This is a genomic window from Dactylosporangium sp. NBC_01737 (assembly GCF_035963215.1).
Lineage (GTDB): Bacteria > Actinomycetota > Actinomycetes > Mycobacteriales > Micromonosporaceae > Dactylosporangium.
On sequence record NZ_CP109153.1, the window covers coordinates 1,835,566 to 1,893,236 of the forward strand.

Sequence of the window (57,671 nt, forward strand, 5' to 3'; positions counted from 1 at the left end):
CCGCCCTCTGGAGCGGATGCCGGCCAGCTCGCCCAGCACGCGCTTCCGGTCCGCCGGCTCGGCGCTGGCGGCCAGTCCGGTGAGCGCCTCCAGGACGTCCCGGATGTCGTCGCGACCGGCGAGCAGGTTCGCCGCGGCCTCGAAGGCCGTCGCCGCCGCCGGCCGGTCATCGCGGGCGAGCGCGAGGTAACCGCCGATCATCGCCGACATGCCCGCACTGCCCGGCAGCTCCGCGAGCTCGACCAGGATGTCCGCCGCCTCCGGAAGGCGGCGCGACTCGGCCAGCGCCTGACCCAGGGTGCCCAGCGCGCGGACGCGGTGCGTCGGGTCGCCGACCTCGGCGGACGCGGCGGCGGCCCGGCGGGCGAGGTCGACGGCCTCGTCGAAGCGCCCGTCCAGGCGGGCGACCTCGGCCAGGTTCGCCTGGGCGAGCGCCTGGATGCGGGCGTCGCCGGCCTCGGCGGCGCGGCGTCCGGCGGCGGCCAACCGGCGCGCGGCCGTGGCCAGATCACCGGCGCGGATGTCGTGCCACGCGAGATTGTTCTGCGAGACCGCGATCTCTCGGACCCGGCCGGTACGGATCGCCAGCCCGAGCATCGCTTCGCTGTGCCGGCGGGACTCGTCGGCACCGCCGACCGCCTGCCAGACGCCCGAGAGGACCGCCCGGGCGGCGAGCTCCCCCAACGCGTCGCCGTGGGCGACGAGCACCTCGAGCGCCGCCTCGGTCGGCCAGAGCTCGGCGACGCCACGCCCGTGCGCCATCGCGAGCATCCCGGCCGCCACCTGGGCGTTCGCCCGGACCACCGGGTCGCAGTCGCCGGTACGAGGATCGTCCAGCATGCGCCGCAGCAGCTTGTGCGCTTCGACGTCGCGCCCCCGCAGCCGGCACCACCGCGGGATCGCCCCGGCGAGGCGCAGCGCCATCACCGGTTCGCGGACGGAGGCGTAGCGCAGCGCCGCACGGATGTCGCTGTTGAGGTAGTCGAGCCGGGACACGGCGGCGGCGCTGGCCGGTCCGATGAGATCGGCCGCGAGCCGGGTCGCGAGCCTGGTGATGACCTCGGCGTGCCGGAGCCGGACCGCCGGCAGCTCGCGACGCTCGACGCAGCGCTCGGTGGCGAAGTCGCGGACCACGTCGAGGAGGCGGAACCGCAGGTCGCCCGGGCCGCGGACGCTGACCAGGCCGAGCCCGACGAGGCGGTCGAGCACCGCCTCGGCGTTGAACCCGAGCAGCGCCTCGGCCAGCTCGAGCGACCAGCGGCCGCGGAACATCGCGAGGCGGCGCAGTGCTGCCTGCTCCGGCTCGTCCAGCAGGTGATAGCTCGCGGCGACGGCGTCGCGCAGTCGTTGACCGGCCGGATCGGTGGCGGCGAGGTCGAGGACGCGGTTGCCGTAGCGGGACAGCAGCTCGGGCAGTTCCAGGACGCGACCGCGGGCGGCAGCGAGCTCGATCGCGAGCGGCAGGCCGTCGAGCCGACGGACCAGTTCGGCGACGGACGGGACCTCGGCGTCCGGCACCGGTTCGCGGCGGACCTGCCGGAGCCGGTCGAGGAACAACGCGACGGCCGGCACCTGGCGTACCACCGCCGGAGGGCTCAACGCACTCGGCAGTTCGAGTGGCTCGACCCGCCAGTCGACGGCGCCGGGCACCACGCCGGCGAGCGGGCGGCGGCTGGTGGCGAGGATCTTCACCGCCGGCACGCGGCCGCGCAGCCAGCTGATCGCCTTGACCGCGCTGCGGTGCGAGCGGTCGATCCCGTCGAGGACCAGCAGCGACGGGCGGTCGAGCAGCTCCTCGGCCCGGGCGACGCCGAAGACGGCGGCGACCGCGGCGAACACGTCGTTGGGTTGCGACACGTCGGTGATGGTCACCGAGACCGCGGTGCCGGTGACCGCGTGCGCGACGGCATGGGCGAGGCCGGTCTTGCCGACGCCCGCGAGGCCGACGAGCACGACCAGGTCGGCGCGCTCCAGCAGGTCGAGCAGCTCGGCGACGTCGGCGTCCCGGCCGATCAGCGCCGGCACGGTGGGCAGCGGCAACGTCGCCGGCGCGGACGTGACGGTCCCGGCGAGGAAGTCCTCCCGGTCCATGCCGACCAGGTCCAGTGCGTCGGCGAGCAACGTGAGGGTCCCCCGCTGCGGGCGGGCGACCCGGCCGCGCTCCAGCTCGCGGAGGGTGCGCACGCCGAGACCGGCTCGTGCGGCGAGCTCCTCCTGGGTCAGTCCCCGGGCCAGGCGGCGGGTCCGCAACGCGGCGGCGAACCCTGCCCCGGCGCCCCGCGGATCATGATCCGCAACTGGAGACATGTTGAGGAAGGGTACTAATCGGAGCCGTTCCGAAGAAGGCGGGCGTCGGAACTACGACGATTATCTATGCGTTACCTGCTTGCCGCACGTCGGACGGTAGGGCCGCCCCGGTGGCGGGCTTCCGGGCGGGCGCGGGCACCTCGACGGTCAGTTCCTCGGCGGCAGGAGTCGGTGTACCGGCGAGCGCCGGCACTTCGACGGTCAACTCCTCGGCGGGCGATGTCACGGGAGCGGCAGCGGCGGGCTTCTCCGTCTTCGCCGGCTGCTTCGGCGTCGCCGGCTGCTTCGGCGTCGCCGGCTGCTTCGGCGTCGCCCGCTGCTTCGGCTGCGCCGCCGTCGAAGGGACCATGCTCAGCGACCTGAGGAACCCGGGCGCCCACCAGTTCCAGCTGTCCAGCATCGTCATCAGCGCCGGCAGCAGCAGCCCGCGGACCACCGTCACGTCGATGATCACGGCGACCGTCATGCCGACGCCGATCTCCTTCACCGCGACCAGCCCGCCGACCGTGAACCCGAGGAACACGATGACGATGCAGATCGCCGCCGCGGTCACGACCGGCCCGGATTTCGTGATGCCGCGCAGGACCGCCCGGTTGGTGTCGGGGCGCAGGTCGTACTCCTCCTTGATCCGCGCCAGGAGGAAGACCTCGTAGTCCATCGACAGGCCGAAGATGAACACGAACAGCAGCACCGGCGTGGTCAGGTCGATGCCGCCCCACGAGTCGAAGAAGAGCGGCAGCTGCCCCCAGCCCCACTGGAACACCACGACCAGGACGCCGAGGGTGGCGATCAGGGTCAGCAGGTTCATCAGGACGGCCTTGAGCGGGATGACCACGGAGCCGGTGAGCATGAAGAGCACCACCATGGTCACCACCAGGACGATGAGCGCCGCGACGGGCAGCCGCCGGGCAAGGGAGTCCTGGTAGTCCACGACCTCGGCGCTCGGGCCGGTGACCCACTTCGGGAAGGGCGTCTGCATGGCCCGCAGCTTGCGTACCAGCTCCACGCCCTCCTGCCCGCCGACCTCTCCCTTCGGCGTCAGGTCGAGCACCGTCCAGCCCTTGGGCACGTCGGGGCGGACCTCCTGGCGGAACACCTGCGCGTTGAGCTGGTTGTTGACCTGGTTCATGAACATGCGGACGTCGGCGCGTTCGGGGCCGGCCTGCACCAGGACCACGACATCGTCGGGGTGGTCGTTGTTGAACTTCTCCTGCAGCGCGTCGTAGGCCTGCCGCGCCTCGTTGCTGTGCGGCAGCGCCCGCGCGTCGGAGTTGGCGAAGTTCGCACCGAGCAGCGGCGCGGCCAGGACCAGCAGGCCGACGGTCACGCCGAGCGCGACCTGCGACGGCGACCGCTGCGCCTTCGCGGCGAGCTTCGCCAGCAGGTCGGTCTTGAAGCTGAACCGGCCCTCCCCGGCCGCCGGGATCCTGTCCTTCGCCAGGGACAGCAGCGCCGGTACCAGCGTCAACGCGGCCACCGTGGCCAGCACGACGACCGCGGCGCCGCCGAGCGCGACCGCGGCGAGCAGCGGCTCGGCGAACACGGTCAGCCCAGCGAGGGTCGCCGCGACCGCGATGCCGGAGATCGCGACCGCCCGGCCGGACCGTGCGACCGCCTCGACGAGCGCCTCGGTCGGCCCGTGCAGGAGCCGCTCCTCCCGGAACCGGGCGACGATGAGCAGGGAGTAGTCGACGGCGAGGCCGATGCCGAGCAGGGTCACGACGTTGAGGGAGTACTCGCTCACCTTCGTCGCGTAGCTGAGGCCGAACAGGAGCAGCAGCGAGCCGGACACCCCGACGAGCGCGACCGCGAGGGGCAGCCCCGCGGCGATCACCCCACCGAAGATCAGCACCAGCACAACGAGCAGCGCCACCAGCGCGATGCTCTCGCCGATCGCCAGGTCGCGCACGGACTGCTCACCGAACGCCCGCTCGGCGATCTTCGTGCCGCCGACGGTGACCTTCGGCGCCTCGATCAGCTTCAGGCGCGCCTTGACCTTGTCCTCGAGCCGCTCGCGGGCGTCCTCGCTGAGCTTCGGGTCGAGCTCGACGCGCACCGTCGAGCTCATGTTGTCAGCGCCGATCTGGCCGCCGGGGCCGTTGTAGAGGTCGTTGACCTCCTTGACCCCGGCCATCGCCTTGATCTCCTGGTTCGCCTTGGTGACGCTGGCGTTGAGCCCGGGATCGTAGACGTCCTTGCCCTCGATGACGGCAATGATCATCGAGCCTTCGGGGGCGAGCTCGTCGATGCGCTGCTGGGCGATCGCCGACTCACTGTCGGCGCGGTTGGTGCTCGTGGTGGCGAGCCGGTCGAACAACCCGCCACCGAAGACCGCACCCGCCACGGTCACTGCCAGCCACACCCCGATGACGGGCCAGCGGTGGCGGTCCATGAGCGTGCCCAGTTTCGCGAACATCGCAGTATGCAAGCACGGCCACGCAAGTGGGCGACATCCCCCGTGTCGCTACAGCCCCATGGACCGGGAGATGATCATGCGCTGGACCTCCGAGGTGCCCTCGCCGATCTCGAGGATCTTCGCGTCGCGCCACATGCGGGCCACGGGGGTCTCGTTCATGAAGCCGTAGCCGCCGTGCACCTGGGTCGCCTCCCGGGCGTTGGTCACCGCGGCGTCGCTGGCCTGCAGTTTCGCGATGGCCGCCTGCCGCTTGAACTCGCGGCCGTTGACCATGCGTGACGCTGCGTCGTAGTAGGCCAGCCGGGCGGTGTGCGCCCTGGCCTCCATGTCCGCGAGCTTGAACTGGATGGCCTGGTACTCCCCGATCGCCTTGCCGAACGCGCGGCGCTGCTTGGCGTAGGCGACGGACTCGTCGACGCAGCCCTGGGCGAGGCCGACGCCGAGCGCCGCGAACGCGACCCGGCCCTCGTCGAGGATCCGCAGGAACTGCGCATACCCGCGGCCGCGCTCGCCGAGCAGGTTGGCGGCCGGCACGCGGACGTCGTCGAAGCTCAGCTCGTGCGTGTCGGAGGCGCACCAGCCGACCTTGGAGTAGCCGGGCTGGACGGTGAAGCCGGGCGTGCCGCTCGGCACGATGATCGCGGAGAGCTCCTTGGAGCCGTCCGGATTGACCCCGGTGACCGCGGTGACGGTGACCAGGGCGGTGATGTCGGTGCCGGAGTTGGTGATGAACGCCTTCGACCCGTTGATCACCCACTCGCCGGTGGCCTCGTCGAGCACCGCGCGGGTCTGGGTGCCGCCCGCGTCGGAGCCGGCGCCCGGCTCGGTGAGACCGAACGCGGCCAGCGCTTCGCCGGAGACCAGGCGGGGCAGCCACTGGGCCCGCTGCTCGTCGGTGCCGTACCGGTAGATCGGCATGGCGCCCAGTGAGATGCCGGCCTCGAGGGTGACCGCGACCGAGGAGTCGACGCGGGCCAGCTCCTCCAGTGCGACGCAGAGGGCGAAGTAGTCGCCGCCCATGCCGCCGTGCGACTCGGGGAAGGGCAGCCCGAACAGGCCCATCTTGCCCATCTGGCGCACGATGTCGTAGGGGAACGCGTGCCGCTCGTAGTAGTCGCCGATGACGGGCGCGACGACGTCGTTGGCGAACTCGCGGACGCTGAGGCGGAGGGCTTCGAGATCCTCGCCGAGGGTGAAGTCGACCATGACAGGATGCCTCTCAGACGGGTGTTACGCCGTGGCGACGGCGCGAGAATTGACGGTTCTTCCCAGTGGCGGCGGCGAAGCGGCGGGTCAGCTCGTCGCGCAGCGCGCCCGGCTCGACGACCGTGTCGACGACCAGCTCGCTGGCCAGGCGCATGATGTCGATGTCGCGCTCATACTCGGCGCGCTTCTCCGCGACGAACGCCGCACGCGCCTCCTCGTCGGGCAGGGCGGCGATCTTGTTGGCGTACACCGCGTTGACGGCGGCCTCCGCGCCCATGACGGCGATCTTGGCGGTAGGCAGGGCGATGGTGGCGTCGGGCTCGAAGCCGGGACCGGCCATCGCGTAGAGGCCTGCGCCGTAGGCCTTGCGCACCACGACGCAGATCTTGGGCACGGTCGCCTCGGAGATCGCGGTGATCATCTTGGCGCCGTGCCGGATGATGCCCTGCTTCTCCACCGCCGAGCCGACCATGAAGCCGGGCACGTCGGCGAGGAACAGCAGCGGCACGTTGAACGCGTCGCAGAGCTGCACGAAGCGGGTGGCCTTGTCGGCGGAGTCGACGAAGAGCACCCCGCCCTTGAACAGCGAGTTGTTGGCCACGACGCCGACGGGCCTGCCGTCGATGCGGGCGAAGCCGGTGGTGAGCTCGCGCGCCCACAGCGCCTGGATCTCGAAGAACGAGCCCTCGTCAACGAGCCCCTTCACGAACCGGCGCATGTCGAAGGCCTGGCGCTCGCTGGCGGGGATCTCGGGCAGGCCCGTGGCGGCTGCCGCGGCGGCGACCGGTGCGGGCTGGGTCCAGTTGGACGGCAGGTAGGACAGATACCGCCGGACCGTCTCGATCGCCTCGGCCTCGGTCTTGCACAGGAAGTGCCCGACGCCGGACTCGGCGCAGTGCACCTTCGCGCCGCCCATGGCCTCGAGGGTGGTCTTCTCGCCGGTGACCATCTCGACCATGCGGTCGGATCCCAGATACATCGAGGCGTTGCCCTCGACCATCGCGACGACGTCGCAGAAGGCGGGGATGTAGGCACCGCCGGCGGCGGACGGGCCGAACAGGGCGCAGGCCTGCGGGATGCTGCCGCTGGCGCGGACCTGGGTGTGGAAGATGCGCCCGGCGCCGCGGCGGCCGGGGAAGAGGTCGACCTGGTCGGTGATGCGGGCGCCGGCCGAGTCGACCAGGTAGACCATCGGGACGCCGGTGTCGTAGGCCTTCTCGATGATCCGGATGATCTTCTCGACGGTCCGGGCTCCCCAGGAGCCGGCCTTGACCGTCGAGTCGTTGGCCATCAGGCAGACGGGCCGGCCGTCGACGGTCGCGGTGCCGGTGATGACGCCGTCCGCCGGGAGGCCTTCGGCCATGACGTTGGCGAACATCCCGTCCTCGACGAAGGTGCCCTTGTCGACGAGCAGGGCGACCCGCTCCCGGGCGAAGAGCTTCCCTCGGGCAGCGTTGGCCGCGTGGTACTTCTCGGCTCCACCGGCCTCGACGCGTTTCCGAAGACCCTCGACCATGGTGCGACCTCCGCGTCAGCAACCTGAACGATCGTTATGCCTAACGATCGTTCAGGTTAGCCGAAGCGGAGGTCAAGTACCAATTGGCTTTTGTCGGGCACGGGTCGGTGTGTACCCGGCATGGGCCCCGGGTCCCCCTGCGGATCAGAGGGACCCCGGTACCGCTGTCAGCAGGAGTACGCGACCGCGCCGCCCTGGCTGGACGCCTGCGAGAAGCCGAACAGGCTGATCGCGTTGCCGCTGATGTTGATCGGCACCTGCAGCGTGGTGTCGAACTGGTTGCCGTTCAGCAGGCCCGCGTTGTAGCCGGTGGTCCAGTCGCTGCAGGAGTTCTTGACCGCGGTGGCGCCGCCGCCGTTGCCCCAGCCGCCACCGTTGTTGTTGCCGTTGCCGTGGTGACCGTTGCCGTGGTGGCCGTTGCCCCAGCCGCCGTCGTCGTCACCGTCGCCGTTGCCGCCGCCGTTGTAGCCGTCGTCGTCACCGTCGTTGTCGCCGTTGCCGTAGCCGCCGTTGTTCTGGCCGGCCGGGTAACCGCCGTTGTTGTTGCCGTGGTTGTTGCTGTAGCCACCGTCGTTGGCGGTACCGGTGCCGGCGCCGTTGCCGTGGCCGTGCTCGCTCGAGACCTTCTTGGTCTTGGCCTTGCCGTGCGACGCGGAGGCGCCGTGCGAGCTCATGTTGCTGGCGTTGCCCGCGGCGTTGCCGTACGCGTTCGGGTTGGCGTGGTGGTTGCTGTTGCCGTAGCCACCGTTGGTGTCGGCGTCGTCGTCGCCGTAGCCACCGTTGGTGTCCGCGTCGTCGTCACCATAGCCGCCGTTGCCACCACCGTTGCCGTTGTCGTCCCAGTCGTCGTCCCAGTCGCCGTTGCCGCCGCCGTTGCCGTTGCCGTTGCCGTGGTGACCGTGGCCGTGCCCGTTGCCGTTGCCGCCACCGTTGCCGCCGCCCCAGCCGTCACCGTCGACGGCGACAGCGCCGCCGCCGCAGGAGGCGCTGGAGAAGCCGAGCACCGCGATCGCGTTGCCGCAGACGTTGATCGGCGCCTGGAGCGTGGTGTCGAACTGGTTGCCGTTGAGCAGACCCGCGTTGTAGCCGGTGGTCCAGTCCTCGGTGGTCGCGCTCTCGGTGGAGGCGCTCTCACCCTTGACCGCCCAGGCACCGCCGGCGCTCTGCGCGCTGGAGAAGCCGAACAGGCTGATCGCGTTGCCGCTCAGGTTGACCGGCACCTGCAGCGTGGTGTCGAACTGGTTGCCGTTCAGCAGGCCCGCGTTGTAGCCCGAGGTCCAGTCCTCGGTACGGTTGCCGGCGCTCTCGGTGTAGTCACCGTCGGCGTCGGCGGCGTAGCCACCGTTGTTGTTGGCGTTGTAGCCACCGTTGCCGTTGCCGTTGCCGTCTCCGCCGCCGTGCCCGTGCCCGTGGCCACGGCCGTGGCCGTTGCCCCGGCCGTTGTCCGACGCCATGCCGCCCTTGACGGCGTACGCGCCGCCCTGACTCGACGCCTGCGAGAAGCCCAGGACGCTGATGGCGTTGCCGCTGACGTTGACCGGCACCTGCAGGGTGGTGTCGAACTGGTTGCCGTTGGCGACACCGGCGTTGTACCCGGTGGTCCAGTCCTCAGTCGTCGCGCTCTCGGTGTCGATCGCCGCGGCACCGCCACCGCAGGACGCGTCGGCGAAGCCGAGCACCGCGATCGAGTTGCCGCAGACGTTGATCGGCAGCTGGAGGGTGGTGTCGAACTGATTGCCGTTGAGCAGGCCGGCGTTGTAGCCAGTCGTCCAGTCGGCGTGCGCGGCCCCGCCCGAGATGAGCAGGAAGCCCGCGGAAAGCACGCCCACGTTGAGCGACTTACGAACCCACGTCTTCATGGTGAAAGTGAGACCCTTCGGTAGGTGTTTCTCTTCAGTGCTGCTTGATGGGCGCGGATCGAAGCCGCGAGCCTGCGTGCGGGCAGGCTCTGCCCGGCTCCGCCCTGTCGACGTGCGCCCGGATGGTGCGTATTTGTTGCTTCTGTTGCGAGATGCCGCGATGTGGTCGATGCGGGTCAACGGACCCTGGCTGGCTCCGGCTCGGCCCGCTTCGCTCTGCGTCGGCTGGCCGGCCGGCCTCAGTCGGGTGAGACTGTCGGCTTCTCGGCTGCGAGCAGCCGTAGCTCGGCGTCTTCGACCGCGTCCAGCCGGAAGGTGAGCACCTTCGTGCCGGCCGGTGCCGCGGGCAGCGTGGCGGCGGCGCCACCGTCGTGGTTGAGGCCCGAGCCTGTGCCCGGGGCTCCCGAGGTGATGCCGACCGCCGGCGCCGGAACGGGCGCCGGGCGGGGCAGCAGCGGCACGTGGCGCGTGCCCTGTGCTTCAGTCCGGTCCGCGACCGGCTGCACGTGCGTGGCGTCGCCGGCGTCGAGCCGGTCCGCGGCACGTGACACGGCGACGTGTGTCGAGTCGACGCCGGCACGGGACGTGCCGGTCGCCGCGGCTACGACGTCGCCTGTCGACCCGACGCCGACCGGCTCGGCCTGGACGGCCGGCTCCTGCGTCTGCGTCCTGCGGGCGTTCTTGATGCCGGCTTTTGCCGGCCTCTTGGTGCGTGAGTTCGTGGCGCTCGACGCGTTCACCGTCGTCAAGCGGGACATCTTGACGGATGCCGGAGTGGCGGCTTTGCCGGCCGCCTTGTCCTGGGTCTGGCCCACAGCCCTGTCGGTCGTGGTCAGGACGGTGCCCGTCACCGGTCGCAGGACGGTCAGCACCGTCCCGGTGAGCAGGTCACCCTTCGACTCATGCTTCGCCGCGCCGGAGGGCACACCGGTGGACCCGATGTGACCGCCGGAGGCGCCGTGACGGTTGCCACCGGCACCGAGGTCGAACAGGTCGAGTCCTGAGCCGCCTGCCCCGGTGACCAGGTTGGTCACCGGCCCGATCAGGGAGCCCCCGGACGGGAAACCGTCAGATCCCGACGGGTCGGAGGCGTGTGCCGCCGAGGCCGACAGCAGCCAGGCCACACCGGCGAAACCGGCGACGACCAGGCCCTTGACGGCGATCCGGGCAGCAGACCGGGCGCAGCGGGCCGTGCGCGGGTTGCGCTCGCTCCTCTGGGCCATGGCCGCCTCTCAGTACGGGATCAATGTCGGGCTTGTCGGCCCTACATGTGACTGTTTCCGTACTGAGCAACGAACCGTCCCGGCCGGGGACACGCCACTATCCCGGCGAATCGGGCACAAGTGGGACAGCGGGCGTCAGAAAGGGATTCGCGGACCGGCCTTGAGCACGCCCGACGGCAGCTCCCGCCCGACGATCTCCTGGGCCATCGCGGCCGCCTCGATCAGCGCCTTCAGGTCGATGCCGGTCTCGTAGCCCATGTCGTGCAGCAGGTGCACGACCTCCTCGGTGGCGACGTTGCCGGTGGCGCCCGGCGCATACGGGCAGCCGCCGAGGCCGCCGACGCTCGCGTCGAACTCGGTGATGCCCATCTGCATGGCGGTGAGGATGTTGGCAAGGGCCGCGCCCCGGGTGTTGTGGAAATGCAGCAGCAGCGGGATGTCTGGGTGGCGGTCACGGACGAGACCGACCACCTCCCGCACCCGGCGGGGCGTCGCCATGCCGGTGGTGTCGCCGAACGCCACGCGGTCGGCGCCGTCCGCGATCACCCGGTCGACGATGCCGGCGACCCGGGCCGGGTCGATGTCGCCCTCGAACGGGCAGCCGAAGCTCGTCGAGATGATCACCTCGGCGGTCGCGCCGGCCCCGTGCAGCAGCGCGATCAGGCCGGCGATGTCGTCGAGGGACTCCGCGGTCGACCGGTTGACGTTGCGCTGGTTGTGCGTCTCGGACGCCGACACGACGACCTCGATCTCGCCGAAGCCGGCCTTGAGCGCCCGCTCGGCGCCGCGCGAGTTGGGCACCAGCGCCGAATACCGCACCGCGGGATTCCTCTGCGCGGCCGCCCACACCTGGTCGGCGTCGGCCATCTGCGGGATGGCCTTCGGATGGACGAAGGAGACCGCCTCGATCCGGCCGACCCCGGTCGCCGACAGCGCGTCGAGCAGGCGGATCTTGTCGGCGGCGGGGACCGGGTCCTCGTTCTGCAGGCCGTCGCGGGGGCCGACCTCACGGATGGAAACGAAGCTCAACGCACACCTCCGAGGCGCATGCGGCCCACGATGCCGGTGTCGTAGTCGCCGGAGACGAACTCGGCGTTGTCGAGCAGCTCGGCGAAGAACGGCAGGTTGACCTTCGGCCCGACGACCTCGAACCCGGCGACCGCGGTCCGCAGCTTCGCCAGGGCGTCGGCGCGATCGGCGCCGTGGACGACGAGCTTCGCCATGAGCGAGTCGTAGCTGGGCGTGACGACGGTGCCCGGCCCGTATCCCGCGTCGACGCGCACGCCGTCGCCGGTCGGCTCGACCCACGACGTGATCGCACCGGGCCCGGGCAGGAAGCGCTTCGGGTCCTCGGCGTTGACGCGGACCTCGATGGCGTGGCCGGTGACGCGCAGGGCGTCGGGGTCGAAGGTCGGCGCGAGGCCGGACGCGACCCGCAGCTGCTCCTCGACCAGGTCGATGCCGAACACGGCCTCGGTGATCGGGTGCTCGACCTGGAGCCTGGTGTTCATCTCCAGGAAGAAGAACTGCCCGGACGTCGGGTCGAACAGGCACTCGACGGTGCCGGCGTTGCGGTAGTCGACCGCCTGGCCGGCCCGGACGGCGGCGGCGAGCAGGTCGGCGCGCTGCCTGGGGTCGAGAGCCGGCGACGGCGTCTCCTCGACGAGCTTCTGGTTGCGGCGCTGCACCGAGCACTCGCGCTCGCCGAGCGCGACGACCCGGCCGTCGGCGAGGCCGAGGATCTGCACCTCGATGTGGCGGACCCTGGGAAAATACCGCTCGATGAGCACCGAGCCGTCGCCGAACATCCGCTCGGCGAAGCCGCGGACCTTCTCGTATTCGGTGCGCAGGCCGGCCTCGTCGGCGGCGACGGCCATACCCATGCCACCACCGCCGGCGGCGGCCTTCACCATCACGGGGAAGCCGATGCCGGTCGCGGCGGCCAGGGCGTCCTCGACCGTGGCGGCGGGGTCGGTGGTGCCCGGCGCGACCGGGACCCCGGCGGCGGCCATGAGGTTCCGCGCGTTGATCTTGTCGCCCATCGCGGTGATGGCCTCGGGGCCCGGGCCGACCCAGATGAGGCCGTGCTCCACGACGGTGGCGGCGAAGGCCGCGTTCTCCGACAGGAAGCCGTAGCCGGGGTGGATCGCCTCCGCGCCGGTCGTCTTGGCCGCGGCCAGGATCGCCTCGGTGTTGCGATACGACTGGGCGGGGTTGGCCGGGCCGATCAGCACCGCCTCGTCGGCCTCGCTGACGAACGGCAGCCCGGCGTCGGCCTCGGAATACACCGCGATGGTGCGGATCCCCAGCCTGCGTGCCGTGCGGATGATCCGTCGGGCGATCTCTCCGCGGTTGGCGACGAGCAGAGAACTCAACATGGCGGAGCGTCTCCTGTGGATAACTCTGTGGGTTTACACGTAACTAGGTTGTGGATAACCCCCGGAGGGTCACCCTTGCAGCGCGCAGAGTGTCGCGGCCCGGAGCAGCTCGGCGCGGCGGGCGCGGTCGACCTCGCCGCCGAGGAACGGCGTGGAGTTCATGAGACCGAAGGCGGCGTGCGCCAGGACGCGGGCCTCTCCGGCGTCCAGCTCGCTGCGCAGCACGGTGAGCGTGTTGACCCACTCCTCGACATAGAGGCGCTGGAGGCGGCGGATCTGCCGCCGGGGCTCCTCGGGCAGCCGGTCGAGCTCGTGCAGGTGCAGGGCGATGACCGCCGGGTTGGCCAGGGCGAACTCGACGTGGAAGTCGACCAGGGTGGCCAGGGCCGCGGCCGGGTCCTCCGACGACTCGGCGATGCGTGCCTGCCCACCGGCCAGCAGCTGCTCGCTGACCGGGATGAGGGCGGCCGCCAGCATCGCCTCCTTGCCAGCGAAGTGGTGGTAGAGCGCCGGACCGGTCACGCCGGCCGCCGCACCGATGTCGTCCATCGACACGCCGTGATAGCCACGGGTCGCGAACAGGCCCACGGCGATCTCGAGGATCTCCTCGCGCCGTGAGCGGCGGCGTTGTCCGGCGGGGCCGGCGCCGCGGGTCTGGGCAGGAGGGCGGACGGCCGATTGTTCCAGCGTCATGGGCAAAGCCTAACCTTGTGTCAAGACTTGTGCTGAACGGTCGTTAAGTTCGTCACTGCTCGAGGTGCAGTTGCCGGATCTCGGCGGCCTCCGCCGAGCGGTCCATGGCCTCCAGGGCCTCGGCCAACATCCAGGCCGCATTCTGTCCGGACTGCGAGCCCTTGGGTGCCGTGCCGAGCACCGAGCGCAGCAGCGGCTCGGCCTGTGCGGGCGCACCGGAGCGCATGAGCAGCTCGGCGTGCAGCAGGTCGGCCTCGACGGCCTCGCCGAACGCGCCGATGTCGCGCAGCGCGCCGGCCGCTCCCTTGACCCGGGCCAGCGCCTCGTCGCCTTGGCCTGCGCCGAGGTGCACGCGGGCCGCGTCGCAGTCGAGCATCGCCCGGTGCCACACCAGCCATGCCTCGGACGGATCGACGGTCAGCGCCAGCGACCCGATGAGGGCGTCCGCCTCGGCGAGCGCGGCGAGCGACTCGTCGATGCTGCCGGCCCAGCGCAGCGCGAGGGCCCGCATCCGCCGGTTGTAGAGCTCGGCCTGGACCACCCCGGCCGCCTCGAACGCCGCTGCCGCCTCGCCGAACCGCTCGGCCGCCTGCGCGTCGCGGTCGGCCCGGTAGAGCAGCTGCGCCGCCTCCTGCAGCATCCGGCCGCGGGACTGCAGGTTGTCGAACCCGTCGAGATTGCCGGCGAGGGTCTCCAGCAGCGCGAGCGCCTGGTCGGGCTCGTCGAGCTCACGGTAGATCCGCGACAGCAGATAGCGGGTCCGGTCGGCGTGGTCCTGTGCGCCGATCCGGTCGAGCACGTCGATCGCGCTCTCCGCCGCCTCGGCCGCGTCGAGCAGCTGACCGGCCTGGTCATAGGCGCTGGCCAGGTCGAAGCGCAGGATCGCGGCGGGGCCGTCCTCGCCGTGCGCGACGTGATCGGCGATCGCCTCGACGAGATCGTCGACGGCGTCGGCAGGCTGTCCGGCGGCGAGCCGGGCCCGGGCCCGGCCGACCAGCGCCGACAGCCGCGGGTCGCGCTCGACGGCGGCACCGAGCGCCGCGTCGAACGCCTCCACGGCGGCGTCGAAGCGCTCCACGTTTGCCAGCGCGTGGCCGTGGATCAGCGCCGCGAGCGCGACCGGCGGCGGGTCGCCGAGCCGGCCATACTGCTCCCGGCAGTCCGCGGCGGCCGCCACGGCCTCCTCGAAGCGCTCCAGCACCAGCAGGCACCGGGCCCGCCGCCCGGCCAGCTCGGCCCGCAGCGCCGGCCGGTCCGGCTCTTCGGCGATCGCGGCGTCGACCGCGGCGAGCGCGTCGTCGAGCCGGTCGAGCGCGAGCAATGGATACTCCAGCCGCAGCCGGGCCTCGGCGCGCGCGTCGGCGTCGCCGATCGCGAGGATCCGCTCGGTGACCGCGGTCAGCTGGGCCAGGACCTCCTCCTGCCGCTCCTCGGCGTCCGGGGCGAGGATCGCGCGGGCCTCCGCGACCAGCGCGGCCAGCTCGTCGCCGAGCGTGCGGTGCCCGGCAGCGGCCTCCCGGAACGCGGCCTCGGCCAGCTCCGGCTCGTGGTCGACGCCCGCCATCCGGCCGCGGCCCTCGACGCGCCGGACGGCGAGCGCAAACGGCGGCTCCGGGTGCAGCTCGTCGAAGCGCTGCCACGCGGCGCGGGCCTCGGTGAAGCGATACTCGTCGAACAGCTCCTCCGCGCGGGCGAGCAGCTCCGCCGGGTCGCTCGGCCGCGGGGGCGCAGGGGCGGTGACGCCGGCCTTCAGCGTGCGGGCGACGGCGCTGAGCGGCAGGTGCTCCACGATCGGCTCCGCGTGCAGCCTGGCCTCGATGAGCAGGCCGATGTTGTCGGTGCCGTTGCGCGCGTCGAACCGCGCCGACAGCGCCCGCGCCCGGGCGGCGAGCCGCTCGGCGAGCTCCGGCGCCGGCACGTCACCGACCAGGACGTCGGCGCCCAGACGGCCGAGCAGCAGCGCCGCCGCGGCCGAGAACCACATGTCGGCCTGCGGGTGCGGCGCCTTGTCGAGCCAGCTCAGGTGCCGCTCGACGATCTCCAGGCCACGGGTCTCGTTGCCGGTCCGCGCGCAGAACACCACGTGCTCGCCGATGCGTTGCAGGTCGGCCAGGTTGCCCCGGAGGCTGCGATAGGCGCGGCGGTGCGCGTCGGCGGCCTCGCTGAGCCGGCCGGTGCGCAGATACGGCAGCAGCAGCGACGTCAGGATCGACTGGGGCTGCTCGGCGCAGGTCAGGTGACCGGCCAGCACCGGCTGGGCGAGCGCGACCGCGGCCTCGTCGTCACCGGCCGACACCAGGTGATACACCTTCGAGGTCGGGTCGCAGCCGACGCAGTCGGAGTTGTCGTCGCGGGGTGTGGCGCACCACTGCTCATACAGCTCGCCGGCGGCCGGGTCGCCGACGTGCGCGGCCACCGCGTGCCGATAGGAATAGACGGCCTGCAGGCTGTGCCCGCCGGCCCGGAAGCGGCGCTCCATGTCGTCGAGGACGTCACGGGTGCGCCCGAGCGGCACCTCGGGAAACTTCAGCAGCCCCGACACCATGTATTTGAACTGCCACAGCAGCAGGCTCTCGGCGTGCCGGTCGAAGCGGTCAGGGTGGGCGTCATACTCCGCGCGGCACCAGGAGAACGTCACGAACGACTTCGCGGTCTCCCCGCCGTGCACATATGCCGTGGTGGCCTGCATGCGGGCGGCGAAGCGCAGCTCGTCGAAGCCGCCGGCGTCGGCGTGCTGCACGATCTGCTCGACCAGCGCGATCTGCCCGCTGCCATAGGGCATGTGGTCGGCCTCGCGCAGCAGGCCCCACAGCTCGTCTTCAGTCTTCATGCGCGACCGCCTTGTTGAGCAGACCCAGGAATGAACTGTTGAGCAGCGCCGCGTCCGCCGGCCGCAGCGGATGGTGGCCGAGCAGCAGTGCCTGGCCATACAACCCCTCGACGGCGAGCCGCACCAGGTCCTCGTCGGCCAGCTCGCTGACCCGCCGGACCAGCGGGTTGCGATAGTTGAGCACCAGCTGGGGCCGGTCCTCGTCGTCGGTGCGGGCGAGCGCGTCGAGCACGTCGGCCCACACCTCGTCGACCCGCTCGCGGGTCGCCCGCAGCTCGGCGGCGAACGACGCCGAACGGTTGACCAGATACATCGCCGGCATGCCGGCCGGGTCGAAGGACCGCAGCACCACCTCGCAGCCGAGCCGGTCCATGGCCCGCTGGGCCCGGGCCACGAACGGCCGCCTGGCCAGCTCCAGCCCCGGCTCCAGCGCGTCGAAGTGGGTGGTCAGGTCGCTGGGCTCGACCCGCTCGATGAGCGCGCCCGGCTCGATGAGCGGCAGCCGCTCGATGAGCTGCGCGTCATAGACATAGCCGGCATTGACCACCGGCATGCCCTGCGCGGCCGCGACCGCGCCGATCTGGCGGAACTCGTCGACCTGGACCGTGTAGCGCACCAGGCCGTGCGCCGCCCGGAAGTCGGCGAGGGTCATCCGACCGGTGTTGGTCTCCATCGGCCACCAGCGCTCGACCAGGCGCAGCATCTCGTCGTCGTGGACCGCGAGCGCCTTGACGCCGAGGTGGTGGATCTCCAGGAACTCCGTCAGCCGCCGCGGGTCCCGGGCGGCGAGGCGGACCAGCCAGCCGCGCAGCTGATCGCCGAGTGCCTCACGGGTCGACTCGAGCAACTGGTCCTCATACAGCGCCTCGCGGCTGGCGGTCGGGCGCAGCTCGCCGGCGTCGAAGACGCAGCGGGCGAAGAACGCCCACTCCGGCAGCACGCCCTCGGCGCCCTCGGCGAGCAGCATCCGCTTCAGGTAGACGCGGTGGCCGGCACGGGCCGCGGGGTTGGCCGGCGTGGGCAGCACGAAGGCGACCCCGGTCAGCCCCGCCTCCGACACCGACAGCTCCACGATGTCGAACGGGGTGAAGCCGAAGACCTCCTGGCAGTGCGCGACCAGCCGCTGCCGGCGATCCTCGCCGCCGGGCCGCCACGGCAGGCCGTCACCGGTGACCTCGACGTCGCCGACCTCGACGGTCACCGGCAGCAGCGAGCCATAGAGCGTGGCGAGCTCGGTCACGGTGCGCCGCAGCAGCCACTGGTCCGCGTCCCGCCGGGGCACCAGCGTCACGGTCGTGCCGACCTGCAGGCGGTCCTCGCCGGCGAGCGCGACGCTGTAGCGGCCGTCGGCGAAGCCGCGCCACAGCACGGTCGGGCTGCCCTCCGCCCTGGTCAGGACCCGGATCTCGTCGGCGACCAGGAAGCAGGAGAGCAGGCCGATGCCGAACTGCCCGAGGAAGTCGTGCCGGGCGAAGCCGAAGTCGTCGCGCTTGGAGCTGCGCCCGATCGTCGCCAGGAACTGATGGACCTGCTCCTCGGTCAGCCCGATGCCGGTGTCGGACACCCGCAGGGTGCCGTCGCCCGTCACATCGGGCGGCTCGATGCGCACGCGGGCCGGCACCGGTGGATCCCCGGGCCCTGCGGCGGCGCGCCGCGCGGTGATCGCGTCGACGGCATTCTGGAGCAGCTCACGCACATAGACGCGAGGGCTCGCATAGAGGTGGTGACTGAGCAGGTCCACAACCCCGCGCAGGTCCACCTGGAACGTCCGATCCACGGGCGCACGCTACCGCGCCCCACCGACATTCTCCGCCCCGTTCTCACCCGATGACGCGCTCCACGGCGGTGAGACCGGGCACCGCAACGGTCGAGGTGGTCGCGCCGGTCGCCGGATCCAGCCGAAGTACGCCGTCCGGCTGCCCCACGTACAGGTGTGTGTCCGACACCGCGACACCCCGCGCCTCGGCGGGCAGTGCCCAGGTCGCCCGGACCTCCTTCGTCCCGGTGTCGAAGACGTGCACCTGCCGGCCCGCCGCGAGGTACGCGGCCGGACCGGACACCGCCAGCCGGGCCCGGCCCGCCGCCGGCCGGAACGCCTGCTCATGGGCGACGACCAGCACGTCGGCGTTGATGACCGCGAGCGCACCCTTGCCGGCGTCGGCGACCCAGACCTCGTCGTTGTGCTGGGCGATCGTGAGGCCCTCGACCGCGCCGGTGCCGAACGACGCCGGCAGGTCGACGCAGACCGCCCACCCGTCGGCCACGCTGAGCGTGTGCACGAACGCGTGCACCTCGGGCTTGCCGTCGCGGGCGCCGGTCTGCAGCAGATCCCGGACGTGCTGGTGGTCCGGTTGGTGGCTGTACAGCGTGAAGAGCCGCGCCCGCTTCGCGTCGAACACCGCCTGCCGCCCTTCGCCCCGCATCTCCTCCTCGGCGCCCGCCGGCACCAGGACCTTCACCCCCGCGTTCTCACCCGGCAGGTTCAACGCGGTGATCTGCCCCGCGGCCAGGTCCAGGACCCGCACCCGGTAATGGTCGGGATGCTCGGGAGGCAGCATGTCGAGCACGAACAGGCTCGTGCCGGTGGAGGAGAACGCCTCCGGCTGGACGAACCCCGGCAGCGTGAGCCGGTGCCGCTCCCCCGCAGGCCCGGCCACCACGATCGTGGTCTCCCGCCGCCCGGCCGGGTCGCCGTCGACGAGCGCGACGAGCGTGGCGTCCGGCGCGACGGCGGCCAGCCGCCCGCCACCCCGCACCGTGGTCTGCGCGACGACGTCACCGGTGACCGCGTTGCGGGTGACGACGCGCGACGTGCCCGACTCGGCGACGGTGCTGACGAGACGCCGGCCGTCGGCGGTCGCGAGGGTCGCCGCTTGGGCCACGACCCGCCGCCCGGTGCCGGAGTCCACGACGGTCAGGCCGTCGCTGACGGCGACGCCGAGCAGCTCACCGGGCTCGACCCGGCGGGGCGCCCCGGTCGAGGAGCAGGAGGCTACGAGGACGGCCCCACCCAGGCCGAGCAGTTCACGACGCTTCATGTCCAGCACGAGCCGCGATCCGCAGGCGCCGTTCCCGCTGAGCATCGACTATTTTCGGCAGGTGGATCTCCGCGCCGCAGTCGACAGCCTGACCGGACTCTCCGTTGGTGACGCGCTCGGCGCACCCTTCGAGATGCACCCGCCGTTCGAGGACGGCGCGGTGTTCGCACCGCCCCCGGCGCCATGGCGCTGGACCGACGACACCGAGATGGCCTGCACCCTGTTCGAGGGGCTCCGCCGGGACGGCCGGGTCGACCAGAGCTGGCTGGCGACCGCGTTCGCGCAGCGGTGGAGCGCCGACCGCGGCTACGGCCGGGGCTCGATCTCGCTGCTGTCCAGCATCCGCGACGGCGTGCCGTGGCGGACCGCCGCCGGCGCGCTGTTCTCCGGCCGGGGCTCCTCCGGCAACGGCGCGGCGATGCGGGTCGCTCCACTGGGGGCGTTCTTCGCCAACGACCCGGACGTCGCGGTCCGGCAGGCAGCGCTGTCGGCGGAGGTCACCCACCGGCACCCGGAAGGGGTGTCCGGCGCCGTGGCGGTGGCGCTGGCGTCCTCACTCACCGCCCGGCACACGCCGCGCGAGTCGCTGCTGCGCATGGTGCTCAACCAGCTGCCGCCCTCCGACGTCCGCGACGGCATCGGCCGGGCGGTGCGGATGTCGGCGAAGTCCGATCCCAGGGACGTCGCCGCGGACCTCGGCAACGGTTCCCACGCGCTGGCGCAGGACACCGTGCCGTTCGCGCTGTGGGTCGCCGCGACCCATCTCGACGACTACCCGAGCGCGATGGCCGCCTGTGTCCAGGCGGGTGGCGACACCGACTCGATGTGCGCGATCGTCGGCGGGATCGTCGCCGCACACACCGGGGTCGGCGACGACGCCGCACGCGGGATCATCGGCGTGCCACCGCAATGGATTGAGCACCGTGAACCACTGCCGAACTGGATCTAAGCACTCTACGTGATCAGTGAAAGGTTTTCACCCAAACGATCATGCCCGGAAGGGTTTCCGTAAAGACGGACTGAGCAGCACATTCGCCCCAGAGACCCATCCGGGCGTATCAAGGTTTTTTGGCGGGGCCCGGGGTAACAATGTGCTCATGTCACACCCTGCCGCGACCTATCGCCTCGGTATCGTGTCGACCTATCTGCCTCGCCGTTGCGGGCTCGCGACGTACACCGCGGACCTGCGGGAGGCACTTGGTGTCGCCACCGACGATCTGGAAACAGTCGTCGTGGCCATCGACCGTGACGGGCACAGCTACGGTGACGAGGTCGTCGTCACCATCAACCAGGACCGCATCGAGGACTACTCCGCCGCCGCCCGCGCACTGCGCGAGGCCGGCGTCCAGGTCGTGCTGATCCAGCACGAGTACGGGATCTTCGGCGGCACGGACGGCTCTCACCTGCTCGAGTTGACCCGTGCGCTGAACGCGTGCGGCATTCCTTACCTGCTGACGCTGCACACCGTGCTGTCGCGTCCCTCGTCCGGCCAGGCGGCGACGCTGCGTGCGTTGTGCGCGCGGGCGGCGAGGGTCACGGTCTTCACCGAGACCGCCCGCCGGGTCGCGATCCGCACCGGCGTGGCCGCCGGTCACCAGCTGGTCGTGGTCCCGCACGGCGCGCCCGACGCGATGCGCCAGCCGCCGGACCCGGCGACGTTGCGCACCGACCTGCGGGAGCTGCTCGACAAGGTCGCGGACAAGCCGACACTCACCACGTTCGGCCTGCTCAGCGAGGGCAAGGGCATCGACATCGCGATCGACGCGCTGGCCGCGGTGGTGAAGGAGCACCCCGACACGCAGTACATCGTGGCGGGCGCGACCCACCCGGAGATCAAGCGGCGCGACGGGGAGGTCTACCGGGAGAGCCTGCAGGCCCGGGTCGAGCTGCTGGGGCTCAACGACAACGTGCACTTCGTCGACGCCTTCCTGGCGCTCGACGAGCTGTCGGCGATCCTGCACGCCAGCACGCTGTTCGTCACGCCGTACCGGCAACCGGAACAGATCTGCTCGGGTGCGCTGACGTTCGCGCTCGGCGCCGGACTGCCGGCGGTGTCGACGTCGTACAGCTACGCGGAGGACATGCTCGCCGGCGGCGCCGGACGGGTGGTGCCGATCGGCGACGACGCCGCGCTCGCGGCCGAGATCAACGACCTGCTCACCGACGGCCGTGCGCTCGCGGCCGCGAAGTCGGTGGCCGAGGCGTGCGCGGTGTGGCTGCCCTGGCCGGCGGTCGCCGCTCGGGAGGCCGAGCTCGTCGCCGACGTGGTGCGCCAGACGCAGGCGGCGACGGCACGCCCCGGTCACTCGACCGCGACCGCGCCGGTGCTCAACCTCGCGCACCTGGACCGGCTCACGGACGAGATCGGCATCATCCAGTTCTCCCGCGGGTCCAACCCGGAGCTGGCGTCGGGGTACTGCGTCGACGACGTCGCCCGGCTCGCGATCGTCGCGGCGGACCTGCTGGCGGTCGGCATCGACACGAAACAGACGGCGCAGGCCACGCGCTGGCTGCGCCAGTCGATCCGGTTCCTGACCGCGGCCTACGATCCGTCCGGCGCGATGCACAACGTGCTGAGCTACGGCGGCACCTGGCAGGACTGGCCGCACCACGGCGATCATGTCGGCCGGGCGGTCTGGGCCCTCGGCGTCCTGGTCGGCACGCCGGCCGTGCCCGACGACATCCGGCGGCCGGCGGCGGCACTGCTCGACGAGCTTGGCCCGCGCACCCACCAGCTGCCCGAGATCGGGCTGCGCACCGCCGCATACGCGCTGATCGGCCTGGCCCGCGCCGGGCGCACCGAGCAGGCCGCGCCGCTGCTGCGCCGGCTGGACGAGGCGCTGCTGACCACGTCGGCGGTGGACCCCTCGTGGCGCTGGTTCGAGCCGGAGCTGACCTACGACAACGCAAGGCTGCCGCAGGCGATGCTGCTCGGTGCCGCGCTGCTGGAGGACGACGCCATGGCGGCCCGCGCGGTCGCCGCCCTCGACTGGTACGCCCAGCACGTCGGCTTGGCCGATGGCACCCTGCGGTGCGTGGGCAACCGGTGGCACCGGCGGGGCGAGTCGCCGGCGGTCTGGCTCGCGGACGACGGCGACGAGCAGCCGCTGGACGCGGCCGCGATCACCGAGGCGATGGTCGACGCCTGGCAGCACACCGCGGATCCGACGTCGGCGCGGCTGGCGGGGTGGGGCTACTCCTGGTTCCTCGGCAGGAACCGGGCCGGCGCGCGGCTCTACGTCGATGCGACGGGTGCCTGCCATGACGGTTTGTCTGCTACTGAACCAAATGGGAACCAGGGCGCCGAGTCCACGCTAGCCTATTACCAAGCGCTACTCAGCCTTCTCAAGGCCGGTTTGGCCGCTCTGCCCCATCCGGTGGTCGCCACGACGCCAGTGCCGACATCATTGCCGGTCACCGGACCGTCCCGGACGACGCCGAACAAGGCACCGACGGGCACCCGGGCCGTCGGACGGGCCTCAGCCGGCTTCAGCGCGACCGCCCAGCCGCCCCGCTCGCGCACCACGGAGGGCCATTCCGATGCACTTTGACGCGGAGCTGTTCCATCGGGAAGCCACGAACCCCCTGCTCACCGCGGGGGACTGGCCCTATCCCATCAACAGCGTGTTCAACCCGGGCGCCTGCCTGCACAACGGAGACACGGTCCTGCTCTGCAGGATCGAAGACCGGCGCGGCATCTCCCACCTGACGGTCGCCCGCAGCAAGGACGGCCGCACCAACTGGGTCGTGGACGCCAAACCGCTCATCGCCGACGACCCGACCGACCAGCACAGCTGCTGGGGTGTCGAGGATCCGCGGGTCACGTACGTCGACGAGCTCGGCGGCTACGTGATCGCCTACACCGCGTACGGGCCCAGCGGTCCGTGCGTGGCGCTGGCCCGCACCGAGGACTTCCAGTCGGTCGAGCCGCTCGGCGTGGTCATGCCGCCCGAGGACAAGAACGCCTCGCTGCTGCCCCGCAGGATCGACGGGTCCTACGTGCTGTTCCACCGGCCGGTGTCCGTGCTGTCGGCGCGCGCCGACGTGTGGCTGTCGAAGTCGGTGGACCTGCAGGCATGGACGACCCCCGAGCCGGTCATGCAGTCGCGCTCCGGTCCCTGGTGGGACGCGACCCGCATCGGCATGGGCCCGCCGCCCATCGAGACCCCGCACGGCTGGCTGTGCGTCTACCACGGCGTGAAGCAGATGGTCGCGACGTCGCTGTACCGCGTCGGCCTGATCATGCTCGACCTGGACGACCCCACGAAGATCATCCGGCGGACGCCGAGCTGGGTGCTGGGGCCGGACGCCGAATACGAGCGGGTCGGCGACGTGCCCAACGTCGTCTTCCCCACCGGTCTGGTCCACGACGAGGCGCGCGACGAGCTGCGGCTGTATTACGGCGCCGCGGACCTGTGCGTCGCGATGGCGAGCGCGCGCTTCTCCGAGGTGGTCGACTACCTGGTCAGCCTGCCACCCGAGAACGAGTAGCCCTTTCGGGATCTCTTGGTGGACGGCGGCCCCCTGCAGTGGGCCGCCGTCCGTTTGTCACTACTTCGGGCTGCTGCCTTTAACGACCGGCACCCGCACCAGGTTGCCCCACTCGGTCCACGACCCGTCGTAGTTGCGGACGTGCCGGTATCCCAGCAGGTGGGTCAGCACGAACCAGGTGTGCGAGGACCGCTCGCCGATGCGGCAGTAGGCGATGATGTCGTCGTCGGGTGCGAGACCCAGCTCATCGGCATAGATCTTGCGCAGCTCCTCGACCGGCTTGAACGTGCCGTCCTCCTGCGTGGCCTGCTTCCACGGCTTGCTGACCGCGCCGGGGATGTGCCCGCCGCGCAACGCGCCCTCCTGTGGATAGTCGGGCATGTGCAGCAGCTCGCCGGTGTATTCGCCGGGCGAGCGGACGTCGACCAGCGGACGGTCCGCGGCGATGTGCGCCCCGACGTCGTCACGGAACGCACGGATCCCCGAGTCGTCCCTGGTCGGCACCGGGTAGCTCGTCTTCGGCCGGTCCGGCACCTCCTTGGTGACGGGCCGGCCCTCGGCGATCCACTTCGCCCGGCCGCCGTCGAGGATTAGCAGGTCGCGGTGGCCGAACAGGGAGAAGACCCACAGGGCGTAGGTCGCCCACCAGTTGAAGTTGTCGCCGTAGAACACGATCGTGTCGTCGGGGCCGATGCCCTTGGCCTCGCACAGCGCGGCGAAGCCCGCCGCGTCGAGATAGTCGCGGGTGACCTGGTCGTTGAGCTCGGTGTGCCAGTCGACCTTCACCGCGCCCGGGATGTGGCCGGTGCCGTAGAGCAGCACGTCTTCGTCGGACTCGACGACGACGAGGCCTTCGGTGTCACCGGACTCCAGTCGCTTCGCCAACCACTCGGTGGTGACGACTTTTGTTGCAGACATGATTTCAATCTAGCGGCGCAAGCTCCGGCCGCTTGGCAGTCACCATGTCTCCGGACGACTTTCCTGTCAGCCGCCGCTTCACCCACGGCGCCAGGTGCTGCGTCGCCCAGCGGGCGTCGGCCGCCTTGCGCGACATCCACGACAGGTCCTCCGGCGGCGGCGGTGCGGCCAGCCACGCCGCGTCGCAGGTCACGCCGAGCGCCGTCAGCACGTGCCCGGCGACCCTGCGGTGCCCGGCCGGTGACAGGTGCAGCCGGTCGATCCCCCACAGCCGCGGGTTGAGGAACTCGCTGTCGTCCCACAGGTCCACCACGTGCGCACCGTGCTTCGCGCCGATGCCACCGATCGCGGTGTTGAGCGCGTCGACCCGCGGGCGCAGGATCTTGCTGCCCGGCATCCGCCCCGTCAGGTCCGCCCATCGGAACAGGATCACGTCCGCCCCTGTCGCCCTGAGCCGCTCGATCGTCTTGTCGAACCGCGCGACCAGCACCTCGGGCTCGAACCCCCGCCGCAACGCGTCGTTGCCACCGCCCGCAAAGCTGATCAGGTCAGGCTTCATCGCCGTGGCGAGCGGCACCTGCTCGGCGACGATGTTGTCGAACAGCCGCCCCCGCACCGCGAGGTTGGCGTAGCGGAAATCAGGCTGGTCGGTGGCGAGACACCCCGCGACCAGGTCGGCCCAACCCCGGTAACCCTTGCCGTCCGGTCTTGGATCGTCCATGCCTTCGGTGAAACTGTCACCGACCGCTACGTAGCTCGTCCACCCCGCCACCGCATAACCTCCCCATGGTCTGCTGCTGCTCTGCTTCGCATCCTTTCAGGGCACCCGGAGCGTTGGAAGCGACTTTGCCGCACGCCACACCTGGTTCAGCCTTTCCACCCGGGGGTAACAGACAGATATTGAGCATCTGGGAGGACAGCCATGACGATGCAGACCGTCCGTGACGTGATGACGACCAACGTGGTGTATCTCCCGAGCGAGACCACTCTCGCGGAAGCCGCACGCACCATGCGCGAACAGGACATCGGCGACGTCGTCGTCGCCGACGGCCCCGGCCTCACCGGCGTCGTCACCGACCGGGACATCGTCGTGCGGGCGGTGGCGGAGCGCTGCGACCCGGCGGCCACCACGATCGGCGAGATCGTCACCCGCGACCTCGTCACCGTCCGGCCGGAGGACTCCATCCACACCGCGGCGCTGCTGATGCGGGACCAGGCGGTGCGCCGCGTGCTCGTCTGCGACGACGTCCAGGGCCTGGTCGGCATTGTGTCGATCGGCGACCTGGCCGAGGAGATCGACCCCGACTCGGTGCTCGGCGGGATCAGCAAGGCGGCCCCGAACAACTGACGCGCTGGAACCGGTCGCCCGCTGCCTGGTGGTCGGTTCCTGCGCGCGGGTTAGGTTGGTAGACGTGGAGATGCCCGACAAGCTTGCCGCCATCGTGGATGAGTTCGCCTCAGCGCCGCGCGATGTGGTGCTGGAGATGATGCTCGAGTTCGCCGACGCGGTGAAGCCCCTGCCCGCGTCCTTCGACGGCCATGAGGGCATGGAGCAGGTGCCCGAGTGCCAGACGCCGTTCTTCCTCAAGGCGGTCGTCACGCCGCAGGACGGGGTGGAGCTGTATTTCGACTGCCCGCCCGAGGCGCCGACCACCCGCGCCTTCGCCGGCATCCTGAGCGAAGGGCTCGACGGGGCCAGCGCCGAAGAGGTCCTGTCGGTGCCGTCGGACCTGTATCAGCGGATGGGGCTCGCCACGGCGATCAGCCCTCTGCGCGTGCGGGGCGGCACGGCGATCCTCAACCGGCTGCAGCGCCAGGTCCGCGAGGCGACCGTTTCACGTGCAACCACATAGAGCGACGTCAGCGCGCTAGACCCGCGCCAGGTCGGGAATGACCTCGGCGGTGGCGAGGCTGGCGAGGGCCGCGCCGGGCAGCACGATCTTGCTGCGGCGCAGGCCGCTGCCGACGATGACCCACGGCACGTCGACGACGCGGGCGTCGACGAGGACCGGCCAGCCGGCGGGGAGGCCGATGGGGGTGATCCCGCCGTACTCCATGCCGGTCAGCGACACGGCGTCGTCCATCGGCGCGAAGCTGGCCTTGCGGACGTCGAGCCGCCTGCGCACCACGCCGTTGACGTCGGCGCGGGTGGTCGCGAGGATCACGCAGGCCGCGTAGCGGACCTCACCGTCGCGCTTGCCGGCGACGACGACGCAGTTGGCGGATTCCTCGAGGCCGACGTCGTACGCGGCGCAGAACTCCGCCGTGTCGGCGAGCGTGGGATCGATCGGTGCGACCAGAATCGAAGGGTCGCGCAACGCTGCGGCGACGGGAGCGGCCAGCAGGTCGGTCGCCGACAGGGCCGGCACCGTCTCGAGCTTCCCGATCAACGGCCGTCGTCCAACGCGAGCGCCTTCATGAAGATGTCTCCGATCTTCGACGGGTCCTGGGCGACGAAGACCGCACCGCCGGTGGCGTCGACGATCTTCTGCATCTCGCCCTGGTTCACCTCGGAGCCGACACCGATGATGATGATCTGCACCGGCTGGTCCTTGTTCTCTGCCTTCTTCAACGAGCCTACGAGCGTTTCGAGCGACATCCCACCGGGGTTGTTGTTGCGCCCGCCGGTGATCACCACGACCGAGTTGCCGCGGGTGGGGTCCCAGCCCTGCTGCACCGACTGGTACGCCGCGAACACCGTGTCATACAGCCCGCTGCCGCCTTTGGGGTTGGGCTTCAGGCCGGCCAGCGCACCGCGGAGCTGGTCGCGCTGGGCGTTGAGCGGGCCGATCGGCACCAGCGGCTGGTGCCCTGTCGAAAAGGACCAGAGGCCGACGGCCCAGCTCTCGGGGAACATGTCCAGGCCGCCCAACGCGGCCTGGACAGCGATCTGTTCCTTGCTCAGCCCGCCCGCGGAGGCAACGGTCTGCTTCATCGCCGAGGAGACGTCGACGACCGCCAGCATCCGTGACGGCTGGGTGATCTCGATCCACATCTGCAGCGCCGCGTTGATCACCTTGGGATCCGGCACCGGGGTGACGGCGCTGCTGCTCGCCGCGCTGGGCCCGAGCGTCATGCCGGAGCCGACGGTGCCGTCGTTGGCGCGCAACTGATGGGCGGAGAGCAGGTTGCGGAAGTCGGGCCCGGACAGCACCGCGCGGAACTGCTCCGCGGCGGCGGCCCGGTTCGGTGACAGCCGCGGCATCGCGGTGAACGGGTAGTCCAGCGCGATCGGCGCCGGGTCCGGATAGACCGCGATGAGCGGCACCGCGGGTCCGGTCGCGTTGTACGCGTGCAGCGCCTGCTCCGACAGCGGCGCCAGGGTCACCGCGGTCGAGAGTGTCCGCGGGTCGGCGTCGCGGGGGAACCGTGCCATCAGCCCCGACTGCTGCTCCGACTTGCCGCTGGTCAGCGCCTTGATCGCGCCGACCGTCAGCGCGTCGCCCTCGGGGCCGAACTGGTCGCGGACCGACGCCATCGCCACCATCGTGGAGATGCCGACGGCGTCACGGTTGGGATCGACGATGCCCGCGGTGATCCGGGTGTCGCCGACGATCTGCTGCAGCACCTGCTTCCAGGTGAGCTTGTTCTCCAGCCAGCCGAGTGACTTCGCCGTCGGCTCCGGCACCGCCAGCACTATCGGGCTGCGCGCCAACGACGGTGCGACCTGTGGCACCAGGTCCTCGCGGGCGGCGCGCATGCGCTGCAGCCAGATGGAGGAGTCCGGGATCCACACGTGCGGCACCTGCGTCTTGCCGTCGGCCTGCCCGAGCGTGGAGATGCTGACACCGTGCTCACCGGCGATCGCCGCGGCGACCTCGGATGCGCCCACGGCGACCACATCGACCGCGACACACTCGTTGTCGACCCGCGGCTCGGTCTTGATCCACCGGGCCGCGGCATCCTTGATGGCCGGCGCGATCTCCGGACTCGCCGCGACTGAGAGCCGCACCGTGCCCGAGCACCCCGTCGACGACATCATCTGGTAGCCGCCGTAGACGGCACCGATGACGACGAGGGGAAGGATCATGCCGGCCGCGAGTGCGACGAACCCGTTACTTCTCAGGTCCGCCGCTGCGTGCCGTCCTCTCACGGGTACCAATATTCCCTAGATAAGCGGTTCATGGGTCCTCAGTTTGGCTATTCGTCACACGGATTCGCGCGACGCGAGTACACTCCGCACTTCAGTGATCACGTTGAGTCCGAAAGTTGTTAGGATCCTTTCCGAAGTCTTTGCAGACCGTTTGGATGAACCCTCGCGCCTCGGCACCGTTTCCCGGCCGCCACGTGCAGGCGAGGTCCACGGCGACGACCCTGCCGGTGGCGATGATCGCCTCCACCTTCGCCAGCACGTCGCGCATCGATGGCCCGCCGGGCACCGGGAAGAGTAGCCCCGGCAGTTCGGCGCCGTCCACGACGTCCAGATCGACGTGCACCACCAGCGGGCCTTCGGGAAGCTCGAGGTCCTGGAGCGGGTACCGCCGGATCCCCGAACCGCGCAGGTAGTCCACCTCTGCCGGATCGAGGTCCCGCGCGTCGACGAGCACCGCCCGCCGCTCATCCAGCGCGCGCAGGCCGAGACGATCGGCGATGAGCTCCGGCCGGTACCCCACCAGCAGCCGCAACGGCATCCCGCCGATGTAGCCCGAGGTGGTCGTCTCCAGCGTCTGCACGTCGCCGTGCGCGTCGAACCACACGATCGCGGGGTCCACACCCTTGCGCTGCAGGCCTGCCATCGTGCCCAGGGAGACCGTGCAGTCCCCGGAGATCACCACGGGCGCATCGGCCTTGCTGACCTCGTCGGCGACCCGTTCGTACAGCGCCGCCAGCCGCCCCCAGATGTCAGGATCCTCGGGGAGTTCGGCGGCGACGGTCACGTCCGCCGGCTCGTCGACCAGCCCGTCCAGCCGCTCGTCAAGGTGATAGGGAACGTAAATGGTGGTCATGGCCCATTTTCCCCCGCCGGTGATCGCGTCCGACCGCTGGGTGGAGCGCAGCCTGCGGATCGGTTGACCGTCGGTCGATCCCTTGATCTACACGCTGACCTTCTGCTCTTCGTCGACCCGGGCCGTGCGCGCGGCGACGGCCACCGCGGCCGCACCGGCCAGCAGCCCGAGCATCAGCGACGTGATCAGCCGGACGCCGACGATGTGCGGTCCGTGGTACCCCAGGTGCCACGTCACCGCCGCGCCGCACGCGAAGACCACCGCTGCCGCCGGCCAGAACACCTTCGGCAGCCGGTCGACGGCCGGCGGGGCACCGTGCCATTGGCGTAGGAGGCGGCGGCTTCCGGCGTACCAGATGAACAACGGGGTCAAAATCAGCGAGGCGTAGTCACTGGTCTGGCGAATGACGAACCACGAATCCAGCGGTCCCGGATGCGTGACGAGGTCCCACAACAGGTGACTGGCCACGCCGATGGCCGCCGAGCTCACGGTGATCCACCACCGGTGCCGCACCCGCCCGAGGACCGCGTAGTCCCGCGCCCACCCGTCCTGCCGGCCCAGATGCGCCGCGACCACCGGCGCACCCAGCCGGATGAGCCAGGCAATGAGCAGCGCCACCGGCACGCTCCACCACAACGCACCCAGCAGGTGTTCGGTCGAGTAGCCCCAAGCGTGCACGCCATGCCGCGGCACCTTCGCCCCGTAGGTCATCCGATCGAACGCGTACGCGGTGTCCGGCGCCGCCGCCCCGGCGACCATCGCCACCCCGTCGAACCATCGCGGCCGCCACAACTTCAGCGGCAGCACCGCAAGCGGATGCGTCGGCAGCGTCGAAGGCATGCCGATGATCGTGCCAGCTGTGTCGAACGCGCCCCGGTCCATTCGACGCATCAGTAAAAGATGACCTACTCGAAGGAGCACCCACCATGCGGAAGATCGTTGCCGGGCTGCACATGTCGCTGGACGGCGTCATCGGCTCGCCGGAGCAGTGGAGCTTCGCCTACTACTGCGACGAGGTCGGCCAATCAATCAAGTCCCGCCGCGACGCCACGGGCACACTGCTGCTCGGCCGCCACACGTACCAGGAGTTCGCCGCAATCTGGCCCGGTCAGAGCGGTGAGGTCGCCGACTTCATGAACAACACCCCGAAGCTGGTCGCCTCGACGACCCTCACCTCGGTCGACTGGACCAACGCCACGGTGCTTGCCACCGCCTTCACTGACCTCAAGCAGCGACCCGACCTCCCCGCCGGCAACATCACGATCACCGGCAGCGCCACGCTGGTCCGATCCCTGGTGTACGCCGGCGTGCTCGACGAGCTGCACCTCATGGTCTGCCCGATCGTCCTCGGCGGCGGCAAGCGCCTCTTCGACGACACCGGCAAGCGGACCCCGTTGCAGCTCGCCGCCTCGGAAACCTTCCCGACCGGCGTCGCCCACCTCACCTACCACCCGGCCTGACCGCACGCTGCCCCGCAGGACGGCACACGCCCGTCTCCGCCCGTGAAGTTCCGCTCGCTGGATCTGCACGCGCCGGACGACAATCTTCACCGCAGGATCGCGCCGACTACTTCATCTTCCCGCACCCTCGAACGGCGAGCCCCCGCCGATGCCCGTTCAGGAAACGGGACCAGCCACCAGATCTTCGGGGGGGGCGTGGGAGGGCGGAGCCCCCCACTGGGGAGCAGCCGAAGGCTGCGCGAGGAATGCTGACACCACGCGGGCGAGCGGCCCCCATAGGGGGCCGCGAGCAGCAAGAGCCAATTGGTGGAAGCGAGGGGACTCGAACCCCTAACCCCCGCCTTGCAAAGGCGGTGCTCTGCCAGTTGAGCTACGCCCCCGGGCGAGGGGAATCCCTCGGTGTGACTAGCGCAGGTCCGGGGCGGTCGTCGCCTCATGCCAGAGCGCGCGCTCTTCGCTTGCGGTCTTCACGCGCTTGGCGACGTAGGCAGCGGCACCGACGACTGCGACCACCAGAAGCACCTTTTTCCACATGTGGGGCTAGCTGGAATCGAACCAGCGACCTCAGAGTTATCAGCTCTGCGCTCTAACCGACTGAGCTATAGCCCCGTTACACCGATCCCCGCGAAAAGCGGCGTATCAGCGCGACGGCCAAGGTTACCGCACGCGGCACCGAAGCCTCAAACCGGTTCCCCCCACGGCGGGCCGAACGGCCCGCCGTGGGGAAAACAGCAGGTCAGTCCTTCTCTGCCAGCGTCAGTTCGATGCCGCCGACCAGGTCGGCGCAGACGTTGTAGATGAAGGAGCCCAGGGTGGCGAGCGCGGTGAAGAGGACCACGTTGACCACGCCGAGCAGGGCGGCGCCGCCGATGACGCCCTTCGCGGTGATGCGGAAGGTGCTGTCGGCCTGGCCGCCGGTGGAGCTGACGATGTCGGCGAGTGCCTTGTTGACGCTGTTGAAGACGTCCATCGCGTCGAGGGCCAGGTAGAGCACCGACGTGGCGACGATGACGACGACGAACAGCACGAAGGACACCGCGAACGCAAACTTCATCACAGACCACGGGTCGATGCGCTTCAGGTGCAGCCGGGCCCGGCGTGGGCCGCGGCCGACCGCGGAGCTGACCGTCTTGCGGGCCGCGCGGACGGCCTCGGTGACGCGGGCGGACCCGCTCACCGCCGGCGCGGCCGCGGGCGCATTCAGCGCCTGCGTGGCGCCCGCGTTGGTCGGGCGCACCGAGGCGCGGGCGACCGCGACGCTGGCCGTGCCTGTCGCCGCGCCACTGGTGGGCGCCGCGGGTGCGGCCGAGCCGAGCGTCACGGGCGGGGGTGTGACGACCCCCGCCTTGCCCTTCGCCACGGACGGCGGTGACTGGATCGGCACCGTCAACGAATCGGGCGGCGGCACCATGCCCGGGGCACGCTGATACTTCGGCGTGCCACCGATGGTGGTCTCACCGTGCGTGCTGGTCCCGTTGACCGCACCGGCGTCCCCGCCGGCGGCAGGCGCCCCCGAGTCAGATCCCGTCATGGCAGCCTCTCCGGCCGGCTTGGCCTCATCGGTTGCTGCCGAGGCGGTCCCCGACTTCGCCTGTGTGTCTGTCATCAACTAGTCCTGTTCGTCGGGCTCATCGGCGTTGCGGGCGATCGCGACGATGGTCACACCCTCCGGCAGGTCCATGAGCTTGACCCCCATTGTGTTCCGATCCCTCGTACGTCGTACAGGCTTCACGGGAGTCCGGATCACGCCACCATTTGAGGTGATGGCGAAGAGCTCATCATCCGGATCGATCACCACGGCGCCGACCAGCCCCCCGCGACGAGACGTGATTTTAGCCGTGAGAACGCCCTTACCGCCGCGTCCTTGCACCGGATATTCCTCGATGGGAGTCCGCTTGGCAAAACCACCGTCGGTGGCGACCAGAACGTCCAGATCCATCCCCTCGCGCACCACTTCCATCGCGAGCAGTTCATCACCCTCGGCGAAGCGCATCCCGATCACCCCCGACGTTGCCCGGCCCATGGGGCGCAGCGTGTCGTCGTTGGCGGTGAAGCGGATCGCCTGCGCCTGCTTGCTCACCAGGAGGAGGTCGTCCTCCGGGCCGAGCAGCGCGGCGCCCACCAGCTCGTCCTCTTCGCGCAGGTTGATGCCGATGATCCCGCCGGACCGGTTGGAGTCGAACTCCTCCAACTTGGTCTTCTTGACCAGACCGTCCTTGGTGGCCAGGACCAGATACGGCGACACCTGATAGTTCGGAATCTCGATCACCTGTGCAATGTGTTCGTCGGGCTGGAACGCCAGCAGGTTGGCGACATGCTGACCCTTCGCAACCCGGCTTGCCTCGGGCAGCTCGTAAGCCTTTGCCCGGTAGACGCGTCCCTTATTCGTGAAGAACAGCATCCAGTCGTGCGTGGAGCAGACGAAGAAGTGGCTGACGATGTCGTCCTGCCTCAGTGTCGCACCGGAGACGCCCTTCCCGCCGCGCTTCTGCGAGCGATACAGGTCGACCTTGGTGCGCTTCGCGTATCCGGTGCGGGTGATCGTGACCACCACGTCCTCGCGCGCGATGAGGTCCTCCATGGAGACCTCGCCGTCGAACGGGATGATCTGCGTGCGCCGGTCGTCACCGCGACGGGCGACGATCTCGGCGAGCTCCTCGGAGACGATCTGACGCTGCCGGGACGGGGTCGCCAGGATGTCCTTGTAGTCGGCGATCTCGATCTCGATCTTCGCCAGCTCGTCGAAGATGCGCTGGCGCTCCAGTGCGGCGAGCCGGCGCAGCTGCATGTCGAGGATGGCGGTCGCCTGGATGTCGTCGATCTCCAGGAGGTTCATCAGGCCGTTCTTCGACTCCTCCGCGCTCGGGGAGCGCCGGATGAGTGCGATGACCTCGTCGAGCATGTCGAGGGCCTTGACCAGGCCGCGCAGGATGTGCGCGCGCTCCTCGGCCTTGCGCAACCGGTACTTGGTGCGCCGGACGATGACCTCGATCTGGTGCGTGACGTAGTGCCGCACGAACTGCGCCAGGTTGAGCGTGCGGGGCACGCCGTCGACCAGCGCCAGCATGTTGGCGCCGAACGTCTCCTGCAGCTGTGTGTGCTTGTAGAGGTTGTTGAGCACCACCTTGGCGACCGCGTCACGCTTGAGCACGATCACCAGGCGCATGCCGGTGCGGCCGGAGGACTCCTCGCGGATGTCGGCGATGCCGGCGAGCTTGCCCTCCTTCACGAGGTCGGCGATGCGCTCGGCGAGGTTGTCCGGGTTGACCGCATAGGGCAGCTCGGTGACCACGAGGATGGTCCGCCCGCGCGTGTCCTCCTCGACCTCGACGACGGCGCGCATGCGGATCGAGCCGCGGCCGGTCCGGTAGGCGTCGATAATCGCGGACGTGCCGACGATGAGGCCCTTGGTCGGGAAGTCGGGGCCCTTGACGATCTTGATCAGCTCGTCGAGCGTCTCGGCCTCGTCGGCCTCGGGGTGGTCCAGGCACCACTGGACGGCCTGGGCGATCTCCCGCAGGTTGTGCGGCGGGATGTTGGTCGCCATGCCGACGGCGATGCCGGTGCTGCCGTTGACGAGCAGGTTGGGGATGCGCGACGGCAGGATCGTGGGCTCCTGGGCCCGGCCGTCGTAGTTGGGGACGAAGTCGACGGTGTCCTCGTCGATGTCCCGCAGCATCTCCATGGCGAGCGGGTCGAGCCGGGCCTCCGTGTACCGCATGGCGGCGGCGGGGTCGTTGCCCGGCGAACCGAAGTTGCCGTTGCCGTCGATCAGGGGGTAGCGCAGCGACCAGCTCTGCGCCATACGGACCATGGCGTCGTAGATCGAGGCGTCGCCGTGCGGGTGGTAGTTACCCATCACGTCGCCGACGACGCGGGCGCACTTCACGTAGCCGCGGTCGGGGCGGTAGCCACCGTCGAACATGGCGTAGAGGATCTTTCGGTGCACGGGCTTGAGACCGTCACGAACATCCGGCAGGGCACGCCCGACGATCACGCTCATCGCGTAGTCGAGGTACGAACGCGCCATCTCGACTTCGATGCCGATCGGCTCGATCCTGCTCGCGACCGCTGAACCACCCTCGTCGGAAGTCTCCGGGGTGGAAGTCGGTTCCGTCACTCTTTATCCCTTTTCTCAGTATCCGCAGGTCAGATGTCGAGGAACCGGACGTCTTTGGCGTTGCGCTGGATGAACGAGCGGCGTGCTTCCACGTCTTCGCCCATCAGGACGCTGAAGAGCTCGTCGGCGGTTGCAGCGTCGTCCAATGTCACCTGACGGAGCATGCGGGTCTCCGGGTTCATCGTGGTCTCCCACAGCTCGGGGTAGTTCATCTCACCGAGGCCCTTGAACCGCTGGATGTCGTCCGGCTTGGCGTTGGGCTTGCTCTGCTGGCGCAGCGTGATCAGCCCGTCGCGCTCCCGGTCGGTGTACGCGTACTGCGCGTCGTCGCCCTTCTTGTTCCACTTGATCTTGTACAGCGGCGGCGCGGCGAGATACACGTGGCCGAGCTCGATCAGCGGGCGCATGAACCGGAACACCAGCGTCAGCAGCAGCGTCTGGATGTGCTGGCCGTCGACGTCGGCGTCGGCCATCAGGATCAGTTTGTGGTAACGCAGCTTCTCGATGTCGAACTCGTCGTGGATGCCGGTGCCGAGCGCGGTGATCAGCGCCTGGACCTCGTTGTTCTTCAGGACGCGGTCGATGCGCGCCTTCTCCACGTTGAGGATCTTGCCGCGGATCGGCAGGATCGCCTGCACCCGCGGGTCACGGCCCTGCTTGGCCGAGCCGCCGGCGGAGTCGCCCTCGACGATGAACAGCTCGGAGACCCGGGGGTCGTTGGACTGGCAGTCGGCCAGCTTGCCGGGCATCGAGCCGGACTCCAGCAGCGACTTGCGCCGGGCCAGCTTGCGCGCCTGTGAGGCGGCGAGGCGCGCCCGTGCGGCCTGCGACGCCTTGGTGATGATCATCTTGACTTCGGCGGGGTTACGGTCGAACCAGTCGACCAGCCACTCGTTGCACACCTTCTGCACGAAGCTGCGGGCCTCGGTGTTGCCGAGCTTGGTCTTCGTCTGGCCCTCGAACTGCGGGTTGGTCAGCTTGATCGAGATGATTGCGGCCAGACCCTCGCGGATGTCCTCACCGGTGAGCTTCTCGTCGCCCTTGAGGAACTTCTTGTCCGCGCCGTACTTGTTCACCACGGAGGTCAGGGCGCTGCGGAAGCCCTCCTCGTGCGTGCCGCCCTCATGCGTGTTGATCGTGTTGGCGAACGTGTAGACGCTCTCGCCATACGACTCGTTCCACTGCATGGCGATCTCCACCGAGATGCCGTCGCCGTCGGCGCCGAACTCCACCACCGAGCGGTGGATCGGCGTCTTCGTCGCGTTGAGGTGGCGCACGAAGTCGGCGATGCCGTTCTCGTAGCAGAAGACGACCTCCTTCTTCTCCTCCGGGACGTCGGCGCGCTCGTCGCGCAGCGCGATCTTGAGTCCACGGTTGAGGAAGGCATACTCCTGGATGCGCCGGTAGACCGTCTCGTAGTTGAAGTCGAGGGTCTCGAAGATCACGCCGTCGGGCCAGAAGGTCACGCTGGTGCCGGACCGGTCGGTCGGCTCGCCCTTCTGCAGCGGCTCGGGCACCGAGTTGCGGTAGGTCTGCCGCCAGACGAACCCGTCCTTGTGGATCACCAGGTCGACCCGGGTGGACAGCGCGTTGACGACCGAGATGCCGACGCCGTGCAGACCGCCGGAGACGGCATAGGCCTGGCCGTCGAACTTGCCGCCGGCGTGCAGCATCGTGAGGACGACCTCGACGGTCGGCCGCTTCTCCTTCGGGTGCATGTCGACCGGAATGCCACGACCGTTGTCCACGACCCGCACCCCGCCACCCTCAAGGAGCGTGACATCGATGGTGTCGCAATAGCCCGCCAAGGCCTCGTCGACGGCGTTGTCCACGACCTCCCACACCAGGTGGTGCAGGCCGCGCTCGCCGGTCGAGCCGATGTACATGCCTGGCCGCTTGCGGACCGCCTCGAGCCCCTCGAGGACGCTGATCGATGAGGAGTCATAGGACTGTTCGGGCTTGTTTATTGCCACCCTCGGTCGCTTTCTCGCACTGGCCGGCCGCGCCGCTCGGCGCCCCGGGTCTCGTGCGGACTCATGCGAGCACTACAGTCGCGGCGCAGGCACGCCGGTGTCCTGCGCCCCACCGAGCGGGCGCCGCGATCACCGGCGGGCCGACACCGCGGACCCGTGCACGCGGGATGTGTCGGCTGGTTCTCAGAGCCTTCGCTCCTGCCGCAATCCTACTGTGCGCGTGCGACATTTTCGCATCGGGACGGCACTGTAGTCCCCGTAGCGGCCCGAACGGTGCGGGTTGAAGGTCCCCCTACGCGGAAGGGGGTCCGGCGGGCGATGACGGGCGGCACGGCGAGCGCCGCGAGGCGGTCACCGGGTTCGGCACCTGCGGGGGTCGCGCAAGCGGCCGTTCGTGCCGTATGTTCCCCGCCGCGGGGGCGGGGCAAGTGTGAGAGCGAGGGGTCCGCGATGGGGTTGGACAACGTCGCCGTGCAGTGGCCGCGCACCGGACGGTTTTACGACCCGGTGGCGCCGGCCGAGTTCGTCGACTTCGCCGGGTTGGCAGAGAAGCTGCCGCTGCATGCGGGGCCGGCCGCGGCGCTGGCGGACCACGTGGCGAAGACCGGCACGGTGCGCGTGACCGGCTACACGGAGCTGGTCGATCTGCTCTTCGGGCTCAACGGGGTGCTGTTCGCCACCGATGCGGCCGCCGAGGACGAGGATCCGGTGATCAGCCCCGACGACTGTGCCTGGATCGCCGGCGGCCTCGAGCGCTTCGTCAACGGCCACCAGGAGTTCGGCGACGAGATCACGTTCGAGACAGTGAGCACGGTGCTGCGCCGGGCGCTCGAAGGGTCACGCCTGGCAGAACAGCAGCTGCGGTGGCTGCAGAGCCGCCTGGACGCGCTGCGCGACGACACTGGCAACGCGCCGCAGTGGAGCTACACGATCGCCGAGCTCGACGTGCTCGCGAAGTTCTACCGCCGCTGCGCCAACCGCGGGTTCGCCGTCTACGCCGACTTCTAGAAGGAGCCGTCTACGCCGACTTCTCGAAGGAGCCGTCTACGCCGACTTCTCGAAGGAGCCGCCCACGCCGGCTCCAAGGCGGTCAGCCGGGCGGTCAGCCGTAGGTGTCGCGCGGGCCCCGCCCGCGCACCCGCATCGGCCCGCGGCTCCACGACGGCGTGCTCGGCCCCTGGATGTGCAGCTTCTTGACGACGTTGTGACCGACCTCACCCGCGATGCGGGCGATGAGCCGGCCGGCGAGCATCCGCAGCTGCGTGGCCCACGCCGTCGACTCCGCCTCGACGGTCAGCTCGCCGTCCTCCAGCTTGATCGGCCGGCAGTGTGCGGCGATGTCGGCGCCGACGACCCGCTCCCACTCCCCGAACACGGTCGCCTCGGCCTTCGGCTTCTGCCAGCCGCGCGCCTTCATCATCCGCTCCAGCAGCGTGCCGAACGGCTGCGGATCCCTCGGGTCGGGCCCCGGTCCCGTGTAGCCCCGCCGCCGGCGCGGCTCCCCGGTCGCCGGATCCGTGGCGGCCTTGCGGCGCGGCTGCGCCCTGCGTTTGGCGAGGGCGGCCTCGACCGCGGCGCGTGCCAGCTCCGGGCCGCTCCTCTCAGCGCCCGCGGAATCGCCGGGTGACACTGTTTCAGCCACGTCGCACTTCGCCTCCGCCTACCTCGTACCGGGTGCCGCGCAGCGAACGCGGCACGTCGTCGTCGACCGCACAGGTGACGATGACCTGACTCGCGCCGCTGACCAGCTCGGCCAGCCGCTCCCGGCGACCCACGTCAAGCTCGGCGAACACGTCGTCCAGCACCAGCACCGGCTCCACGCCGTCGTCCCGCAGCAGATCGTAGGCCGCCAACCGCAGCGCGAGCGCATACGACCAGGACTCGCCGTGACTGGCGTACCCCTTCGCGGGCAGCTCGCCCAACGTCAGCGTCAGCTCGTCACGGTGCGGGCCGACCAATGTCACCCCGCGCTCGACCTCCTGCTTGCGGGCCTCCGCGAGCGCGGCCAGCAGGGCCTGCTCGATGCCGGCCCGTCCGGAGGGCTCGAGGTCGGACTGCGCCGGCAGCGAAAACGACGGGCTGTAGGCGATCTTGGCGTCGGACCGGCTGGCGCTGACCGCCGCGTACGCCTTCGCCACGTGCGGGCCGAGCGCGGCGACCAGGTCGAGCCGGGCGCGGACCAGCTGCGCACCGTGCTGCGCGAGATGGGTGTCCCACACGTCGAGGGTCGACAGGTCCCCGCCGCGGTTGCCGCCGGTCTTGCGGGCCAGGTATGCACTGCGCAGCAACGCGTTGCGCTGCTTGAGCACCCGGTCGTAGTCGGAGCGCACCCCGGCGAAGCGCGGCTGCCTGGCCACCAGCAGCTCGTCGAGCATCCGCCGGCGCTCGCCCGGATCGCCGCGGATCAGCGACAGATCCTCCGGCGCGAAAAGCACAAGCTTCAGTGCGCCCAGGATGTCGCGGGTACGGGTCACCGGCGAGCGGCCCAGCCGCGCCTTGTTGGCCTTGCCGGGCTCGATCGACAGCTCCACGAGCAGCTCACGCTCGTCGTGGACGACGGCGCAGCGGACCACCGCGCGGCTCGTGCCGAACCGGACCAGCGGCGCGTCGGTCGCAACCCGGTGCGATTCGAGGCTTGCCACATAAGCGAGGGCCTCGACCAGGTTGGTCTTGCCGACGCCGTTGGGGCCCACGAGCACGCACGCCCCGGGCCCGAACTCGACGACGACCCGCTCGTAACTGCGGAAGTCGACGAGCTCGAGACCCCGGACGTACAAACTCAGTCCTTCTTGACCGCGTGGCCGCCGAACTGGTTGCGCAGCGCGGCCACGGCCTTCATCGCCGGCGAGTCGTCCTGCCGCGACGCGAACCGGGCGAACAGCGACGCCGCGATCACGTTCATCGGCACGGCCAGCCGGATGGCCTCCTCGACCGTCCAGCGGCCCTCACCGGTGTCGTCGGCGTAGCCACGCAGGCCGTCGAGGTTGGGGTCCTCATCGAGGGCCCGGTCCATCAGGTCCAGCAGCCACGACTGCACGACGGAACCGGCCCGCCACGACTTGAACACCTCGGGGATGTTCTCGACGTATTCGGAGGCCTCGAGCAGCTCGTAGCCTTCGGCATAGGCGTGCATCATGCCGTACTCGATGCCGTTGTGGACCATCTTCGCGTAGTGACCGGCGCCGACGGGGCCGGCGTGTGCGAAGCCGAACTCGCCCTCGGGCTTGAGCCCCTGGAAGATCGGCATGCAGTGCTCGACGTGCTTCTTGTCGCCGCCGACCATCAGTGCGTAGCCGTTGGTGCGGCCCCAGACACCGCCGGAGACGCCGACGTCGACGTAGCCGAGGCCCTTCGTCGCCAGCCGCTCGGCCCGCGGGCGGTCGTTGCTGAAGCGCGAGTTGCCACCGTCGATGACGATGTCGCCCGAGGACAGCAGGCCGGCGAGCTCGTCGATGGTCGGCTCCGTGTACTGCACCGGAACCATGATCCACACCACGCGCGGCGCGGCGAGCTTCTCGACCAGCTCTTTGAGGGACGACACGTCGGTGACGTCCGGGTGGTGGTCGTAGCCGATGACCTCGTGGCCGGCGGCCCGAAGCCGCTCGCGCATGTTGAAGCCCATCCTGCCCAGGCCGATGAGACCGAGCTGCATTTCTGGTGCCTCCGAAACTCAGCTGCCGATGCGAACCGGCATGATCAAGTACCAGTATCCAGGGACGATTTCTCCATCATCCTTGGCCGGGGACATGACCGCAGGCTTCTTCGGGTCAGTGAAGGACAGCACGGCGATCGGAGCGTCGAGCGCCTTCAGGCCGTCCAGCAGATATTGATGGTTGAAGGCGATCGTCATCGGCTCGCCCTCATACGCACAGTCCATCGCCTCGCTGGCCCGCGCGTCCTCGCTGCCGCTGGCCTCGACCACGAGACCGTCGGCGCTGAACGACAACCGCACCGGGGTGGACCGCTCGGCGACCAGGCCGACGCGCCGGACCACCTCGTTGAGGGCGGAGACCCGGATCCTGGCCTGGGCGTTGTGCGTGTCGGGCAGCAGCGCCCGCACCTTCGGGAAGTCGCCGTCGAGCAGCCGGGACGTGGTGCGCCGGGTGCCACCGGCGAAACCGATCATCCCCTCGCCGAGCTTGCCCCGGGACAACGCGACCGACACCAGACCACCGACCGGCCCGAGCGTCTTCGCGGTGTCGTCGAGGGTCCGCGCCGGAACGAGCGCGGCGAGGCTGACGTCGGGCTCGTCCGGCCGCCACTCGAGCTCGCGCACGGCGAGTCGGTAGCGGTCGGTGGCGAGCAGGGTCAGCTTGGTGCCCTCGAGCTCGATCCGCACGCCGGTCAGCATCGGCAGCGTGTCGTCCCTGCCGGCGGCGATCGCCACCTGCGAGACGGCACCGGCAAACGTGGCCGCGTCGACCGTGCCTGCCAGCTCTGGCATCTCCGGCAGCGTCGGATAGTCCTCGACGGGCATCGTCGGCAGGGTGAACCGGGCACTGCCGCACGTGATCTCGACGTGCGACCCCACCGCGGCGACGTCGACCGGCTTGGCCGGCAACGACTTAGTGATCTCCGCGAGCAGCCGCCCGGAGACGAGCGTCGCGCCGTCGGCGTCCGCCTGGACCTCGACGGTCACCTGGCTGGACACCTCGTAGTCGAAGCCGGACACCTGAAGGCGGCCGTCACCGACTCTGAGCAGAACACCGGCAAGCACCGGCACAGAAGGGCGGCTGGGCAGACTCTTGGCTGTCCAGGCGACGGCATCGGCGAGCGCGTCGCGCTCGACTCGGAACTTCATCGCGGTCCTCCCGCGTCGTCTCGTCTCAAGCGTGGTGCTGCATCGAACCTTAGGGCTTCCACGACGGTGCCGTGCACCGACCCCTCCAAATTTCGAACCGAGAACTTATCCACTTGCTGATGATTGCTTTTTTCTCTCTTTTAAAGAGATTTACTTCGTAGTCATAGGTGTTGTGGATTCTGTGGACAACCCTCGTTCTAGCAGGTCAGACCACTTATGTCTCTGGGTATGGACTGTGTATAACCACCTGTGTACAAGGTTGTGGATTGTGGATAAGCGGATTTCCACAGGCGTTGTCCACCGGCTATCCACCGGTCTTCCACAGGGTTCGTCCACGATCTGGGGATAACTCGTCCCGAGCCACCATCACTTTCCGTTGGTGCTGCGATCACTCTTCGGATGGGTCCACAGTCCTTCCACATGTCGTCCCCAGAAGTTATCCACAGACTGTGGACAGCGCCTGTGAACAACGCGTAGCCATCCGGTCACTTGTCACCGATCAGTGGCCGAGCGTGTTCAAGAGTTGGCACAAACGACGTTATCCACAGGCCGTGTCCACACCCCCTGTGGGAATCGCAAGTACACCCCTCGAGGACGTATGCACCCAGCCTGTGGACTACCTGGGGACGGGGTTGTGGAAAACGTATGGGCATAAGCGCCTGGATCCCAGCTCGACGGCCTGTGGAAACGGTGGACAACCCGGTCCGTCCACAGCCTGTGGTCAACACCGGTGGATAGTGCATTTCAGACATATAGCTGTGTATAACTTTTTTACCCACAGAGATGCCCACAGGGATATCCACAGACCCCGTTGGTGAGCAGTGTTCACGTCGTGGGTTGTGCACAGCCGGCGCGCCTCCGGCGGATGCCCCTTCGCCGTCGCCTGAGTCGGCGAAGGAGCCCAAACGCAACATGGGCCGGACAGGCTGACTGCGCCCGTCGCGGCCCACAGAGGGCTCAGAGACCCCTACGTCGTCTGCTTGATGCGGTTCGTCAGCTCCGCGATCTGGTTGTAGAGCGAGCGCCGCTCCGCCATCTGCTGCCGGATCTTGCGGTCGGCGTGCATGACCGTGGTGTGGTCCCGGCCGCCGAACGCCTGGCCGATGCGGGGCAGGGACAGGTCGGTCAGCTCGCGGCACAGGTACATGGCGACCTGGCGCGCGTTGACGAGCACCCGCGACCGGCTGTGCCCCCGCAGGTCCTCCAGGCTGACCCCGAAGTAGTCCGCAGTCGACGCCATGATCTGGTCCGCGGTGATCTCCGGCCCGGAGCCGTCCGGGATGAAGTCCCGCAGCACCTCCTCGGCCAGCCCGAGTTCGACCGGCGCACGGGTCAGGTTCGCGAACGCCGTGACGCGGATCAGCGCGCCCTCCAGCTCCCGGATCGACGAAGCGACCCGCGAGGCGATGAACTCCAGCACGTCCGGCGGCGCGAACAGCCGCTCCTGTGCCGCCTTCTTCTGCAGGATCGCGATACGGGTCTCGAGGTCCGGCGGCTGGATGTCGGCGAGCAGGCCCCACTCGAACCGGGTCCGCAGACGGTCCTCGAGCGTCGCCAGCTGCCGCGGCGAGCGGTCGGAGCTGATCACGATCTGCTTGTTGGCGTTGTGGAGGGTGTTGAAGGTGTGGAAGAACTCCTCCTGCGTCCGCTCGCGCGTCTCCAGGAACTGGATGTCGTCGATCAGGAGGATGTCGACGTCGCGGTACCGCCGCTGGAACGCCTGTGTCTTATCGTCCCGCAGCGAGTTGATGAAGTCGTTGGTGAACTCCTCCGTCGACACGTACCGCACGAACCGGGCGTTGCCGAGCATCGTGGCGTACTGGCCGATGGCGTGCAGCAGGTGCGTCTTGCCCAGCCCGGAGTCGCCGTAGATGAACAGCGGGTTGTACGCCTTGGCCGGCGACTCGGCCACGGCGACCGACGCGGCGTGCGCGAAGCGGTTCGAGGAGCCGATGACGAAGGTCTCAAAGGTGTACTTGGGATTCAGCCTGTTGCCGGCCGAGTCCCCCGCGGGAGTCTGCGCGCTGCGCCGGTCGTCGCGGCCGGTGCCGGGGTTGGACGGCGGGCGGGGCGGCAGGGGGTCCTCGTCCTGCTGCGGAGAGCGGCGCAGCCGTTCGTCGCGGGCGGCCTCGAACGCGGTGCCGGAGTGCTCGGTCCGCTCCGCCGGTGCCCAGTTCGTGTCCGTCGGCAGGTCGAACAGGCGGTCGCTGCCCTCGCGGGCGGTCGGCGGCTGCTGCCCGCCGTGCGAGTTGCCGTGGTTCGGCGACTGCTGGCCCTGGTTGGGCTGCTGTCCCTGAGGGCCGCGCTGTCCGGACTGGTCGTGCTGCCCGTGCTGCGGCTGGAACGGCTGCTGCTGATATTGCGGCGGCTGTTGGTACTGGGGCTGCTGATAGTGCGGTTGCTGGTATTGCGGCTGCCCCTGGTACGGGGGCGCAGAGGTCGGCTCGGTCAGCTGGCCGGCGGTGCCGTTGGACCAGTGCGAGGCGGACGGCGCCGGCAGCGGCGGTGCGTCCTCCGGCGGCCGGACCGTGACGGCGACCTGGATCGCCCGGCCGAGGAGCCTGGACAGCGCCTCGGTGATCACGGGGCGCAGGCGCGACTCGATGACGTCGCGGGTGAACGCGTCAGGCACGGAGAGCAGCGCGGTGTCCTCGACGATGGCCCGTAGCCTCGTCAGCCGCAGATAGGCACGCTGTTGCGCCGAGACGATCTCGTCTGCGAGTTCGTCCGTCGCCGCATGCCACACCGCTGCGAGGTCGGTGTCAGTCACCGTTCGCGCACCCCCATCGTCGCCCCCACCGCGAGTGGACCGTGCGCCGGAAGTTCCGCCCGTCCCGGCCCCATTGTCCACAGGTTTTCCACAACCTGTGTATCAACGAGTCATGTGCCGTGGACGGATCGTCCTGATTCCCTCTCGCCCCGTGTCGACCTGGCGGTGTTCGACCGAGCTGTGGAGGTTTTGCAGGTCGGATGCGGTGCCATGCCCCCTGTGGCGCATCCGATTGGTTGCGGAAAGTCCTTTGTGTCCCGTTGCCGGTCGTCGCGGTGTCTACCGGCAACCGGGCACGTTAACAGCGTTGTCCACAACCACTCAACCGTTGTCCACAAGCAACCTGTGGATTTCGGGGCGTTCCTAGCCATCGTTGACGGTCTGTAGGGCCGCGCGTACCCTGGTTCGGCTGGGGAAGCTTTCCCTGATAAACTCCAGTGACCAGCCCTACGCCGCTACGAAGACGGAGCCCGACGTGAGCAAGCGCACCTTCCAGCCGAACAACCGCCGGCGCGCGAAGACCCACGGTTTCCGGCTGCGCATGCGCACCCGTGCCGGCCGTTCGATCCTGTCGGCGCGCCGCGCCAAGGGGCGCGACCGCCTGGCGGCCGGCTCGGCCTGAGCCGACGCGGCCCTCCGGGAGGCAGCGTGCTTGCGGCCGCTCAGCGTCTGCGGCGGCGTGAAGACTTCGCCGCCACCATTCGCAACGGTCGCCGCGCCGGTCGCGGAGCCCTCGTGGTGCATTTCCTGCAGTCGACCATCGAGCCGGCGCCAGCAGATCAACCATCTGCACGCGCCGGCTTCGTCGTGTCTGCGTCGGTGAGTCCCGATCTGGCCGACGCGGCCGCACCCGATGCGGTCGCGGGTGACTCGGGGGCCGACGGGGTAACCAGCAGTGGTGACGCGGGTGCCGTGCCCGCGCGGGCCGGCTTCGTCGTGTCGAAGGCCGTCGGCAACGCCGTCGTCCGAAACCTGGTGAAGCGACGCCTTCGTCACCTGATCCGATCGCACATGGCCGCACTGCCTTCAGCTTCGATGATCGTCGTCCGTGCACTGCCCGCCTCTGCCTCGGCGAGCTTCGAGGACCTCGGCCGTGACCTTGAAACAGCATTGACGGCCGCGCGCCGTCCCAAGAGCCGGGAGGGACGTCGATGAACGTCGGAGCCCGGGTCGTTGCCGCTCCCATCGTCGCGTACCGTCGTTGGATAAGCCCGGCGTTGCCGGCGCGTTGTCGGTTCTACCCGTCGTGCAGCGCTTATGCCCTGGAGGCGGTCGGCACTCACGGCGCGATCCGGGGAATCGGTCTCGCGACCTGGCGGCTGCTGCGCTGCCACCCATTCCACCCCGGTGGGTTCGATCCGGTGCCACCGCGCCGGGGAGTCTCGCCCGAGCCCGAGTCGACGTGACTGGAGCAGTGTCGTGATTAGCAAGCTGATGGGCGGGATCTACTGGCTGATCTCGCAGGTGATGCTGTTCTGGCACACCGTGTGGGACAAGGTCGTGCCCGACCACCGCACGCTCGGCACCAACTGGCAGTGGGTTCTCGCGATCGTCTTCCTGGTGATCTCGGTCCGCGTCGTGTTGTTCCCGATCTTCGTGAAGCAGATCAAGTCGCAGCGTGCGATGCAGGCGATCCAGCCGAAGATGAAAGAGCTGCAGGAGAAGCACAAGGGCGACCGGGAGACCCTCCAGAAGGAGGTCATGAAGCTCTACCAGGAGGAGAAGGTCAACCCGCTCATGGGCTGCCTTCCGATGTTCCTGCAGATCCCCGTCTTCATCGGCCTCCTGCACGTGCTGCGCCACCTCAAGCCCGGCACCTCCGACCACCAGATGGAGCTGTACGGCTGGAGCATCCCGGAGTTCATGGGTGCGGTCGACGCCCGGCTCTTCGACGCCCCCATCGTCGCCAAGTTCAGCAGCAGCGCCTCGGACCTCGCCAAGATCGAGGCCAACTCGACCACCGTCAAGATTGTCGCCGCCCTCCTGGTCGCGCTGATGATCTCGACGACCTACCTGACCCAGCGTCAGATGATTATGAAGACGGGCTGGAACACCGACCCGCAGCAGCGCATGATCCAGAAGTTCATGCTCTACGGCATCCCGTTCTTCACCCTGACCTCCGGCTGGTACTTCCCCATCGGTGTCATCATCTACTGGGTCACCAACAACGCGATCACCCTCGGGCAGCAGTACTGGGTCCTGCACAAGTACCCGCCGCCGCCGAGCGCCTCCGCGAACACGACCCCGTACAAGGGCGGCGCCAAGGCGGGCACCACGTCCCTGACCAAGGGCGGCGCCCCGGCGGCCAAGCCGGCCGGCGGCTTCCGGGCCATGCTGAGCAAGGCCAAGGACGACGCCGCGGCGCAGCAGGCGGCAGCGGCCGCAGCGAAGCAGACCAACGGCCGGGCGCTCGCCCCGAAGCCCGGCGCCAAGCCGATCAACCCGAAGAAGGGTGGCGCCGCGAAGCGGCAGTCGGGTTGATGCGACCACGCCGGTCCCACCCCTCACCCCGGGACCGGCGAGCGGGCGCTCCCTGTGCACCACCACCCCTCACCGACGACCTGTGACGGCGCCTCGGCGCCCCAAACAAGCGGAGATGAGTTTCGTGACCGACACCACCAGTGATCTCGACGCGCGCGGCACCAAGGGCGACGCTCTGGATCAGGACGCCAACCTCGAAGAGGTCGAGGACGGCGACGACGCCGGCGAAGGCGAAGGCGACGGCGACGCCACGCCGGCAGCCGCCGGCGGCAACGGCCGAGCGGCGGCCGACCTGTTCCGGGAGAGCGAGATTGCGGCCGACTACGTCGAGGGCCTTCTCGACATCCTCGACTACGACGGCGACATCGACGAGCTCGTCGTCAGCGGCCGTCCCGTCGTCGAGGTCGTCGAGGGCGGCGACGGCTCCGGCCGCCGCCTCCAGGCGCTCGTCGGCCAGCGCGGCGCCACCCTTGAGGCGCTGCAGGAGCTGAGCCGCCTCGCGGTCTTCCGGCAGACGGGCTCCCCCAGCCGTCTCCTCCTCGACGTCGGCGGCTACCGGGCCCTGCGCCGCAAGGAGCTCGGCGCGATCGCCAAGAACGCCGCCGAGAAGGTGAAGGAATACGGCGAGGCCGTCAGGCTCGAGCCGATGAGCGCCTTCGAGCGCAAGTGCGTCCACGACGTCATCAACGCGCTCCCGGGCGTGGAGAGCGAGTCGGAAGGCGTCGAGCCGGCCCGCCGGATCGTGGTCCGCCCGGTCGCCTGACGACTCCCGCAACCAGCCGTCGCTGTTCCGCTGTTCCCGTTCTGCCGTTGGCGGGGCGTCCCTCAGGGGGCGCCCCGCCTTCGTCCGTCCGACCCCGCGAGCACGGGCAGCGGGTGCCCGATCGCTCCGCTCTGCGCCCACCCTGTTCGTAAGCGCGACGACCCGGTCGTGGACGGCGACGCTGACGGCCTGACCTCGCCTGCCCCCGGACCGGCCCGCCCGCCCCCCCTCGTGATCGACGGCTCGTTCTGGCCGTTCCGATGACCAGGCGGCGACTTCGATCACGGGCGAAAGAATCCGACAAGGAGTGCGCCCAATCGCGTCGGCTCCGCCCCGGTCGCGTCGGCCGGTTGCGTCGGCCGGTCGCGTCGGCCGGTCGCGTCGGCCGGTCGCGTCGGCCGGTCGCGTCGGCTGGATCGGCGTCGTGCTTTGGCGGTTCGTGATCGAAGGTCGGATCTGGCCGCCGGGGCGGCCCGCACGCGACTTTTGATCAGCGACCGGTGCGTCGACCGCGTCATTCTGTGGGGGCGCGCCGGGTGGCCGGGGTTGCCAGTGATCACGGAATTTCGGTGGATCAGTGGTGGCACGGTAGTTCCGTGGTCATGTGTGATGCGGACTTTGACGGTCGGCTCCATTGCGCCGAGCGGCTCGTCCGCGTCGTGAACGAAGGACGGATCCGGCCGGCGGGGCGACCACGCGGCGACTTCGATCACGAGAGGCAGGATCTGCAGCGCGGCGGCGGGCACGCGATCGCGCCGACGTCGGCGCCGCGCCGTTCTTGCGAGGCTCCTCGTGATCGAAGGCTCGTCCTGGCCGCCCCCGCGACCACGGGACGACTTCGATCACGGAGATCACGGAGATCACGGAGATCACGGAGATTGGGGGCACTGCGCAAGGCGGTGATCCGGGCGGCGTGGGCTTTGTCCCCGCGTGGGCGGGCGGCTCGGGGATCGGGGACAATGGAGACAGACGCGACTGGCGGCACCAGGATGGGACGGACCATCGGGGAGCTCGAGTAGTGAGGGTCGACCGCCTGGGTCCTCACGTCGAGGAGTCGTATGTCCACGACCACTGCCGTACTCCTGCCCGGCGCCCCCGTGGCCGAGCAGATCCTGGCCGACGTCGCCACCCGCGTCGCCGCGCTCCGCGCCCGCGGTGTCGTCCCGTCGCTCGCGACGATTCTTGTCGGCGACGACGATGCGAGCGCCGGGTACATCCGCATCAAGCAGCGCCAAGCGGCGGAGCTCGGGTTCGCGTCGCCGCACGAGCACCTGCCCGCCGACACCACGCAGGATGAGCTGCACGCCGTCATTGACAGGTTCAACGCGGATCCCGATGTGCACGGTCTGCTCATCCAGTATCCGACGCCGAAGCACCTCGACTACGACGTGGCCCTGCAGCGCGTCGACCCGGACATGGACGTCGACGGCATGCACCCGCTGAACCTGGGGCGTCTCGCGGCCGGCATGCCCGGACCGCTCCCCTGCACGCCCGCCGGCATCGAGGCGCTCCTCGCGCACTACGAGATTCCCGTCAGCGGGCGGGAGGTCGTGATCCTCGGACGCGGCGCGACCCTGGGCCGGCCGCTCGCGATGCTGCTCTCGCAGAAGCGGCCGACGGCCAACGCCGCCGTCACGGTCGTGCACACCGGTGTCGCCGATTGGCCGCGGTACACCCAGCGGGCCGACATTCTCATCGCCGCCGCCGGTGTGCCGGGCATCATCCAGCCCGAGCACGTGAAGCCCGGTGCCGTTGTCATCGGTGGCGGCGTCCGGTACGAGGGTCGCCGGCTTCTGCCCGACGTCGACGAGTCCTGTGCCGAGGTGGCCGGTGCCATCACGCCGCGCGTCGGCGGGGTGGGTCCCACCACCGTGGCCATGCTCTTCCGCAACGCCGTCGCGGCTGCCGAGCGACGTTTCACGTGAAACATGGGTCCCGGGCCGCACAGCAGTAGCGGCCCGGGACTGCCCTCGCGGGCCGGCGGGCGGGGCGAGCGTGATTTGCTTGACCGTATGGATGGTGCTGTTCCGCAAGAGGTGCTGCCCGCCGCCGAGAAGGTGTTCGGCGATCGGCTTCCGTTGGCTGAGCGGTTCGCTCAGTTGCTCGTCACCGACGGGGTGATCAGAGGGCTGATCGGGCCGCGGGAAGCGCCGCGGATCTGGGAACGGCACATGCTCAACTGCGCCGTCCTCGGCGATTTGATTCAGTCGGACGCCACGGTCGTCGACGTCGGCTCCGGCGCCGGGCTGCCCGGTATGGTGCTGGCAGTGGCTCGTCCCGACCTGTTCGTCACGTTGGTCGAGCCGCTCGCACGACGTACCGCGTTCCTTTCCGAAGCGGTGACGGCGCTCGGCCTAGAGCGGACCACCGTGGTCCGGGCGCGGGCAGAGGAGTGCGTCGGGAAGCTCCCCCTCGCCGATGTCGTCACCGCCAGAGCAGTCGCACCACTGGACCGGCTTGCCGGTTGGTGTCTCCCCCTCACCGCCGTTGGTGGGCGACTGCTTGCGCTTAAGGGAGCTTCCGCCGCGGCAGAGATCGCCGAGCACGCGGAGGCCCTGAGCCGGCTCGGCGCGGGTGCGCCGTCGGTACACCTGTGCGGGGACGCCGTCCTCGCCGAGCCGACGACAGTCGTCGAGATCGTGCGGGAACGGGAAATCGCGCAGCGCCGGAAAGGCAAGCGCGGGCGGTAAACCCGGGGGCGGGCCGAGAGCGTCCCCGGATACGGGGGAACGCGGGGGTTCGACGATGGACATCAGGAACTGTGGCAGCGGCTGGCCGATGGCGCCGGCGAAACGACTCGGCGGTCTTCTCCGCCGAGTCGACGGCTTTTTGGTCTTCTTGCGGCCGGGTGAGAGTGACAAGACCGACGACGCGCCGATGAGCCATAGCTCAGGCCGCCTGTGCGCCGTAGGCTGGCCGCGCGCCGTTCTTGCGTTCCCGGCGCCGGTCACCGCGGCCAATCAAGACCTCGTGTCGGGCGGTGCTCCGGAGGTGGGCACCGCGTCGCTGACGGCCGGCAGTGCACATCTTTCCGAGCAGGACGGGACTGACATGGTGCGCGACAGCGGTGATAACCCGGACTACGGCGACGCCGGCCCTCATGTTTCACGTGAAACGAGGGCTGGCGAGGCGGCACGCAACGGCGAGGGAATAGAGGGCTGGGGGGTCCGTCCGCCCGCTCGACCCGTCCCTCAACCGCGGGCTGAGAATCCTGCCGATACGACACGCGGCGCCACGGTGGAGTTTCGCGGCAGCGGGCGGGTCGATCGTGCAACTACCGGTACTGTTTACGGCCGGGGCGGAAAACCGGTCGTGCCCAAAGCCGATTCACAATCCGCTGCAGACGAAGCGAAAGCCGAGACGAGAGCCGACATGAGGTCCGAGCGACGGAGTACTCCGTCCCCCCGGCCACACCCGTCCGTCGTCACCGCGGATACCGAGGGCGCAATGACTGACGCGTACGTTTCACGTGAAACCGAAGACCCCCCGCTCGCACAGGAGGCCAAGCGCGCCGTGGAGATCCTCAACCCGAGCGGGGAGATCACCATGCCCCGCCCACCACGGCGGCGCACCATGTGCGTGGCAAACCAGAAGGGCGGGGTGGGGAAGACCACCACGGCGGTCAACATCGCCGTCGCCCTGGCGCTGCACGGCAACCGCGTCCTGGTGATCGACCTCGACCCGCAGGGCAACGCCTCCACCGGTCTCAACGTCCCACACCACTCCGGTGTACCGGACGTCTACGACTGCCTGATCGACGGCGCACCGCTCGACGCGGTGACCCAACAGGTCGAGGGCATCCCGAACCTGTGGGCCGTCCCCGCGACGATCGACCTCGCCGGCGCCGAGATCGAACTGGTCTCCGTCGTCGCCCGTGAGTCGCGCCTGAAGCGGGCCATCGAGGCCGGCGGGAGCGACTACGACTACATCTTCATCGACTGCCCGCCGTCGCTCGGCCTGCTCACGGTCAACGCGCTCGTCGCCGCCGAGGAGGTCCTGATCCCGATCCAGTGCGAGTACTACGCGCTGGAGGGTGTGCAGGCCCTCACGAACAACATCGAGCTCGTCCGGTCGCACCTGAACCCGAAGCTCGACATCTCGACGGTGCTGCTGACGATGTACGACCGGCGCACGCGGCTCGCCGACCTCGTCGAGCAGGACGTGCGGAACCACTTCGGCCCGAAGTGCCTGAACGCGGTCATCCCCCGCAACGTCCGGGTGTCCGAGGCGCCGAGCTACAGCCAGTCCGTGATGACGTACGACCCGGGCTCCCGCGGTGCGGTGAGCTACTTCGAGGCGGCGCAGGAGATCGCGCTGCGCGGTGCGCAAGACGCGCAGGTTGGAGGAGTGGCATGAAGTCGAACCGACGTGGAGGTCTCGGACGAGGGCTCGGTGCCCTCATCCCCACCGCCGCGCCGGCCGAGACCGGGGCGGGCGGCACCGCCACCGCGCTGGCGACTCCCCCGGCCGCGACCGACTCCCCCACGAACGGCGTGACTGCCGCTCCGGTGGAGCAGCTCGCCCCGGTCCCCGGCGCGCGCTTCGCCGAGATCTCGGTGACCTCGATCGTGCCGAACCCGAAGCAGCCCCGGCAGGTCTTCGACGACGAGGCGATCGAGGAGCTGAAAACCTCGATCCAGGAGGTCGGCTTCCTCCAGCCGATCGTCGTCCGCGAGCTCCCCGAGCCGATCGAGGCCGAAGGCGACGAGGGCGACGCGGGCGTCACGAAGAAGTACGAGCTCGTCATGGGCGAGCGTCGCTGGCGCGCCGCCCAGGCGCTCGGCAAGGACGTCATCCCGGCGATCGTCCGGGAAACCCGTGACGACGCGATGCTCCGCGACGCACTCCTCGAGAACATCCACCGCGCCAACCTCAACCCGCTGGAAGAGGCGGCCGCGTATCAGCAGCTCCTCGAAGAGTTCGGCGCGACGCACGAGGAACTGGCCCGGCGCATCGGCCGGAGCCGTCCGCAGATCTCCAACACGATCCGGCTGCTGAACCTCCCCGCACAGGTGCAGCGCCGGGTTGCGGCGGGTGTGCTCTCCGCCGGGCACGCCCGCGCACTGCTGGGACTCGACAGCTCCGAGGAGCAGGAGACGCTCGCGCACCGCATCGTCGCCGAAGGGCTGTCGGTCCGGGCCACCGAGGAGATGGTCTCGCTCGCGGTGTCCGAGGGCGCCACGGCGAAGAAGGCCGCGCCGCAGCGTCGCGCCAAGCCGCACGCGCCGGCGCTGTCCGATCTCGCGGACCGGCTCTCGGACCGGTTCGACACCCGGGTCAAGGTCGACATCGGTCAGCGCAAGGGACGGATCACGATCGAGTTCGCGACCGTCGACGACCTCGAGCGGATCGTCGGGATCATCGGCGTCGACCAGCGAGGCCAGCGGGAGCAGTAACGCCAGCACCGACAGGGCCAACGGGAGCAGCTGCGCCGTACCGCCGCGAAAAGCCGAATCAGAACGGCCGGACCCAAAAGTCCGGCCGTTTCGCTTTGCTCTCAGGATGGCGCTGAGCGAACTTTATCCACAGGGGTTATCCACAGGTTCGCCGTTTCACGTGAAACCACGTGGTAGAGGGCTTGGGTGCCTGTGGACGAAGGTCCAGATGGGTGCACTGCCCACAGGGTGCGGACACCGGCGCCGCGTTCGGCTAGGGTCGGGCACGTGCCCGAGACGCCATCGCAGCTGCCCTCGTTTACTTATTGGCCGACGTTCCCTTTCGAGGGTGACCTCCGGGTGAAGCGCCTGCTCGACCCCGTGCCGATCGAGCCGCCGCGGCACGGCGACAACCCGGCCGAGTGCCGGGCGTGCGGGGCGCCGGACGAGGCGTACATCTGGGTGAGTGACCGGTGGCGCGTGCGCAGCCTCGACCGGCCGACCGGGCTCCCGGCCGTGTTGATCCTCGAGTCGCGGTCGCACCTGGACCTCGGCGACCTGCCGAACATGCTCGCCGCCGAGCTGGGTGTGATGACCGTGCGGCTGGAGCGGGCGATCCGTTCTCTCGACGGCGTCGCGCGGGTCCACGTGAACCGGTGGGGCGACGGCGCGGCGCATCTCCATCTGTGGTTCCTGGCGCGACCGTATGGACGCCTGCAGTTGCAGGGCACGTTCCTCGCGCTGTGGGACGACATCCTGCCGCCGATCCCGGAGGACCAGTGGCGGGAAAACCTGGCGCTGGTCGCCGCATGGCTGGCGGAGTTCGGCGGCCGGCCGCTTGCCGAGCCCCCGCGGATCAACTGGACGGCGCCGGCGAGGTTCCGCGAGGAGGCCCGGACCGTCGATCCGGACGCCGCGCTCGGCGACGCAGGGATACACGTGGAACCACCGGAGCCGGCCGCCAGCGCTCCGGCCGACGACGGCGCGAGCACCGACAAGGCTGCCGGCGAGGAGCCGAAAACGCCGACGTTGACGAAGGAAAAGACGCCGGACACACCGTGATGCAACCGCGTCGCGCGGTGCTGGTGAGGACGATGAGCGGCACCGGGCGAGCAAGATGAGGAACTCTGACCGGATGACTCCCACCGCCGCTGATGGGTGCGTACCATCATGACGGTTGACCGAACGTAAGCAGCGCGCGGAGATGGGCCAATGTCGCGACGTCTCGTAAGTCTGACGCTTGACACTCTCGAGGATCTGCCTCGATCGTGCCGCGCCTGCGTTTTCTGGGAGTTGGATCCGGTCGCGGCCGACCGGGCCTGTGCCAACGGCGACCCGGGCCTCGAGAAGGAGGCCTGGGTGTCGCAGACGCTGCTCGAGTGGGGCTCCTGCGGCAAGCTGGTCTACGTCGACGGCATGCCGGCCGGGTTCGTGATGTTCGCGCCCCCGGCGTACGTGCCTCGTTCGATGGCGTTCCCGACGTCGCCGGTCTCCCCCGACGCGGTGCTGCTGATGACGGCGCACGTGGTGCAGCCGTTCGCCGACGGCGGGTTGGGCCGGATGCTCGTCCAGGGCGTCGCGCGGGACCTGACGAAGCGCGGCGTGAAGGCGATCGAGGCGTTCGGCGACGCGAAGTTCGGCGAGGTCGACGAGGCCGGCCGCAACGAGCGGGGCTGCCTCGCTCCTGCGGACTTCTTCACGTCGATCGGGTTCAAGACGGTCCGCCCGCACCCGCGCTATCCCAGGCTCCGCCTGGAGCTGCGCACGGCGCTGTCGTGGAAGTCGGACGTGGAGTACGCGTTGGAGAAGCTGCTCGGGTCGATGAGCCCCGAGTCGCTGCTGCGGCCGGTCCTGCCGGTGCGTCCGGCGACACGGAGCATGCAGCCCTGAGACCCGCACGCAAAAGGGGCCCCGGACGGGGCCCCTTTTGCTGTAGCGGTCAGATCGAGTTGGAGTTGGTCAGCGCCCGCAGCAGGCTCACGTCGATCGAGCCCGTCGGCACGTCGGCCTCGACCGGCAGGTACATCCGCTGCACCGCGGCCATCATGGCCTCGACGACCCGCTCACGGAACGCGGGGTCGATGAGCCGCTCCCGGTCCGACGGCGACGTCAGGTAGCCCACGTCGACCCGAACCGCGGGCATCCGGCTGAGCCGCAGCAGCTCCCAGGTCTTCGCGTGCGTCTGGCAGTCGCGCAGGCCGGTGCGCACGACGATCTCGCGCTGGACGAGCTTCGCGAGCCGCTCGCCCACGATGGACGTCGGGCCGGAGACGGTGCCGTAGTGATACGTGGCGACGCCCTCGGCCTCCGGGTTGCGGTAGCCGTCGAGGTGGATCGAGATCAGCAGGTCGGCGCCGAGCTCGTTGGCCAGCTGAACCCGGTCACGGTCACTGAGAGCCGCTGCGGGCTGCGGACCCCTGGTGAGGTTCACCCGCATGCCCGCGGCCGCCAGACGGCCTTCCAGGCGGGCTGCGAGGTCATATACGAGGTCGGCCTCCGCCCACCGGAGCGGTCCGTCGGGCACGACGTGCCCGGTGTCGGGTCCGCCGTGGCCCGGGTCGATGACGATGCGCTTGCCCAGCAGTGTCGGACCCGAGTCGCGGAACGTCTCCGCCTCGCGCAGCAGCTGCGGCCGGCCACCGATGACCTTGCGCCCGAGCCGCCGGAGCGCGCCCACGGTCGCCGGTCCGCACTCGCCGTCGGGGCGCAGGCCGACCTCGCGCTGGAACTGGGCGACCGCGTGCGCGGTGCGGCTGCCATAGATGCCGTCGGCGCGGCCGGGGTTGAAGCCCATCTCCAGCAGGCGCTCCTGCAACTGCCGGACGTCATCGCCGATGTACGGGTCGCCGACGGTGTGGAACAGCGCCCGCTGACCGAGCCGCCAGCGTGCCGCGTCCAGCGACCGCCAGGTCTCGTCGCCGACCTCACCGTCGACGGTCAGGCCATGGCTCTGCTGGAACGCGCGGACCGCACGCTCCGTGTCGGCGTCGAACTCGGGATCGGCGTCAAACCCGGGGGAAGGAGCGTCGACCAGCAGGTCCAGCACGACAAGAATGCTGCGGATCTCGGCTACTGCCGCTCCCCGCGCCCCGCGCCGGATTGCCCGCATGTGGTCCTCCTGAAAATGCCTGCGAATGCACCGCAGCGTACCGCTCACGGCTCAGGGACGCGTCATCACGCGGCCTTTGTACAAAACGCGCCCCGCCTTGGCTGAAGGCGGGGCGCGTCAATGCTTGTAGCTGAGCTCAGGCTGGCTCGAGCGCCGACTCGATGAGGCGCACCAGCGCGCTCTTCGGGCTCGCGCCGACGACCGACCGGAACGGCTCGCCGTCCTTGAATACGGTGAGCGTGGGGACGGAGAGCACCTGGTAGGCACGGGCCGTCTCCGGGTTGCTGTCGATGTCGACCTTGACGATCTTCACCTTGTCGGCGAGGTCACCGAGGGCGATCTCGTTGAGCATCGTCTCGATCTTCCGGCACGGCTGGCACCACTCAGCCCAGAAGTCCACCAAAACCGGAATTTCGGATTTGAGGACGTCAGCCTCGAAGGTCTTGTCGCTGACCGGCTGGATGGCTCCCATACGCACTCCCTCTACCTGTTGAAACTACAGCGTCGCGATGTAGCGCTCGGCGTCCAACGCCGCCGCGCAGCCGGTGCCGGAGGCCGTGATCGCCTGCCGGTAGGTGTGGTCGACCAGGTCGCCGGCGGCGAAGACGCCCTCGACGTTGGTGCGCGTGCTCGGCGCGGCCACCTTCACGTAGCCGGCGTCGTCCAGCTCGACCTGCCCGCGGAACAGGTCGCTGCGCGGGTCATGGCCGATCGCCACAAACACGCCGGCGACCTCGAGGTTGGTCTCCTCGCCGGTGTTGACGTCCTGCACCCGCAGGCCGCCGACGCGGCCGCCGCGGTCGAGGACCTCGGTCACCACGCTGTTCCACCGGACGTTGATCTTCTCGTTGGTGAGCGCCCGCTCCGCCATGATCTTGCTGGCGCGGAACGAATCCCGCCGGTGCACGATAGTCACCGACTTGGCGAACCGGGTGAGGAACGTCGCCTCCTCCATCGCCGAGTCACCACCGCCGACGACCACGATGTCCTCGTTACGG

Annotated in this window: 47 protein-coding genes, 2 tRNA genes, 1 pseudogene and 1 riboswitch (2 of these 51 only partly in view); of the genes and pseudogenes, 18 read left to right on the forward strand and 32 right to left on the reverse strand. The window is 69.9% G+C overall.

The genetic code is table 11. The features are described 5' to 3' along the window. The 12 genes from OHA72_RS07965 to OHA72_RS08020 form a co-directional block, all read right to left on the reverse strand. On the reverse strand, window positions 1–2,307 hold the 5' portion of the coding sequence (locus OHA72_RS07965; protein ID WP_327007195.1) for an ATP-binding protein. It extends 45 nt beyond the left edge of the window; 2,307 of the gene's 2,352 nt are visible here — the first part of the coding sequence; its start codon is at window positions 2,305–2,307; its stop codon lies beyond the left edge, outside the window. Window positions 2,308–2,371: 64 nt separating this feature from the next. Next, complete coding sequence (locus tag OHA72_RS07970; protein WP_327007196.1) at window positions 2,372–4,723, reverse strand: MMPL family transporter; 2,352 nt, start codon at window positions 4,721–4,723, stop codon at window positions 2,372–2,374. Window positions 4,724–4,771: 48 nt separating this feature from the next. Next, the gene (locus OHA72_RS07975) at window positions 4,772–5,929 is read right to left on the reverse strand and encodes an acyl-CoA dehydrogenase family protein (RefSeq protein WP_327007197.1); all 1,158 of its coding nucleotides are present in this window, start codon (window positions 5,927–5,929) and stop codon (window positions 4,772–4,774) included. Between the two features lie 13 nt (window positions 5,930–5,942). Beyond that, window positions 5,943–7,445, reverse strand: coding sequence for an acyl-CoA carboxylase subunit beta (locus OHA72_RS07980; RefSeq protein WP_327007198.1), 1,503 nt, complete (start codon window positions 7,443–7,445; stop codon window positions 5,943–5,945). 167 nt (window positions 7,446–7,612) lie between these two features. After that, on the reverse strand, window positions 7,613–9,304 hold the full coding sequence (locus OHA72_RS07985; protein ID WP_327007199.1) for a chaplin family protein: 1,692 nt from the start codon (window positions 9,302–9,304) through the stop codon (window positions 7,613–7,615). Window positions 9,305–9,543: 239 nt separating this feature from the next. Continuing rightward, entirely contained in the window at window positions 9,544–10,527 is a 984-nt protein-coding gene (locus OHA72_RS07990) for a hypothetical protein (protein ID WP_327007200.1), read from the reverse strand. 135 nt (window positions 10,528–10,662) lie between these two features. Beyond that, entirely contained in the window at window positions 10,663–11,556 is an 894-nt protein-coding gene (locus OHA72_RS07995; RefSeq protein ID WP_327007201.1) for a hydroxymethylglutaryl-CoA lyase, read from the reverse strand. Next, window positions 11,553–12,905, reverse strand: a complete 1,353-nt coding sequence (locus tag OHA72_RS08000; protein WP_327007202.1) for an acetyl-CoA carboxylase biotin carboxylase subunit — start codon at window positions 12,903–12,905, stop codon at window positions 11,553–11,555. Before OHA72_RS08000 ends, OHA72_RS07995 begins: the two co-directional genes overlap by 4 nt. A gap of 69 nt (window positions 12,906–12,974) precedes the next feature. Then, window positions 12,975–13,598, reverse strand: coding sequence for a TetR/AcrR family transcriptional regulator (locus OHA72_RS08005; protein ID WP_327007203.1), 624 nt, complete (start codon window positions 13,596–13,598; stop codon window positions 12,975–12,977). 52 nt (window positions 13,599–13,650) lie between these two features. Next, on the reverse strand, window positions 13,651–16,428 hold the full coding sequence (locus OHA72_RS08010; protein ID WP_327007204.1) for an ATP-binding protein: 2,778 nt from the start codon (window positions 16,426–16,428) through the stop codon (window positions 13,651–13,653). Next, complete coding sequence (locus OHA72_RS08015) at window positions 16,418–18,205, reverse strand: HSP90 family protein (protein ID WP_327007205.1); 1,788 nt, start codon at window positions 18,203–18,205, stop codon at window positions 16,418–16,420. The genes OHA72_RS08010 and OHA72_RS08015 overlap by 11 nt, the downstream gene beginning before the upstream one ends. A 43-nt stretch (window positions 18,206–18,248) precedes the next feature. After that, window positions 18,249–19,466 (reverse strand): YncE family protein, encoded by a 1,218-nt coding sequence (locus OHA72_RS08020; protein ID WP_327007206.1) that lies wholly within the window; start codon window positions 19,464–19,466, stop codon window positions 18,249–18,251. Between the two features lie 37 nt (window positions 19,467–19,503). Between OHA72_RS08020 and OHA72_RS08025 the strand changes: the two genes are divergently transcribed. Genes OHA72_RS08025 through OHA72_RS08035 form a run of 3 tightly spaced genes read left to right on the forward strand, consistent with a single transcriptional unit; the run spans window position 19,504 to window position 23,957 of the window. After that, window positions 19,504–20,415 carry an ADP-ribosylglycohydrolase family protein gene (locus OHA72_RS08025; protein ID WP_442788703.1) on the forward strand — a complete coding sequence of 304 codons (912 nt, stop codon included), beginning with the start codon at window positions 19,504–19,506 and terminating at the stop codon, window positions 20,413–20,415. Between the two features lie 16 nt (window positions 20,416–20,431). Next, window positions 20,432–23,017, forward strand: coding sequence for a glycosyltransferase (locus OHA72_RS08030; protein WP_327007208.1), 2,586 nt, complete (start codon window positions 20,432–20,434; stop codon window positions 23,015–23,017). Then, window positions 23,007–23,957, forward strand: coding sequence for a glycoside hydrolase family 130 protein (locus OHA72_RS08035; protein WP_327007209.1), 951 nt, complete (start codon window positions 23,007–23,009; stop codon window positions 23,955–23,957). The genes OHA72_RS08030 and OHA72_RS08035 overlap by 11 nt, the downstream gene beginning before the upstream one ends. Window positions 23,958–24,017: 60 nt before the next feature. Here the strand turns inward: OHA72_RS08035 and OHA72_RS08040 are convergent, their stop codons facing one another. Both OHA72_RS08040 and OHA72_RS08045 read right to left on the reverse strand, forming a co-directional pair. Next, window positions 24,018–24,875, reverse strand: coding sequence for a sulfurtransferase (locus OHA72_RS08040; RefSeq protein WP_327007210.1), 858 nt, complete (start codon window positions 24,873–24,875; stop codon window positions 24,018–24,020). A 4-nt stretch (window positions 24,876–24,879) separates the two neighbouring features. Then, entirely contained in the window at window positions 24,880–25,596 is a 717-nt protein-coding gene (locus tag OHA72_RS08045) for an SGNH/GDSL hydrolase family protein (protein WP_327007211.1), read from the reverse strand. Window positions 25,597–25,797: 201 nt separating this feature from the next. On the opposite strand from OHA72_RS08045, the gene OHA72_RS08050 reads away from it, so the two are divergent. Both OHA72_RS08050 and OHA72_RS08055 read left to right on the forward strand, forming a co-directional pair. After that, entirely contained in the window at window positions 25,798–26,223 is a 426-nt protein-coding gene (locus tag OHA72_RS08050) for a CBS domain-containing protein (protein ID WP_327007212.1), read from the forward strand. Window positions 26,224–26,293: 70 nt separating this feature from the next. After that, a complete protein-coding gene (locus OHA72_RS08055) occupies window positions 26,294–26,728 on the forward strand; it encodes a SufE family protein (protein ID WP_327011500.1) in 435 nt (144 codons plus the stop codon). A 15-nt stretch (window positions 26,729–26,743) separates the two neighbouring features. Here OHA72_RS08055 and OHA72_RS08060 read toward each other — a convergent pair whose 3' ends face one another. From OHA72_RS08060 to OHA72_RS08075, 4 genes are all read right to left on the reverse strand, one after another. After that, on the reverse strand, window positions 26,744–27,262 hold the full coding sequence (locus OHA72_RS08060; protein ID WP_327011501.1) for a YbaK/EbsC family protein: 519 nt from the start codon (window positions 27,260–27,262) through the stop codon (window positions 26,744–26,746). Next, the gene (locus OHA72_RS08065) at window positions 27,262–28,968 is read right to left on the reverse strand and encodes a substrate-binding domain-containing protein (protein ID WP_327007213.1); all 1,707 of its coding nucleotides are present in this window, start codon (window positions 28,966–28,968) and stop codon (window positions 27,262–27,264) included. Before OHA72_RS08065 ends, OHA72_RS08060 begins: the two co-directional genes overlap by 1 nt. Window positions 28,969–29,059: 91 nt before the next feature. Beyond that, entirely contained in the window at window positions 29,060–29,752 is a 693-nt protein-coding gene (locus OHA72_RS08070; RefSeq protein WP_327007214.1) for an arginase family protein, read from the reverse strand. A 156-nt stretch (window positions 29,753–29,908) separates the two neighbouring features. Beyond that, on the reverse strand, window positions 29,909–30,742 hold the full coding sequence (locus tag OHA72_RS08075) for a DUF4184 family protein (protein ID WP_327007215.1): 834 nt from the start codon (window positions 30,740–30,742) through the stop codon (window positions 29,909–29,911). A gap of 5 nt (window positions 30,743–30,747) precedes the next feature. Between OHA72_RS08075 and OHA72_RS08080 the strand changes: the two genes are divergently transcribed. Next, on the forward strand, window positions 30,748–31,281 hold the full coding sequence (locus tag OHA72_RS08080; RefSeq protein WP_327007216.1) for a dihydrofolate reductase family protein: 534 nt from the start codon (window positions 30,748–30,750) through the stop codon (window positions 31,279–31,281). 304 nt (window positions 31,282–31,585) lie between these two features. On the opposite strand, the gene OHA72_RS08085 is transcribed toward OHA72_RS08080, so the two are convergent. The 6 genes from OHA72_RS08085 to gyrB form a co-directional block, all read right to left on the reverse strand. Next, window positions 31,586–31,661, reverse strand: a tRNA-Ala gene (locus OHA72_RS08085). A 25-nt stretch (window positions 31,662–31,686) separates the two neighbouring features. Then, window positions 31,687–31,815, reverse strand: a complete 129-nt coding sequence (locus tag OHA72_RS08090) for a DLW-39 family protein (RefSeq protein WP_239136238.1) — start codon at window positions 31,813–31,815, stop codon at window positions 31,687–31,689. 1 nt (window position 31,816) lies between these two features. Next, window positions 31,817–31,890: transfer RNA gene (locus OHA72_RS08095), tRNA-Ile, on the reverse strand. 127 nt (window positions 31,891–32,017) lie between these two features. Then, window positions 32,018–32,887 carry a DUF3566 domain-containing protein gene (locus tag OHA72_RS08100; RefSeq protein WP_327007217.1) on the reverse strand — a complete coding sequence of 290 codons (870 nt, stop codon included), beginning with the start codon at window positions 32,885–32,887 and terminating at the stop codon, window positions 32,018–32,020. A 3-nt stretch (window positions 32,888–32,890) separates the two neighbouring features. Beyond that, window positions 32,891–35,401, reverse strand: coding sequence for a DNA gyrase subunit A (gyrA, locus tag OHA72_RS08105; RefSeq protein WP_442788536.1), 2,511 nt, complete (start codon window positions 35,399–35,401; stop codon window positions 32,891–32,893). Window positions 35,402–35,430: 29 nt separating this feature from the next. Further along, window positions 35,431–37,368, reverse strand: a complete 1,938-nt coding sequence (gyrB, locus tag OHA72_RS08110; protein WP_327011503.1) for a DNA topoisomerase (ATP-hydrolyzing) subunit B — start codon at window positions 37,366–37,368, stop codon at window positions 35,431–35,433. 456 nt (window positions 37,369–37,824) lie between these two features. On the opposite strand from gyrB, the gene OHA72_RS08115 reads away from it, so the two are divergent. Then, the gene (locus OHA72_RS08115) at window positions 37,825–38,382 is read left to right on the forward strand and encodes a hypothetical protein (protein WP_327007218.1); all 558 of its coding nucleotides are present in this window, start codon (window positions 37,825–37,827) and stop codon (window positions 38,380–38,382) included. A gap of 94 nt (window positions 38,383–38,476) precedes the next feature. On the opposite strand, the gene OHA72_RS08120 is transcribed toward OHA72_RS08115, so the two are convergent. The 5 genes from OHA72_RS08120 to dnaA form a co-directional block, all read right to left on the reverse strand. Then, window positions 38,477–39,016 carry a DciA family protein gene (locus tag OHA72_RS08120; protein ID WP_327007219.1) on the reverse strand — a complete coding sequence of 180 codons (540 nt, stop codon included), beginning with the start codon at window positions 39,014–39,016 and terminating at the stop codon, window positions 38,477–38,479. Continuing rightward, on the reverse strand, window positions 39,009–40,151 hold the full coding sequence (gene recF, locus OHA72_RS08125; protein ID WP_327007220.1) for a DNA replication/repair protein RecF: 1,143 nt from the start codon (window positions 40,149–40,151) through the stop codon (window positions 39,009–39,011). Before recF ends, OHA72_RS08120 begins: the two co-directional genes overlap by 8 nt. A gap of 2 nt (window positions 40,152–40,153) precedes the next feature. Next, window positions 40,154–41,026 (reverse strand): phosphogluconate dehydrogenase (NAD(+)-dependent, decarboxylating), encoded by an 873-nt coding sequence (gene gnd / locus OHA72_RS08130; RefSeq protein ID WP_327007221.1) that lies wholly within the window; start codon window positions 41,024–41,026, stop codon window positions 40,154–40,156. An 18-nt stretch (window positions 41,027–41,044) separates the two neighbouring features. Beyond that, entirely contained in the window at window positions 41,045–42,175 is a 1,131-nt protein-coding gene (gene dnaN, locus OHA72_RS08135) for a DNA polymerase III subunit beta (RefSeq protein ID WP_327007222.1), read from the reverse strand. Between the two features lie 967 nt (window positions 42,176–43,142). Continuing rightward, window positions 43,143–45,026 carry a chromosomal replication initiator protein DnaA gene (gene dnaA, locus OHA72_RS08140; protein ID WP_442788537.1) on the reverse strand — a complete coding sequence of 628 codons (1,884 nt, stop codon included), beginning with the start codon at window positions 45,024–45,026 and terminating at the stop codon, window positions 43,143–43,145. A 394-nt stretch (window positions 45,027–45,420) separates the two neighbouring features. Between dnaA and rpmH the strand changes: the two genes are divergently transcribed. The 11 genes and pseudogenes from rpmH (at window position 45,421) to OHA72_RS08195 (ending at window position 55,454) form a co-directional block, all read left to right on the forward strand. Then, window positions 45,421–45,567, forward strand: a complete 147-nt coding sequence (gene rpmH, locus OHA72_RS08145; protein ID WP_203849339.1) for a 50S ribosomal protein L34 — start codon at window positions 45,421–45,423, stop codon at window positions 45,565–45,567. 26 nt (window positions 45,568–45,593) lie between these two features. Then, window positions 45,594–46,100, forward strand: a complete 507-nt coding sequence (gene rnpA / locus OHA72_RS08150; RefSeq protein WP_327007224.1) for a ribonuclease P protein component — start codon at window positions 45,594–45,596, stop codon at window positions 46,098–46,100. Next, a pseudogene (gene yidD, locus OHA72_RS08155) lies at window positions 46,097–46,368 on the forward strand (membrane protein insertion efficiency factor YidD). Before rnpA ends, yidD begins: the two are co-directional and overlap by 4 nt. An 11-nt stretch (window positions 46,369–46,379) precedes the next feature. After that, complete coding sequence (gene yidC / locus OHA72_RS08160) at window positions 46,380–47,426, forward strand: membrane protein insertase YidC (protein WP_327011504.1); 1,047 nt, start codon at window positions 46,380–46,382, stop codon at window positions 47,424–47,426. Between the two features lie 115 nt (window positions 47,427–47,541). After that, complete coding sequence (locus tag OHA72_RS08165) at window positions 47,542–48,189, forward strand: Jag family protein (RefSeq protein ID WP_327007225.1); 648 nt, start codon at window positions 47,542–47,544, stop codon at window positions 48,187–48,189. A gap of 961 nt (window positions 48,190–49,150) precedes the next feature. Then, window positions 49,151–49,235, forward strand: a riboswitch (ZMP/ZTP riboswitch). A gap of 12 nt (window positions 49,236–49,247) precedes the next feature. Then, the gene (locus OHA72_RS08170; protein WP_327007226.1) at window positions 49,248–50,114 is read left to right on the forward strand and encodes a bifunctional 5,10-methylenetetrahydrofolate dehydrogenase/5,10-methenyltetrahydrofolate cyclohydrolase; all 867 of its coding nucleotides are present in this window, start codon (window positions 49,248–49,250) and stop codon (window positions 50,112–50,114) included. A gap of 87 nt (window positions 50,115–50,201) precedes the next feature. Beyond that, the gene (gene rsmG / locus OHA72_RS08175; RefSeq protein ID WP_327007227.1) at window positions 50,202–50,879 is read left to right on the forward strand and encodes a 16S rRNA (guanine(527)-N(7))-methyltransferase RsmG; all 678 of its coding nucleotides are present in this window, start codon (window positions 50,202–50,204) and stop codon (window positions 50,877–50,879) included. Window positions 50,880–51,240: 361 nt separating this feature from the next. Continuing rightward, the gene (locus tag OHA72_RS08180; RefSeq protein WP_442788704.1) at window positions 51,241–52,545 is read left to right on the forward strand and encodes a ParA family protein; all 1,305 of its coding nucleotides are present in this window, start codon (window positions 51,241–51,243) and stop codon (window positions 52,543–52,545) included. Beyond that, complete coding sequence (locus OHA72_RS08185; protein ID WP_327007228.1) at window positions 52,542–53,585, forward strand: ParB/RepB/Spo0J family partition protein; 1,044 nt, start codon at window positions 52,542–52,544, stop codon at window positions 53,583–53,585. The genes OHA72_RS08180 and OHA72_RS08185 overlap by 4 nt, the downstream gene beginning before the upstream one ends. 288 nt (window positions 53,586–53,873) lie before the next feature. After that, window positions 53,874–54,626 carry a hypothetical protein gene (locus OHA72_RS08190; RefSeq protein WP_327011506.1) on the forward strand — a complete coding sequence of 251 codons (753 nt, stop codon included), beginning with the start codon at window positions 53,874–53,876 and terminating at the stop codon, window positions 54,624–54,626. Window positions 54,627–54,776: 150 nt separating this feature from the next. Beyond that, a complete protein-coding gene (locus tag OHA72_RS08195; protein ID WP_327007229.1) occupies window positions 54,777–55,454 on the forward strand; it encodes a GNAT family N-acetyltransferase in 678 nt (225 codons plus the stop codon). A 49-nt stretch (window positions 55,455–55,503) separates the two neighbouring features. Here the strand turns inward: OHA72_RS08195 and OHA72_RS08200 are convergent, their stop codons facing one another. The 3 genes from OHA72_RS08200 to trxB all read right to left on the reverse strand — a co-directional run. Beyond that, window positions 55,504–56,673: an N-acetylmuramoyl-L-alanine amidase gene (locus OHA72_RS08200; RefSeq protein ID WP_327007230.1), complete on the reverse strand. Its 1,170-nt coding sequence runs from the start codon at window positions 56,671–56,673 to the stop codon at window positions 55,504–55,506. Window positions 56,674–56,809: 136 nt separating this feature from the next. Then, entirely contained in the window at window positions 56,810–57,145 is a 336-nt protein-coding gene (gene trxA, locus OHA72_RS08205; protein ID WP_327007231.1) for a thioredoxin, read from the reverse strand. Window positions 57,146–57,169: 24 nt separating this feature from the next. Beyond that, a protein-coding gene (gene trxB / locus OHA72_RS08210) for a thioredoxin-disulfide reductase (protein ID WP_327007232.1) crosses the window boundary here: on the reverse strand, window positions 57,170–57,671 show its 3' portion. It continues 425 nt past the right edge of the window; the window shows 502 of its 927 coding nt (coding positions 426–927); the start codon falls outside the window, past its right edge; it ends in the stop codon at window positions 57,170–57,172.

Bases quoted from the DNA above. Each gene is read 5' to 3' on its own strand.
- OHA72_RS07970 (WP_327007196.1), bottom strand. From the start codon at position 4,723: ATGTTCGCGAAACTGGGCACGCTCATGGACCGCCACCGCTGGCCCGTC.
- OHA72_RS07975 (WP_327007197.1), bottom strand. From the start codon at position 5,929: ATGGTCGACTTCACCCTCGGCGAGGATCTCGAAGCCCTCCGCCTCAGC.
- OHA72_RS07980 (WP_327007198.1), bottom strand. From the start codon at position 7,445: ATGGTCGAGGGTCTTCGGAAACGCGTCGAGGCCGGTGGAGCCGAGAAG.
- OHA72_RS07985 (WP_327007199.1), bottom strand. From the start codon at position 9,304: ATGAAGACGTGGGTTCGTAAGTCGCTCAACGTGGGCGTGCTTTCCGCG.
- OHA72_RS07990 (WP_327007200.1), bottom strand. From the start codon at position 10,527: ATGGCCCAGAGGAGCGAGCGCAACCCGCGCACGGCCCGCTGCGCCCGG.
- OHA72_RS08000 (WP_327007202.1), bottom strand. From the start codon at position 12,905: ATGTTGAGTTCTCTGCTCGTCGCCAACCGCGGAGAGATCGCCCGACGG.
- OHA72_RS08005 (WP_327007203.1), bottom strand. From the start codon at position 13,598: ATGACGCTGGAACAATCGGCCGTCCGCCCTCCTGCCCAGACCCGCGGC.
- OHA72_RS08010 (WP_327007204.1), bottom strand. From the start codon at position 16,428: ATGAAGACTGAAGACGAGCTGTGGGGCCTGCTGCGCGAGGCCGACCAC.
- OHA72_RS08020 (WP_327007206.1), bottom strand. From the start codon at position 19,466: ATGAAGCGTCGTGAACTGCTCGGCCTGGGTGGGGCCGTCCTCGTAGCC.
- OHA72_RS08035 (WP_327007209.1), top strand. From the start codon at position 23,007: ATGCACTTTGACGCGGAGCTGTTCCATCGGGAAGCCACGAACCCCCTG.
- OHA72_RS08040 (WP_327007210.1), bottom strand. From the start codon at position 24,875: ATGTCTGCAACAAAAGTCGTCACCACCGAGTGGTTGGCGAAGCGACTG.
- OHA72_RS08045 (WP_327007211.1), bottom strand. From the start codon at position 25,596: ATGGACGATCCAAGACCGGACGGCAAGGGTTACCGGGGTTGGGCCGAC.
- OHA72_RS08050 (WP_327007212.1), top strand. From the start codon at position 25,798: ATGACGATGCAGACCGTCCGTGACGTGATGACGACCAACGTGGTGTAT.
- OHA72_RS08055 (WP_327011500.1), top strand. From the start codon at position 26,294: ATGCCCGACAAGCTTGCCGCCATCGTGGATGAGTTCGCCTCAGCGCCG.
- OHA72_RS08080 (WP_327007216.1), top strand. From the start codon at position 30,748: ATGCGGAAGATCGTTGCCGGGCTGCACATGTCGCTGGACGGCGTCATC.
- OHA72_RS08090 (WP_239136238.1), bottom strand. From the start codon at position 31,815: ATGTGGAAAAAGGTGCTTCTGGTGGTCGCAGTCGTCGGTGCCGCTGCC.
- OHA72_RS08100 (WP_327007217.1), bottom strand. From the start codon at position 32,887: ATGACAGACACACAGGCGAAGTCGGGGACCGCCTCGGCAGCAACCGAT.
- OHA72_RS08115 (WP_327007218.1), top strand. From the start codon at position 37,825: ATGGGGTTGGACAACGTCGCCGTGCAGTGGCCGCGCACCGGACGGTTT.
- gnd (WP_327007221.1), bottom strand. From the start codon at position 41,026: ATGCAGCTCGGTCTCATCGGCCTGGGCAGGATGGGCTTCAACATGCGC.
- dnaN (WP_327007222.1), bottom strand. From the start codon at position 42,175: ATGAAGTTCCGAGTCGAGCGCGACGCGCTCGCCGATGCCGTCGCCTGG.
- yidC (WP_327011504.1), top strand. From the start codon at position 46,380: ATGGGCGGGATCTACTGGCTGATCTCGCAGGTGATGCTGTTCTGGCAC.
- OHA72_RS08165 (WP_327007225.1), top strand. From the start codon at position 47,542: ATGAGTTTCGTGACCGACACCACCAGTGATCTCGACGCGCGCGGCACC.
- OHA72_RS08170 (WP_327007226.1), top strand. From the start codon at position 49,248: ATGTCCACGACCACTGCCGTACTCCTGCCCGGCGCCCCCGTGGCCGAG.
- rsmG (WP_327007227.1), top strand. From the start codon at position 50,202: ATGGATGGTGCTGTTCCGCAAGAGGTGCTGCCCGCCGCCGAGAAGGTG.
- OHA72_RS08180 (WP_442788704.1), top strand. From the start codon at position 51,241: ATGGTGCGCGACAGCGGTGATAACCCGGACTACGGCGACGCCGGCCCT.
- OHA72_RS08185 (WP_327007228.1), top strand. From the start codon at position 52,542: ATGAAGTCGAACCGACGTGGAGGTCTCGGACGAGGGCTCGGTGCCCTC.
- OHA72_RS08195 (WP_327007229.1), top strand. From the start codon at position 54,777: ATGTCGCGACGTCTCGTAAGTCTGACGCTTGACACTCTCGAGGATCTG.
- OHA72_RS08200 (WP_327007230.1), bottom strand. From the start codon at position 56,673: ATGCGGGCAATCCGGCGCGGGGCGCGGGGAGCGGCAGTAGCCGAGATC.
- trxA (WP_327007231.1), bottom strand. From the start codon at position 57,145: ATGGGAGCCATCCAGCCGGTCAGCGACAAGACCTTCGAGGCTGACGTC.